Below are 57,671 nucleotides of genomic sequence, written 5' to 3' on the forward strand. Positions count from 1 at the left end.
AGAACTCGGCCGCTGCGTCGAAGCGGTCACCTTGCACAACGATGCTATCACGACAATATCAGCGGGCGAGATGTCAACGGGCCACCTTGCACGAGAATAAAGCCGGAAGCTGAACGGCGACCGATCAGGAAGTCTCGTGTGCTCATCAATGCCGATCGTGAAGGCCTCCACGCGAACCGTATAGAACTGAGACCGTAATACGAGCAGTGTGACGCTGATTGCGACCACATAGACGAGCGGCCACGCTTCCTGCCGTCTGCTGCTTTGGCTGATCTCTCGCGGGCGCGATGCGGTGAGTTACATGCGTCCGTCGCCCGAACGAGGTTTCTCGATTGCGTAATAGACGAGGCAGCCCGCCACCACGCTTCAGGACACGGCGCGGATACCGAGCGAGGCCACGTCGCTCTACGTAACCTCGCACACGATGAGCGCGCCGACGATGGACTCTTCCAGCACACCCATGATTGCGAGCCGGCGAGAGAGTCGCGATGTGCGCGCTGGCCGAACGCGTCAGCAGAAACACATACGCGCGACGGGGCCGCCGCGGAATAGCTCACGCTCGCGAACGCGAACGAGAAGCACAAAAGCCAGACGGCCGATGTCTGTATCGGATGAGCCGCCGACAGACCTGAGTCGTCGCTTGAACGCGCACGTTTCCCGCATCGGCTTCGGCGCGGGAAACGCAACTGATCAGAGACCTGGCATCAGTGCGCGGCAGTCGATTCGGCTTGCACGGGCACACGCCACGTGAGTCCGATGATCACGCCGAGCACGCAAAGCGCACCGATGTACCACGCAGGCGCCATCGTGAAGCCCTGCCGCCCCACCATGAAAGAGGCGATCGCGGGCGCGGTGCCGCCGAAGATCGCATAAGCCGTGTTGTACGAGAGCGCGAAGCCGGTAAAGCGCACCTCCGGCGGAAAGCTCTTCACGATGATGTACGGTCCGAGCGTGATGGTCCCGATCAGAAAGCCGCCGATGATGTAGAGCGTCCACACCGACTGGCTGCCCGCGTTCAGGCTCATATAGAACGCGCCGGATACGAGCAGCATGGCGACACTGCCGATCGCATACGCGCGGCCACCGCCGATCTTGTCCGCCGCCCATCCAGCAAACGTGCTGCCGATGATCAACCCAAAAATCGACCACGAGTTGTTGGTGAACACGTCCTTCGCCGCGAAGTGGAACTGCGATTGCAGGAATGTCGGCGTGTAGAGGAAGTACAGCACGAAGATGCCGGAGAAGACCCACGTCGCCAGCAGCGAGACGATCACCGCGCCGCGATGCTCCTTGAGCACGACCGCGAGCGGAAAACGCGCGTCCGCTTCACGCTTTGCGCGCAGCGCTTCGAACACGGGCGTTTCCTGCAGATACCGGCGCAGATAGACCGAGATCAGACCGAACGCACCACCCGCAATGAAGGGCAGACGCCAGCCCCAACTCTTCAGATCCGCCGGTTCCATGTTGCCGATGAGGAACTTCGCCGAGAGCGCGCCCAGCAGGATGCCGGTGCACAATCCCGACATCAGGAGCCCGCACGCGAGCCCGATGCGATCACGTCTGACGTGCTCGGCGCAGAAGATCCACGCACCCGGCACTTCCCCGCCGACGGAAAGCCCCTGCAAGACGCGGCACAACAGGAAGAGCAACGGCGCGACGATGCCCAGCGTCGCAAAACTCGGCAGCAAACCGATGAGCAGCGTCGGCGCGGCCATGAGGAACAGGCTCAATGCGAACATCTTCTTTCGGCCGATGCGGTCGCCGAAGTGAGCAAAGAAAATCCCGCCGATCGGGCGCACCAGATAACCGGCCGCGAAGATGCAGAACACTTCGAGCTGCGCGAGCCATTCGGGTGTCTGCGGTGGAAAGAACACCGTCGCGAGCAACTTGGTGAAGAACACCGCAACGATGAAATCGTAGTACTCCAGCGCACCGCCGAGCGACGCGAGCATCAGCGTCTTGATATCGTTGCGTGACATCGACCGCCCATGGATGGCGACGTCGTCCGTCTGTACAGGGGTAGAACTCATTTTTGGCTCCAGACTCTGAGTAAGGTGACGTTTAACGCATTCGCCATTTAATCAGCATGCTGACTATTCACGCGCTGCGCGACGCATCGTTCTATTGACTTGGTGTATTGACTTCCATCATTGACATCCGGCGCTCCTGCCTTCAGCATTTCGTCAGTACGCTGATGGATAGATTTGTATCCGGAAAAAATTGGGAGCGCAACTCTGAATGCACCTACAATCCCTAGACTCCCGTGTGATCGAAATTCTTCAAAAAAGGGTTAAGGATGGGCACTGTTGCCGAGAAAAAAGCGGCCGTCTCCGACGGCGGCATCGAGACCGGACATCTGTGGCAGCGCCCCGGGTTTCTGATCCGGCGGCTTAATCAGATTCATATCGCGCTCTTCTTCGAGTGCTGCAAGGACTTCGCCATCACGCCAGTGCAATACGGCTTGCTGACGACCCTTAGCGAGCGGCCGGGGCTCGACCAGACATCGCTGTGCGCGGAAGTCGGCGTCGATCGCACGACGATGGCCGACGTGCTGCGCCGTCTCGAGGAGCGCGGTCTGGTCAAGCGCGAGCCGAGCCCGCACGACGGGCGTCTCAAGATCGCGAATATCACCGCGAAAGGACGCCGCGCGATGAAGGACATGTACGGCAGCATGCGCGAAGCACAGGTTAAATTCCTGGACCCGCTGAGCCCTGAAGATCGTGTTCATTTCGTGCGCATGATGATGCAGCTCGTGGAAGGCAACAACCAGTACGGACGCACTTCTCTCAAGCATTTCGATTGACTACTGCGTGATGTCGCGGCGGTACGTTTCCGGCACGAACAGCGCGCCGACCGCGAACGACACGACAGCGACGACGATCGGATACCAGAGCCCGAAATAGACGTTGCCGCGTGCGACCGCCATCGCGGACACCACGAAAGGCAGCATGCCGCCGAACCAGCCCGAGCCGAGATGGAAGGGCAACGATAGCGAGGTATAGCGGATGCGCGCCGGAAAGAGTTCGACCATGAACGCGGCCATCGGTCCGTAGACCATCGCGAGATAGAGCAGCAGCAGCCACATCAGGAAGACGACCATCGGCGCGTTGATCTTCGATGGATCCGCGTGCGCGGACCAGCCTGCTTCGATCAACGCCTTCTCCAGTTCGCGCTTGTCACTGCCGTGCACCGCGATCGAGCCGATTTCCGTCGATGCCGCTTCTCCCGTCGAGCGTGGCGCCAGGCTATACGAAACGCCCGACGCACTAAGAAAGGACCGTATGCGATCGCATTCCGTGACTGGCGCGGAGAACAACGTGAAGCGGCAATCGCTCGCGTGAACCGTGACAGGCGCGGAGAACAACGTGAAGCGGCAATCGCTCGCGTGAACCGTGACAGGCGCGCGCTTCTGAAACGCTTCCAGCTGAGGATTGGCGTAGTGCGTGAGCGCGTGAAAAATCGGCTGCGTGGTCGCGGCGAGAAGCAGGCACGCGAGCATCATGATCCACTTTCGTCCAATGCGATCCGATAGCCAGCCGAACACGAGATAGAACGGAAACACGGCGATCAGCGCAATCGCGAGGAAAAGATTCACCGTGTTCGGCGCGACCTTCAGCGTGTTCTGCAGGAAATACATCGAGTAGAAGTGCCCTGTGCCGAACACCACACCAACGCCCGAGGCCGTGCTGAACAGCATGATCAGCACATACTTGAGGTTCACCCATGTGCCGAAGCTCTCCCCTATCGGCGACTTCGACAACCTGTTGGCCTGCTTCATGTCGCGAAACGTCGGCGATTCGGCGAGCTTCGTGCGCAGATAGACCGAGATCGCAAGCAACACGATCGACACGAGGAACGGCATGCGCCAGCCCCAGCTCTGGAACGCGGCTTCGTCCATCGCGGCGCGGCTGATGCTCACCGCCGCAATCGATGCGAGAAGGCCGAGCGTGGCCGTGGTCTGCAGCGAGCTCGTATAAAGCCCGCGCCGGTCCGCTGGCGAGTGCTCCGCGAGATACGTCGCGGCTCCGCCCGTCTCGCCGCCGAGTGCGAAGCCCTGCAATAGCCGCAGCGCGACAAGCAGTATCGGCGCCAGCATGCCGATTTTCTCGAACGATGGCAGCAAGCCCACGCCTACCGTCGCGACGCCCATCAGGACGATGGTCGCCATGAACGTGTGATTGCGCCCGATGCGATCGCCGAGCCGTCCGAAGAAAAGCGCGCCCAGCGGGCGCACAAGAAAGCCCGCACCGAAGGTCGCGAGGCTCGCGAGAAAGGCGACCGTATCGTTGCCGCTCGGAAAAAACAAGGTGCTGAACGTGCCCGCCAGCGCCGCGTAGATATAGAAGTCATACCATTCGAGCAGCGCGCCGAATGACGATGCGACGATCAGCGTGAACTGATGGCGCGTGACGACGCGATGCGAGCGCTCCGAAAGAGACGTGGCCATGTCGATCCCATGCGCAGGTCAAAGATCCTTGAGCAGTTCGAGCGCCTCGTCGCGTGTCATCACGGCGGCGTACTTCTGCGCCATGTCGAAGAGATTCGCTTCGTGCGGCGCGAGTGCGCGATCACCGACACAGTCCGACAGCACGAACGGACGAAAGCCGTATTGCATCGCATCGACGACGGACGATCGCACGCAACCGCTCGTCACCGCGCCCGCGATCACGAGCGTGCGCACGCCGTGTTGCGTGAGCCATGCCGCAAGCGGTGTACCGAAGAATGCCGACGGCACCGTCTTGCGTACAACGAGCTCACCTTCGCGCGGGGTCAGTTGAGGGACGATCGCGCTGTCGTGCGACTGTTCCTTGAGCGCGAGCAGGCCAGGCACTTTCATCGTGAAGATGTTGCGATCGGCGTCGTCGTCGGCGAAGACGATGCGGCTGTGCGCAACCGGCCAGCCTTTCTCGCGCGCATGCGCGAGCAGTGCAACGGTGCGCTCGATCGCCTGCGCGATATTGCCACCGCCGAAGACGTCGGGATTGGCGAAGCCGTTCACGAAGTCGACGATCAACAGTGCGACCGGCGCTTTGGGCACAAGCGTCGAGCCGAAACTCTGACGCTGGTAGGTTTCGATATCGTGGGACATGTGCGTGGTTTTCGTTGTTCAGCGGTCGAGGACCATGCCATTGCGCACTACGGGCTCGCCGTCGAGGAACACATCGCAATGACGCAGCGGAATGTCGATATGACACGTCGTCGTGCGGCTGCCGCCTGCTTCGTTGTTGGGTCCGAGCGAAAACAGGAAGTTGCCTTCGAATGCTCGCGCATCCATGCCGATGGTCGCCTCGCGGTCGTAGAGACCGAGCGTCGACCAGTGCGCGCGCGGCTGCAGGCCCCAGCCGATATGCGAGATCGCGTAGGCTTCGGGATCGTTGAAGGTCGCCATGTACTCGCTCAGCAACTGCGCGTCGATGCCGCCGTCGATTCGTGCGGCATAGCCGCGCTCGATGGTCAGTTCGATGCGATCCTGCACGTAGCTTTTCTGGGGCAGCAGGATATCGCCGCGATCGATCACGATGCGGCCGTGCGCCTTGCCATCGTCCGGAAACGTCAGTGCGAAACCGCTCGGCCAGTGATCCCAGCGGCCGGGTTCATCGACGAAACCGTATTCGGCAATCGGTTCGAACTCGCCGAGCGGGCAGCGGAAATCCGTGCCCGCCGCGGACACGATATGCATTTCCTTCGCACGCGCGATACGGGCTTGCGCGGCGAGCACGCGTTCGCGATCGGCAGTCGTGGGAACAAGGCGCGTGAGCACTTCGGGCGGCTCCACCGCGAGCAGAATCTTCGTGCCGGTCTTGAGGATCTCCAGTTGCTCGGGCGAAAACAGCAGCGTCATCAGGTCGAGCACCAGATCGCTTTCCTTCAGGGCCGCGATGGCCGCGCGGTTGCCGGTCAAGGGCGTCGTGCCGAGGTAGGCGAGCGAGTCGCGGCTCAACGCCTTCTCGCCATTCACGGGCGGCAGATCGAGTCGATTGACGATCGCGCCCATCGATTGCGTTGCGATGAGCGCGGTCGAAAGCGTTTGAGGATGCGTGGACGCGCTCGTGAGAATGGTCACCGTCTGCCCTGCTTCGAGGCGCGAGAGCTTGAGCACCTGGGTCCACGCATCGACCATCTGATAGTCACTGACTGGCATGATTGCCTCCTTGCGCGAGCGGCGGAACGGGTGCGCCGAGGAAATCGCCGAGCGCCGCGTGAAAGCCCGCCTCGTCGTCCCACGGGATCATGTGACCTGCGTTGTGCACGCGCCGGTGTTCGAGATGTGGCACGAGTGCGCGAATCTCATCGACATCCGCGTCGCGTACGACATCGCCCCTGCCCGCGGTGACGAGCAGCGCAGGAATCCGCAGATGCGCAAGATCGGCGTGAATGTCGTCGGTATGGAAGCCGTCGAAACTCGTGCGTATGGCGCGCTCGTCACAGGTATGCAGCCATTCCGCGCGCAATGCGAGTTGTTCATCGGTCCACGTCGGGCAAAAGGCGCGCATCGCATCGGCGTTCATGCCCTCGCGCGACTGGCGGATCGAATCGATATACCACGGCAGTTGCGACGGATAAGGACGGCGTCCCGGACCCGAAACGGGCGGATCGATCATCGCGAGACGCGCCATGCCCGCAGGCTTCGCGCGCAACGCGCGGATGCCGATGCGCGCGCCCATCGAGTGGCCGACGACGCTGTATCGTTCGAAGCCCAGAGCGGTTGCAAATGCCATCAGATCGGCCGCCTGCGCGTCGAGGCTGTAGTCGAGCGAATCGGATGCGGACGACAGCCCTCGCCCGCGCACGTCGAGCACATAGGTATCGAACACCTTGCCGAGATGCGCCGCGACGAATCCCCACGTGAGCGCGGGGCTCGTGATGCCGGGCACGATGATCACCGGATCGCGTTGCGTGCGTGCGCCGCCATAGCGTAGATAATGCTGACGGATGCCGTTCGCCCGAACGTTGCCGCCGTATGGATAGGTCGACATATCGTTCTCGCTCAATATGCCCCGGACAGCAGCGCACCCGCACCCGGCACGACGGCTTCGAGCCCAAGTTGTTTCAGCATTGCGTAGGTCGTCGCGACGGCCGCGGTGACGACCGGTTTGCCGGTCATCGCCTCGACCTTCGCGATGGCCGGCAGCGACGGCATCTGCACGCAGGCGGACAGCACGATGGCATCGGCCTCCCGATAACGCATCGACATGACGATTTCGGGTAGCCGGGCCGGATCGTGACGGCCGACTTCGAGATTGTCGGGAATCTCAAGCGCGCGGGAGTCGACCACGTCGTAGTCTTCGTTGCGGATATAGTCGACCACGAGCTCGGTCAACGGCAACATGTAAGGCGTGACGACGATCACACGCTTCGCGCCGATCACCTTCAATGCATCGACCAGCGCGCCCGCGCTCGTGATGACGGGCGCAGCGCCGCCATTCTCGACGGTGCGCTCATGCAGGCGCTTCTGCGACACGCGATGATAGCCATGCCCCATCGCCATGATCGCGACGAGACACGCGTAGCCGAGCACATCGACGCGCGCATCGGACAGCTCGACGGCGCAGCGATCCGATTCCGCGTCCATCGCGGCGAGTTCTTCCTTCACGACCTTCTTCATGCGCATGCGGCTCGAATGAAACGTGAAGCGCTCGGGCCGGATCGACTGACGCGCGAGCAACATCGCGGGAATCTCGGTCTCCATCGTCGTGTTCGAGCTCGGCACGATCTGGCCGATGCGGTAGTGCTTCGTCATGGTCTGCTCCATGTTCTCGATGTCTTCTGGATTGTCAAAGGCGGAAGATGCGTTCTGCATTGCCGTGGCAGACGAGCGCACGCGTGGCGTCGTCGAGCGGTGCGCGTTCGATGAACTCCGCTGCGCTCTGTGTCGATTCATACGGATAGTCGACCGAGAACATCACCGCTTGTGCGCCCATTTCACCGATCGCGCCGATGAGCGCGGGCGCGGAGCACACGCCCGAGGTCGTGATCAGGATGTTCGTGCCGATGTATTCCGAAGGCGCGCGTTGCAGACTCACCCCGTGTGAATACACGGCGAAGCGGCTGTCGAAGCGCCAGCGCAGGAACGGCAGGCCTTCGCCCATGTGACCCAGAATGATCTTCAGGTTCGGGAACCGATCGAACACGCCGCCGAACAGCAGGCGCAATGCATGACTGCCGGTTTCGACGCCCCAGCCCCAGGTCGCACCGGTGAGTTCCGGATGACCGTCGAGCACGCGCGGATTCACGAAAGCATCGGTGGGATGCAGATACAGCGGCACGTCGAGTTCCTGCATCGTCGCCCAGAAGGGATCGTAGGCGCGATCGTCGTAATAGGTGCCGAGCGTGTGGCCGTTGACGAGCGCGCCCTTGAAACCGAGTTCGCGAACAGCGCGCGTCAGTTCGTCGGATGCGGCTTGCGCGGTGTGCATCGGCAAGGTTGCAAACCCGCCGAAGCGCGCGGGATGACGCGCGATCTGTTGCGCGAGAAAGTCATTGCTTTCCTCCGCGCGGCCGATGGCGAGCGCCGCATCCGGTTCGCCCTGCACGCTCGGTCCCGTCTGCGAAAGAATCGTGTAGTCGATGCCCGCGCGGTCCATTTCGACGATGCGCTGCTCGTCGAAATCAGCGAGACGCGCGGCGAGATCGCGCAGGACTTCAGGCGCGATGTGCTGCGTGAAGCTCTTTGAATAGCCCTGGAAACCCGGCGTGCTGAAGTGTTCTTCCAGGGCGATCTTGCGAATGCGCTTGCTCATATGAACTCCATTTGATCAGTAGGCTGACGATATGGGCGAACAAAGGGCCTTGATCAGCCCGATGCCGCGCATTCAATCGCCTTTTCCGAAAAGCTGCCTGATGCGCCCCCAGATGACGCTCCATACGAGGCTGCCCGCATTGAACTTCGCGGACGATGCCGATGCAGTTGCCGCGGGCGTCGCGCTGCCGCCGAGCTGCGCCGTGATGCGTGCGCCGAAATCGGCGATCATGCGGCGCACGAAATCCTTGACGAGCCCCGAGCGCGAAAACTGCGCGAGCGGCCCCTGCAACATGTATTCGAGCGTGACGGCCACGCGCGTGCGTGCGCCATCGTCTTCGCTGCTCAGGACATACGTCACGTCGCCATTGGCGCGCGAGCGGCTGATGTTGTCCTGTCCGGCTCCGCGCATCACCGCGCGATGGGCGGCGGCGTCGCGTTCGAGGCGCGCGGCGCCCGCGAAGTTCGCGGACATCGGGCCGAACTTGATCGCGATTCTGCCCTTCACGCTCTCGCCATCGTGCTCGACCAGTTCCGCACCGGGCAGGCACGACGTCACCGAAGGCAGATCGCCCATGAACGCCCAGACCTTGTCGAGCGCGAAGGGCACGACGAAGCTGTCGTCGATCGCGGTCCAGCCTTTGCGCAGTGTCGCCGGTTGATCCGTCGATGCAGTGCTCGCGGCCACAGGCGCTTGCGGCGCGCTCGCCGGCGCGGCCGCGAATGTCTCGAAAGCCGGCGCCGAAATCGTTGCATCGCTGACGATTGCGCGCGTCACGGGCGTCTGGGCGACCGGATTCTCCCTCAGATCCGCGAGCACCGCCCTGATCGCCGCGACGATGCCCATATAGCCCGTACAGCGGCACAGATTGCCCGACAGTTCGAGCCGGATGCGCGCTTCGTCGGCATCGGGAAAGCGTCGCACGATATCGCGCGCGGTGATCAACATGCCGGGCGTGCAGTAACCGCATTGCAGGCCGTGATGAATCGAGAAGGAACGGCGCAGGCGCTTCATCAGCTCGTCATCGTCGAAGCCCTCGATGGTGCGAACCTTCTGCTGGTCGCATGCGACGGCGAACGTGATGCACGAGCGCACCGGCTCGCCATCGACGAGCACGGTACAGGCGCCGCACACGCCATGCTCGCAGCCGAGGTGCGTGCCGGTCAGATTCTGCGTATCGCGCAGAAAGTCGCCGAGATGCACGCGCGATTCGACATCGCCACGCACGGAACGGTCGTTGATAGTGAGTTCGATGACGGACATTGCAGTCTCTTTAAACTGTAATCGCATTCGATACGCCGAACGCCTGCGCCAGACAACGCTCGAGCGCCGCTGTATGAATCTGCCGGTCGATGCCGTCCGCGTTGGGCATCACGCGTGCCACGGCCTGAGCGAGCGCATCTTCGGTGGCGGCGGCCGGGCCGCGCTGCGCGATCTGTCGTGCGAGCTCATCGAGTGCGGCCGGCGGCCCGTCGAGTGCGCCGAGCACTACGCGTGCGAGCCCGGTGCGTGCATCGAATGCGGCAGCCGCGCTCGCATGCGCGAATTCGCCGGTCTTGCGGCAGAGCTTGTAATAGCCCCATCGAAGCGTCGCGCCCAGCTTCGGCAGCAGTACGGCGGTGATGATCTCGCCGTCTTCGAGCAGCGTCGTAAATGCGCCGAGCATGAACTCGCTCACGCGCACCTGACGTGTTCCTCCTGCCTTGGAAAGCTCCAGACGCGCGTCCAGCGCAGACAATGCCAGCGGCCAGTCCGCAGCCGGATCGGCATGCGCGAGACTGCCGCCGATGGTCCCGCGATTGCGAATCGCACGATACGCAATGCCACCCGCCACATACTGCATGTAGGGATGACGCACGAGCGTGTGCTTGCCATCCTCGATTTCCGCATGGGTGACCGCGGCGCCGACGCGCACGAATTCGCCCGCTTCGGAAACACTGCGCAGGTCCGCGATGCGCGATACATCGACGACGCGCCCTGGACGTGCAAGACGCAGGTTGAGCATCGGGCCCATCGACTGGCTGCCCGATATCGGCTTCGCGCCGCTCAACTCCCTGAGCGCGTCGGGCAACGAGGCCGCTCTCACATACTCGAACGCAGCGGCTTTCATCCCGCCACCTCCTGACTCAGTTCTTCCTTGCTTGCCGCCTTGCGAGTGCCCGCGGCTTGAATCGCCGCGAGCAGACGGCGCGGCGTCAACGGTGTCTCCGATACAATGGCGCCGAGCGGCGTGAGCGCATCGTTCACGGCATTGAAAAGGGCAGCCGGTGGCGCGATCGCCCCGCCCTCGCCCACGCCCTTCGCGCCGAACTCCGTATAAGGCGACGGCGTTTCCATATGAACGATCGTAAGCGATGGCAATTCGGTCGGTCCCGGCAACATGTAGTCCGCAAGCGTCGACGTAAGCGGCTGCGCGTTGTCGTCGTAGAGCGTCTCTTCATAGAATGCGGTGCCGATCCCCTGCGCCGTGCCGCCGATCGTCTGCCCTTCGACGACCATCGGATTGATCATGCGTCCGCAGTCCTCGACGATCACGTAGTCGAGGATCTCGACATGGCCCGTCTTCGGGTCGACGGCGACTGCCGCGGCGTGCGTCGCGTAGCTGAACGCGCCCGTATCGACCTTCGGCTTGAAGCCCTGGGTCGCTTCGAGGCCTGCGAGATTCACGCCCGCGGGCAAGCGCTCGGGACGCAGATACCATGCGGCCGCAATGTCCTGAATCGACACGCGCCCCTTGGCGCCGATGACTTCACCGTGCTCGAAGCGTACGGCGTCCTGTTCTTCGCCCAGCAGATGCGCACCGATGAACAGCAGGCGCGGCACGAGCTCGCGACACGTCGTGGCAACCGCGCCGCCCGCCATCACGATACTGCGCGATGCATAGGTGCCCGTCGAATAGGGCGTGAGCGCCGTATCGCCATGCACCACCTTGATCTTCTGCAGCGGCACGCCGAGCACTTCGTTCGCGATTTGCGCGAGCGTCGTCTCCATGCCTTGTCCGTGCGAGTGAATGCCCGCGCGCACTTCGAGGCCGCCATCGGCGGTGATGCGCACGGTCGCGAGATCGTAGCCCGGCACGACCGGCAGGCCCCACGACGCGAACACCGCCGTGCCATGCGCCGATTGCTCGGTGAACGTCGCGAAGCCGATGCCGACGAGTCGTCCGTCGTTCTCGCCCGCCTTCTGCCGGGCGCGCCACTTGGGCACATCGAGTTGCTGCACCGCGCGCCGCAGGCTTTCCTGGAAGTCGCCGCTGTCGTAGTGCTTCTTCACGACATTCGTATAAGGCATGTCCGCGCCGCGCACGAGATTGTCGTGACGCACTTCCCACGCCTCGCGCCCGACCGCGCGCGCGATTGCATCCATCGTCAGCTCGATCGCGAAGCACACGCCCGTGCGCGCCACGCCGCGATAGGGCAGAAAGCCGGGCTTGTTGGTCGCCGCGCATTGCGTGCGGCAGCGATATCCCGAGAAATCGTAAGGGCCGGGAAGATTGCCGAGCGCCTGTCCCGTTTCGAGACCGATCGTGAAGGGCCACGCGGAATATGCGCCGCCATCGATCAGAAGCTCGGCATCGAGCGCGAGCAGACGGCCGTTGTGATCGGCATACGCGGTAAGCTCGTAATGATGCTGGCGCGAGTTCGCCCCTGCGATCAGATGCTCGCGCCGATCCTCGATGAAGCGAAACGGCGTCTTGTAAGTCAGCGCGAGCCACGCGATACACAACTCTTCCTGCTGAAGCACGCACTTGTAGCCGAAGGCGCCGCCGACATCGGGCGAGATGACGCGCACTTGCCCATGCTCGATGCCGAGACACTGCGACAGCACCGTGCGAATCATATGCGGCACCTGCGTCGACGTGATGACGACCAGTTGCGAATGCGTGTGATCCCAGTACGCGAGCACGGCCTTGCCTTCCATCGGGACCATGCACTGGCGTGCGAGATCGACCTTTTGCTTCACGACGACGGGTGCGTCCTTCGAACGCTCGTCGAAGTTGACGTCGGCCTTGAGATCGAGAAAGAGATTGTCGGTCCAGTGATCGTGCACGCGGACGTCGGTGCGTTCGCGCGCGACGAATGCGTTCGCGAAGGCCGGAAGCTCGTCGAGATCGAGCTCGATTTCTTCGGCGACATCTTCGGCCAGCGCACGCGTCTTCGCGAAGCACATTGCAACCGGTTCGCCGACGAAGCGCACTTTGCCCGATGCGAGCGGCGGATGCGAGGATGGCTTGTACGTGGGCAGGCTCGAATCCGCGACAATATCGGTGGCGGTGCGCATATCGTCGCGCACGATTACTTGCCCTGCAAAACGCGCGGGCTTGCCGATGCGCACGATACGCGCATGCGCGACGGGGCTGCGCAGGAACGCGACTTCCTGCAAATCGGGAAAGGTATAGTCGGCGACGAACCTGCCCTTGCCATGCAGATGCCGCTCATCCTCGCGACGCCTGACACGCGCCCCGACGCCACCGCTTTCGGCGGGCGCTTCAATGTGTTCGATATGACTCATGCGCTCTCTCCCAACGACGTTCAGACGGGATAGGCGAGATCGTTGGCGATCATCGCCGTGTCGTACACCGCCTGTCTCTCCTTCAGCAAAAGAACGTTACCATTGCGCGCGAAGCGGTCAAAAAGCCTGCCTGCCTGATGCAGCGTCGTCGCGCCTTCGACGAGCGTCTGCAAGAGCATGTAGTTGCTCTGCGCGACGATTTCCTCGTCGGTCGCGTTCAGAATGCGCACGTTGGAAACGAAATGCAGCATCTGGCGCGGCGCGAACATCTGCGTGCGCGCGATGGCCACCGCGCGGTCGCGCAACATGCCGCGCCCTTCCGCATACACCAGCCCGACCGGAAAGCCGTTCGCGACGTTCTCGTACTCGGTCACGCGATAGAGACAGTTCTCGGTGAAAAACTCGGGCCAGCGCTCAATGTCGCCGCTATCCAGGGCCGCGCAATACTCCGCATGAAAATCCTCGACCGCGGCGCGCGCGATGAGCGCCTTGTCGTGCGCGATGTTCTGCTTCTCGAATCCTGGCAACATCTAGAACTCCATCACTTCACGATAATGTTTGTACATGGCGCGAATGGCCGCCTCGGAGATCAGATTGTCGGCCGTGCCGATCTTGTCGCCGTCAAGCCTGATGATGCTGCGGTCGCTCACCGAGCGGCGCACGCCTTCCTGGACGAACTTCATCGCTTCGTTGTCTTCGAGGCCGAGAAAGCCGGACGGTCCCATCAAATTGCCCTGGCGCAGACGGTGACGCACCATGTCTTCCGTGTCGTCTTCATAGCCGAACATCGTCCAGAGCATGATCATGCTGTTCGGTCCGTTCGGTACGATATGGCGCACGCCCAGCGTGTTCATCTCGCGCTGCACGATGAGATTCGGCCAGATCGTCTGCATCGTCACGGACCATTCTGAATCGAACTCCTTAACGAACTCGAGGAAGCGTTCGTCGCTCAATGTCATGCCGTCGTGGAACGAGCGCATCTCCTTCTTCTTGTCCTCGTCGATGGTCGCGTAGAGCGAATCGCTTTTCGCGGAGGCCATCGTGCCGTGGATGCCGTACTTGCTGTCCGCGACCATCGCCGAGCGGTTGCCCGCGACGAGCAGACCGAACACGACGAGAAACGAGTGCAGCAGCGTCGCGTGATACGGGTCTTTCAGATTCTCGTGATACATCTTCCAGTTGCACGGCAGCTCGTTCTTGTAGACGCCGAGCACGCGCAGGCGCTTGCCGTTGAACACGGCGTCGAAGTCCTCGAGGATCTCGGGTGTGAGATAATCCTCGAGCGATTCCATGTCATGCGTGAACGAGGCGAACACCACGCCGTTGCGCGTCGCGACCGCGAGCTTCTTCAGGCCGTGCGCATCGTTGCGGAAATCCTTCGGCATACCGCCCAGCTTGTTTACGCCGCGCCTGAACGGCACGCCCTGAAGATCGCCCTTCAGGTCATACGACCATTGGTGATACGGGCACACGAATTCCTTGTTGTTGCCGCGGCTGTGGCGGCAGAACTCTGCGCCGCGATGCGCGCAGCGGTTCTCGAACACGTTGATCGAGCCGTCTTCCGCGCGCGATACGACGACCGGCGTCGGTCCCACATAAGACCGCTTGAAATCGCCGGGATTCGGCACTTCCGCTTCGAGCGCGACAAAGTTCCAGGTGCGGCCATGAAAGATGCGCTCGACTTCGCGTGTATACACCGCTTCGCTCGTGTACACCCAGTCCGGGATGCATTGCAGCCCTTCTTCGGGCCACACGAGCCCTTCGATCGGCGGATTTTTTGATTGAGGCGTATGAGCGCCGATGATCGTTTCAGACGAGTACACCTTGATCTCCCGAGTGTGTTGAGCGAGTCAGCTTCCCGATCTGGCGCAGCCTCACCGTGGGGTCGGCGAGCATGCCGGCATCGACTATTGCGCCTTCTTCGACGAGCCGCCTGATCGCGCGCAGCTCGCCGCCCTGATTGATCGCGAGCACGTGGACGATGACACCCTCGCGCAGTCCCATCAGCACGGTTTTTCCGTCCGCGCCCGCGCGTTCGATCCATTGATCCACCATGCCATCGGGCATGCCGAGCATCTGGATGTTCCAGTCGTATTGATCGGTCCAGAACCAGGGCATCGGCGCATAGGCGGTGACATCGCCGACGATGTTGCGCGCCGCGACGATCGCCTGTTCCTGCGCGTTCTGCCACGATTCGAGGCGCGTCGCGCGATCGTTCGCGCCATACGGGAAGTTCGCGCAATCGCCAGCGGCGTAGACATCGCCTGCGGAGGTGCGGCAATGACGATCGACGCTGATGCCGTTGTTCGTCGCGATGCCCGCGGCTTTGGCGAGTTCGTCGTTCGGTTGCTGGCCGATCGCGATCACGCACAGATCGAAGGACTCTGTGCCGATCTGCACACCGGTCGCGTGCTGATTGACCTGCAGTTGCGTCGCGTCGAACACGAAGCGCACGCCATGTGCCTCGTGCTTGAGACGCAGGCGCTCGGAGAACATCGGCGGCAACGCGCGACTCAGCAGGCTCGACGCGGACTCGAACACGCTCACCGCGAGGCCGCGCGTCCTGGCGCTTGCGGCGAACTCGAGCCCGAGAAAGCCCCCGCCGATCACCGCGACCGATTGCGCCGTCGCGAGCCGCGCACGCACACGCATCGCATCGTCGAGCGTGCGAAGATAGAACGCATGCGGACCTTCGGGCACGTCCGGCAATCGACGCGCGCGGCCGCCTGTCGTCAGAAGACAGTGGTCGTAGCGCAGTTCCCCGCCCTGTTCGAGCGTCGCGATGTGCGATTGCGTATCGAGCCGCAGCACGCGATCGTTGCACCATTCGATGCGCGCATCGCGATAGAGCTCGACAGCATGCACCCAGCCGTTGAAGCAATGGTCATCGTCCTGCGCAATGAGCACATCCTTTGAGAGCGGCGGCCTTTCATACGGCGCATGCCGTTCGTCGCCAACAAGCACGATGCGCCCTTCGAAGCCGTACGTGCGCAACGCCTGCGCCGCGCGCGCCCCGGCCTGTCCCGCGCCGATGATCAAAACAGTCTGCATGATGGTTTTCGCGCGCATCAAAGATCGACGTAGATTTCGCCGCCTTCCACCTGCACGCCGTACACGCGAATCGCCTGCGTAGCCGGTGCGCAGAGCGCGGCGCCCGTGCGGATATCGAAACGCCCCTGATGCAACGGACATTCGATGCAGCCATCTTCCATGTAGCCGTCACTCAAGAGCGCGAACTGATGCGTGCAAACGTTGTGCGTGGCATGCACTTCTCCGTCGAGCAGATAGAGCGCGATACGCTCTTCGCCGATCGTCACGCCGAGCGGTTCGTCTTCCACGAGATCGGCGAGCTTCGCCGCGAACTGGAGTGCCATCTGTCGCTCCTTCGAAATTGCTCAGTATGCTGATGAACTTGTTGAACGTATGCTAGCAGGACTTTTCGGCGAGTCAACCGATCAAAAATAATGGCTTTCCCTAAGAGAAAAGGGCAAGAGCACGCCGGGCTCTGTCTCGCGCGCGCGGCTATGCGATGATTCGAGGCTTGCTCACGAAATCCAGTACAGACGCTCAGGCGCGTTTGTTTCGCAAGAGCCGTGGCACGGGCGCGATGCTTTGCTACATGGGTCACGTGCTGACCGATAATCGGCATGGCCTGGTCGTGAACGCACAGGTCACGCAGGCCAACGGCGCGGCCGAGCGAGACACGGCGGCACAGATGCTTGCGGACGCCGCGCGAGTCGCCGGTACGTCCATTACCGTCGGCGCTGATAAAAACTACGATACGTCGGATGGCCTGGCTACGCTATCAGTCAGCGCAAACGCAAATGCATTGAGAAGGTGCTTGGTTGGAGCAAGCCAGTCGGGAGGATTCGGCAGGTGATGTATCGAGGTCTGAAGCGCGTCGACCAACTCTTTGTCCTGACTCAGGCAGCCTACAACCTGACGCGCATGCGCACGCTGGCCGTTCGGGCGGTATGAGCGCGAACGCGCAGAAGAATGCGACATCAGCAACACCTGAATCGATAAAGTTCGGCGCCGAATCAGTCGGGACTTTACGCCGCGTTGGCCCTCTCGAATGAGCGGTTGCCCGTTCAAGAAAGGATATTTCAACAGCCTGCTAGGACAGCATCTCGATCACAGTGTGCGGGCTCGGTCGGGAAGCCGCACAGGTGGGTTCTGTGCCATGGCGGGCTCGAGCTGACGAACAGTCGCGAGCTTGCCACCGGTTAAAACCCCGACAGCCGTAAATAGCCAAAACACGACATTAGGATCTAGCCGCTATACGGTCACGGTCGGATGGTTCTCTTTATGCGATGATGCACCGCTCAATAAACCGCAACGGGCATGCCACTCCCGGCGCGAGAGGGTGGCAACCAGAATTCGATATTGCCGGGCGTGCCTGCCAGGCTGGCGGGCAACTGCTTGAATTTGATGTCTTTCCGTCCAGACGCCCGACTGTAGAATTCTGCCAGCGCCTCAGCGCAAGGCTGGTCTTCCGCAGTTGGGTATAGGAAAGTTGGCTGGCCCCAGACGAATGGCGGAGGAAGCCCACGACGTTCCGCAGTCGCGACGACATTTTCGAGACCCATGACCTTAATCCCGTTTACACCCTCGAGGAGGTTCAGGATCCCCTGCACTGTTTTATCTGACTCTTGATAAACGTGTGCATACAGCCTGCGCGACGACCCGTCTGTCGAACACACGCTTTTCAGGGTGTTCAATAGAGTCTTCCTCTCCGCGTCGCCTAACACCGGCGACCGTGGCGGACCAATTGTCGGGAGGGACGTAGTGGCCCCGGGGACGGCCGCGTTTTTTCCCGATGTTGCAGTCATCAAAACCGAGTTCGCCAAACCTGTTCCGCGCTCCGCCTTAGCACCATTGGCCAGAACGATCGGCTGCACGATGTTGGTTCCGTCCGCGTAGACATCCCGACGTGTTACACACTGATGCATGCTCGATCCATCAGGCGCGTCGGTCTGCGGAGCGGACACGCGCGTTAAGGGTTTCGCCAGCGGCGTCCAGTACCACGTCCACAAGCTCCTCGGCGTGACGATAGAGCCCGACTCGTATAAAGCCGGGAAATAGGCGAGGTAGCAACCAGAATCATCAGCCGGGCAGAACTGCTTTGCCGCGTCGCGAATGCTGCTCATCTCGGCAGCATGGGGGGCAACGTCGCCAACGGCGTTGCTTGCGTCGTTCAGCGCGGCGAGCGCCGCCGCCAGCTTCGCGGGGACAACACAGTTCTGATCCACCTCCGCAGCCGCCGCTTTCAAAGCCGTGAAGTAATTGGCGCGGCTGCTATCGCCGGAATGCAGCTGACTTTGCACCGCCTGCCATACGCCAAGCAATGCACTAATCGACACGCCAATGCCGAGCGATGTACGCACTGTCTGCTGAACCCGGGCGCGACGACTGTCCGCCGGTTGTACGGGTTGTAGCGACTGGGCGGTGACAGACGAACTGCTGGAGATGGGAGCGACAGGCAACGTCATGGAGCGTTTGCACAACTCGGGTATGGCGCCCAGAACGCCCGGCGTCAGCACGCGTCCGAACTCGGCGCCCAATGCGTGATAGCTCTCCCACTGCTGTTCAGAAAAAAGCTGATGAGCGGTCGATTCCTGCGGAAATACCGGATTTCTATCCGCGTAGCCGACGACATCAAGCGGCATGGTCTCGGTGCGACGTGGCTTGATGATCAAAAGACAGCCAGTCTTGCCATCGCAGTACGTAATGCGGGCGAGCAGCATGAACTCCGGGCCAGAAGCCGACACGATCGAATAAGGTGTGCCAAACCAGGAAGAGTCGATATCCACCCGTGCCGGAAGCGTTGCGGGGTCAATGAACTCTATGTCTGCGTCGAAGTCAATTTTAGCTTTTCGGAATAGATTCTCGACGTCACCAAAGAGATAATCGGGATCGGCGGCGGCATCGACGAGCACGATCAGCGGAAGCCCGCGCTTAACCAGTGCGTAGACGCCCGTGTTTTCGAAATGCCCTCCGTCGGACGCGTACCAATACCGGCCCCGCAGTCCAGGAAACGACCCGAAAGCCTCCGCGTGTACCGCACGATACTTCGGAATCAATCTCCACCGCGGCATTTTCAGCGGCTCGGCAAGGAGATTGCGCATCCAATATCCTAATCGCAGACCGCTCATGTAAAGCAGGATCGCAACGCCGCTACGGGTGTAGAAGCCCATGCCCGATGACACCGCGGCACCCGATACCGCCGCCCATTCCGCGAGCGACGTGTAAGCGCTACCGTTGCATGCCTCCGGCGGTTCCGCGCCGGTTTCGAATCCACACGGTCCGACAGTCAGCGCGATGCCGCGACGATCCGCACTGTAGTTTCCCGTACGGTCGTCGCGTGTTTGATTGATGCAACAGTTGATCAGGTGCAACGGGCCGCCGAAACGATGAGGATGATAGTCCGCAATCGGGATGTCGTCTCCCGGCAGCGCCTCGTCGACTCGCCTCACTGTCCCCTTTCGCAATCGGTTTGCTTCGCAGTCGAGACCGTCGGGAAAGCGCCTCTTATTGCCGACCGAAGTATAGGCACGCGCGATGCGTGCTCGATACAAATAGTGCAATGAACCAAGATTCAGCGACTCGATCTGCCACCCGGTCCCGAGAATCATAAGGAAGAGCAACCCTAAGATGAGCGCGAGACTTACCAGCCGGCTTGCGTCGCGGTTCTGATCGCTGAAAGAGGCTGGAATCCATTGGATTATCGTGTTTGGGTAGTACTTGCTTTGCCCATAGATCAGGAAAGTCAGGACCAGCATTGCCAGATAGACGATTACGATTACCGTTAGCCAACCAACTACGTGTGCGACCCGAAGCCAGTCGACATTGCGGATCAGAACATTGGTCGAATTGCCCTGCAGGGACGGCATGGCGGCCCGCACCACCGCAAGCAGCGCAATGAGTCCGGCTCCAGCAGAACTCAGATTGGAAAACAGCGATCAATCTTCGATGGTCGATTTCGCGAAGAGCCACCAGGAGGTGGAATCGAGCAATGCAGCAAGGAGTGCCAGGACGAGCAGGAGCAGCATGCCACGTAAAGCCGCAGTCAGGCCAAGGCGCTTGAGCGCGATTCCATTTGGATCGTCGCATGCGCGCCTGTCGTCATCGAACAGTATCGGGCGCCCCCACGTCCACCAGGCAAGATACAAGCTGCCAGCTATTTCCGAAGCAGCGACGAAGCTTGCGGCACCCCATGCAAAACCTCGAGCGGAATTCAAGCACCACGGCTTGGACATCTCTGCGCTCATGAAAGAGTTCCACGGGGAAACCAACACCAGAATGGCGATGGCCATCCAGGCGCCGATGGCCCACCAGCGCTGCGCGAGCAGGTAGTACGCCCACATGCAGATCGCCGTGAGCATCGCCGGCAAGACAGCGACGATAAGCCACACCGACGGCAACCACTGTGTGCATGCGGACGACACGCCCCAATCAGGCCACGTCCACACTATTGCGTGTGGCACGCAAACGAGGCCCACCGCCGCAAAGACCAGGAGAAGAAAGGAGAACTGCGACGATATCCATCCACGGATCGCTGCGGCGGCAGCAAGCCACTCGTCCTTGGCGCCCGCGGGTATCAGATATCGACCATTGTGCCTGAGCCACCACAAGAACATCGAGCGATCGTCTGCAAGACAGCTTTCGACTTGCAGTCCCTTCGCCTTCTCGCTGAACAGCCGACCGAATGCCACGCCGACATAGCCTCCACCCGATACAGTAGAGAGGTAGTCGAAAAGATGAAGGGAGCCCTGCTTAGCAAGGCCGCGCATGACACCGAGCGCGAACGTCGCGCTTCTTATGCCCCCACCGGAAAGTGCCAACCCATATGTCATTCTTGACTCCGCGGCGTCGTCCTCGCCGCTCGCATCGCGGCGCAACTTGACGAACGCAGCTTCTAAGTCAACCGAACCTTGCGGCGCATCGGCATCGACCTTTGCTTCAACAGTGGGCTTCGGCATGACGATGTGCCCTCGTGAGAGCGCGTACGTGCTTCCTGAATATGACGCGCCGATAAAGACAAAGGAAATGGCGAGCGCCCCGATATGCTCCATAGCAATCGGCCAGGAGCGCGGTCGCAAGATAGACGCAACGCCTGACGACGGTACGGATCATGATCCGATCAAACTACCGACAATTGACTCTGTGCCATTTGACTATAGGATCCGCAATGAACTTGAAGCGTAGGACACGCGAGCCCCTAAAGCAACGCGCGCTTTCGGCCCCTACCCGCCATTCACGAGTTGATGCTTTAAGAACCATCCCATGAGGCCTTTTTTCCCTTGCATCGACGATGCATGCCCGGCTCACCGGTCGCGACCTGTGATTCAGGCATATGATCTCAATTTCGTACGATTCATGGCCCGTACTCAGCCGCGGGGCGACCGCTGGTACTGCAGCTCCTTCACCTGCCGATCTTTTCCGGCGACTGCACTTCGTTATTCGGTCCGTTTCCCCAGCGCAGTCATGGGTCTGCATACCGATCCCTCGACTCATCTCGACGGTTCGGCCCAGAGCCGCCTTATCGCCTTATCGCCTTATCGCCTCAGCGGCTTCTTCGACGCAACATGATCGTTGTTGGGCAATCCGTGACCTCATGAAAGTCCGGCGTGGTCCGGCCCGTATGGCGCGGATGCCGCAAGGCTCTTCTTCGACGACTAACGAAGCAAGGCCTGCCGTTTGCGCCTCCGGAGTACGGGGAGGCTAAACGGATTGCGGAGAAAGATTTTGCTTGAGAAAAGCAACGACCCTCGCGAACGCAACGCGCGTCGAATTTTCAGCCTCGTTCGCGTCGTTGTATTCCGCGAGGTCGTATTCCCTCGTCAACAAGGCATGCGGAAAATCACGGTCGTTCTCCATCGGTCTTGAATCGGGGTACTCGTGAAGGGTGGCATTCTCGCCGAACGCCTGCGCAATCCGCTTTACGCGGCCATGAAAACTGATACGGTCGCATTTGAACCGCTGCACGATCACAGGCACCTTGTCGCGCGCGCATCGTTGGGTTGCAGCGTGAAAGTCTTCATCGGAAACATTGACCTGCTGCATCCATTCGCCAGCGCCGCTTCCAAAGAGCCAATACCGCATGGATAACGGTATCGCCGGTTGCGAAATGATCCCGGCGCGCACGCTCGGCTCGATCACCATCGGAATGACGAAGGCGCCCGTAAGACACATGCCGATCACGCCGATCCGCGCGTTCGCGTTATCGTCGCTGATCGAGCGCGCCAGCGCACGCAGCCAGTCGCACACCGGCGCAGATTCGTTGGCCTTCAGGCGGCCGAATTCCCTGCTTATGCAAAGCCGCACGAAGTTGGGGAAAGACGCTTCCCAAAGCATCGGGCCATAGAGATGCGGGGCATGCACGCGAAAGCCCTTTCCCGACAATCGGTCGATAAAACCCACCGTGTACGTGTCGAATCCCGGCAACTCGTGCATGACGATCACATCCGGTCCCGTGCCCTTGACATAGACGATGTGTTCATAAGCGCCATCGCTGAACGGGTAGTTCGAGAACCCCAGCTTCTGCATCGATTCGTCGGGAAGAGGATGCGTCGACGGTGCCGCGTGCGTCTTGACGCTGGCAAGCAGAGGTGTTCCGGCGGCGACCTTAATGAAGTGGCGTCTTCCTCTGCATCGCATGACGATCTCCCGATACGAACGGTCATTGACATGAGCCCATGCGGTCGAAACGACTTCACGTATCGGTCGATTCGATCGGAGCCGCACTTCAGCGTTCTTAAAATATCGCTGTGGCCTTTACGGCGCGCTAATGGTCTTGTGCCTGGACTCGTGGTGCACCTGCGCCGCCGCCCGGTTTCACCGAGACCGATCTTGCCTTTGCTTTCCTGCCCTCGTCCGTGTCGCTGAAAATCTGCCGGACGACATCGAGCAATGCGGGATTCATCACATCGCCGTGCCCGTTGATGACCGTGTCCTGCGCCACGACGTTCCAGACCACCGTATTGACGTTTCCCGTGCCGGGCCCGCCCGCGACCTCAAGCGTGGCGCCGCCGCAGAACCTTCTGGTCCAAGGCTCGTGCTCGCGCTGCTTGCTTGTGATCAGTGTGATCTGGTCGTCGGCCATGTCGTTCTCAAGCCTCTTGTTGTTCGTGACTCTGGCGTCCAGCTCCGGGCCCTTTGTCGTCAACAAGTCCCCCACGCTGGTCCAGGTTCCGCACGGCTCGGTGAACGTACCATCCTTGGGCCTGTTGAGGTTATGCGTCACATAATCCTGCATGTTGCCCGGGGTCTGCTTGATCGCGGTAGCCTGCTCGTCCGACGACGTCGGTCGCTCGAAAAGCGTGTTGACGAAGCGTCCCGCAGGAAAGGCCAGTCGGGTGGCCTGGTCGGTGGCCGACGTGATCGATACAAGTACCGGCGCCTCGTATCGTAGCGCAGGATCCCGGCGCTGAGCCACGGTGAAGAGCGGCTGGAAGCGCGAAGACTCGAAGGCAGGATTGACGAGCACGATCATGTCCGCCACGCGATCGACGGATTCGAAAACCTGAGCCGAATCGTCGCCGAGATTGACGCTCCATTCGGGATCCTTCAGCCCCTTGAGGTCCTTCTTGGCCGAGAGCGACTCGATCAATGGCCCCGACGTCGCCGTATAGAGTATCAGTCCGCCGAAGCTGTGACCGATCATAAGAGACCGTACGGGCGGCACCGGATCGAAATTTTGCAGCGCCATGGTGTTGTAATACCGGCGCATCGAACGAAGCCTCGCGAACAGCTCGCGCACGGATCCGACCGCCACGCGCGAAGCCGTGTCCTTGCGGGTCCAGAACGTGATATCCAGAAGCGGATTGCCACTTGCGGTCTGCCATGGGTTGCCCCGCCACCCGACATACACGCCTATCACCTTGCGCATGGGATCTTTGTCGCCCTCGTGATATAGCTCGTCCGCAGCCGCGCGCTCAAGCAGCCTGCGAAAGTCGCGAACGTTGTCGTCTTCCGTCATCGCGTTGTGCTTCCATCCATGAACGAAAAGGATGAGCTTCACCTTCTCGCCTTTTGAAAGCAAAGTGCGCAAGCGTTGCATCAGCTTGTCGATCTGTTGCGACGGATGTTCGTCGGGCTTCGATTCATCATCGGCGTAAGTCCAACCCTGATCGTCGAACTCGACGAAATGTAGCTCGTACTTCGAATCGACGATCTCCGGGGTGACACGGGCGCATTCAGAGTCGACGTCGCCATCCTTATTTGCAGGACATGTCCGCTCAGGCGCCTCGGGATCGAGGATCTTGCCCCGATACGCATGGCGCGACGCACAACCGAAAAGTATCAGCGTTATTGCTATCGCGATCAGAAGTGATGCCAAGCGAGTGGCCATGAGATCCACCTCGTCGAATGGGCGCGCGGACGCAATGCTATCGGCCGCGCCTTGGTGACGCGGTCGCTTCGTTACTTACGCAGACTAGTACCACGCACATGATCGCCGGCCCCAACGGCCGCCCCGACATTGATCTTGTCTGAATATGCCTTGTGCGTGCGCGAGGGTCCTGGAGCGGCCCGCCAATCCCATGCACGCGTGGCCCAGGTGGGCAACATTAGGACGGACCTCAAGCTATACGTGCGCAAAGAACACATGCCCGACGAACTGTTTGCCTAGCCACCAGTGCGGCCCTGCGCTGCCGTACATGTAGTTCGTGCCGCCGGCCTGACTCTGCAGCGGCTGCGTGACATTGCCGGCCGCATCGCGATCCGCCTTGTGCGCCTCGGTTTCGGGAACGACCACCGAAATGTGACCCGGCAAACCGTCGGTCGCACGATCGGCGCAGATCACGCCAACGCCGCCTGCGTTTGCGATGGCCTGCAACTCCGTCAGATCGCTGAAGCGCGTCCAGCCGAAACTCTCGCCGAAATCAAGCAGCCAGCGATACAGGTCATCCGCGCGCATTTCGCGCACCGTGGTGTCATACGCCGCGACGACCTTCTGCCCTTTCGCTAGCATCGCGATAGCCGAGCCCGTCCACCATACGCGAGGTAGATAAACGCCGGCCAGATAACAATAGTCCGCAGCGTAGACGTTGCAGAAGGTTTTGCCATCGCTCTTTTGATAGCGTTCGCTCACCGCAACATCGAGCCACTGAAGGATAGCCGTCAGCATCTTCACTTGCTTGGCGCCCGTTGCGTCGCTTCTTCGCGGCGCCCCGCTCTCCCCGATCACCGACGCACGGCTCGACGTCGATGTTCGACGCGCATCCTTGTTGTCCAGCTTCCAGTAGGCTTCGGGAAGCTTCGGCAAGGCGACGACTTTGCCTGGTGCCGCGAGCGCGCGCTTCATCGGCTCCAGATAGCCCGTGTGAACGTGCCCGGTAAATTCACTGCCGTTCAACGTGGCCTTCACCCGTGCCCAGTCGGGCGCGGACTGCCCCAACATCTCGACCTGCGCGCCGTGCGGCAGCACAGCGATCGGCGTATTGCCCTCGCGCGTCGGGACATTGCGCAGATTCAGGTTATCCGCGATGACCTTGAGCAGCGACGGTTTCGTCTTGCCGCCCGCGACTGCGCCAATTGGCTTGAATGCTCCGAAATCGTCCTTCGATGTCACGCACCGCTGCCATGCGCCGCTCTTGAGTCCGCAAAGCGGCTTCGCGGTAACGAACTGCTTGATGTCCCAGTCCTGATAGGCTCTCGAACCTCCCCAGCCGGTTGCTTCGGCTAGCCGGGTGAGCTGCACGAGCCCGGCGCTTTTCAGCGTCGCGCACGTCCGGCCCGAACCGTAGACCCCGATCCGATAATACGGCGCGCCACCAGACAGTTGCGAGATGCGCGCCGTCAGGCCCTGAAAATACGAAACGACGTACGCGGCAATCTGATCTTTCGAGACATCGGTATCCACCGCGAAGTAGATCGCCGAGCCATGAGGCTGTCCGATGGCGCCCGCAGCTTCGAAGGCACTCTGGCCATCCTGCTCGCCTCGATGGTGACTGAAATCCACCATCTCTCTCGCTCGGTCCTGATAAACGACGACGATGTCGATACCTGCACCCGACAGCGCATTCGCCTCGCTCGCCGAGATTCGTTTCTCGGGATCCTGGGTCGTGCGAGAGTAATAGCGAATCACGAATTGCAATTGATCCGCGAGGCACGTTGCATACTTCTCGCACTTTCGATTCGTCGACAGACCTTCGGGCATGGCTTACCTCATCGCGTTATCGGTTGATCTGTAAGATCCTTCGCCATTCATTTTCATCTCGACTACGAAACGGCGCGGACAAGCAAACGCGGCGGTCGCGCGCCGCCAGCCTCCGGTTCTGCGGAGCGATATTCGGCCGCACGTGCGCTTGCATGCGACCTCAGTCTCGCCGCTCGCAACCCGCTCCAGAACCTTGATACTCATCGACCGGCGACTTATCGTCGAATAACTTCACTCTCTGTTCGCCCTGAATTACGCCCATTCGGATGTTGTCGTTCTTCAGACGATCTCTTATGTATCGCAAGGTGACATTGGCGCCGGGCAAGGCGGCCAACTCGTTCGAAAGCGGTACAAAGAAATAGTCCCAATGCACCGGTATCACGAGCGAAGGACGTGTGCAACGAATCACGTTGTCGTAATAGCGCGCGTGATAGTCGATGCTCTGCATGCCGATCGCTCCGATCGACAGAAACACGATCTCCGCATGAACGCCGTATAGCTCGCCTTCCTCATAGTTCGCCGACGAAACCACCAGCATGCGATGCTTTCCATGCGTGATCAGGAGATCGTAGGTTGCACCCTCGACATAAGCGCTTTCCCACTGCGGCTGCGGCAGCGGCGCGCGAATCTCTTCTCCAAGGTTGTCGTTGATGAGGGGAAACGCCGGCGAATGCTTTGATGGAATGGGCGTCACTTCGAAGTCGCCGACGCCTACCGGCTGCCACCTGGCGAAGTGCTTAAGCTGTGCGTCCGGAAGTTGCGCGCCTGAGCCGATGTAGAGCGTGCTTTGCGTGCCGAAAAGCGGCGCTTTCGTGCGCTGCGCGATATAGCCCGCATCGAAGGCGTGATCGTAATGCGAGTGCGTGATGAAAATAGCCTTGATTCGGTCCGCTTTCACATCGGTCAGAATGCGGTCTACTTCTTTGCGATCGGTCTCGATGCGCGCGAATGTTACTTGAGAAACGGGCAGGCGCGAGAGAAACGCGTCCACGAGAATCTGCGTGACGCCGTCGTCGAAAAGCAAAGTGGTCGTGCCGAGAAACGTGACCGATATCGTGCCGGACGGGGTGTCACCACCGAATGCCGGAAGACGCTCATCGTCGAAAGCGGCAAGCGAAATGCCTTGCGCACTCGCGCAATACATTACCCATGCGAACATCCCGATCAGCAGCGCTATCTTCATCGCGCAATCCTCAAAGCCATCGTCGCCCGGCTCAACGCCGCGTTCTACATCACGCCGCTATGGCGTCCCACGTCAAGTCATGTCGTGCGCGCTTCAAGGATGTTCGCGGAGTCGCGACTCGGAAAAAACACAGGTTTCGCCGTCATCATGGAAATACTTCTGTAAGCATAGGATATCTATCTAATATACTTTGCATCGTGTTTACACGGATTGAATGCTGAATAACTTCGTCGTGGTTTTAGTGGCTCATCTTTCTTTGCCTTGGGGATCGATCGAATGACGAAGCCACATGTAGGCCGTGCATTGGCGTAACGATCACGGAGACGCCAAACCGGCCTTATTCTTCTGATATTTATAGCCTCTTGAATCGAATGCACTCGGTGATCGTGGCGCACATCTTTCGCGGGCTTTCGAACGGCGCGCTCATCTTCGGACAAATGTCTTTAACGCCGCTGAAAGCACGATCGCCCAAGCGCGTCAGAAAGCGACGCGCATGCCACGGAAGGTCTTGTCGTCTGAAGGCACTTTTTTGTTCGTGCAGTTCTCGCGGCCGCCGCCGTCGTCGCTCAGCAGATAGAGTTGTTTCGTCCCGGCAATCTCGAACAACCCCTCGATGTGCAAATCAGGCGGACTGATATCCTTCCAGTGCACCGCGGCCGCGCCGGGTTCGCCGCTCCATTTGTAGATCGAGAATTTCGAAGACGGCGTCCCCGGCACGCCATCATCGAGAGGACCCGCGACGATAAAGTACTCTGAGCCGACCCGCTCCATGCTGCGAATCCCGCGCTGACCGAGATCGAGCCGTATGAGGTCGCCGAAGACGGGCGCCGCGTTCTGCTCGACAACCGCGGCGGGATTCTTGAGCTTCAGGACGAGCGCCATATCCTTCTCTCCCGAAAGCGGATTTCTGAAACCTATTAGCAAGCCGCCGTCCTCAGTGGCGGCGAGCCCTTCTATATTCAAACCTTTCGGCTGTTCGGCGCCCCGCGCCGATGCATCGCGCAGCTCGGAAAAACGCTTGTCCGCCGTGATCGCCTCCAGCAATCCGTCATAAGGCTTCGTGCCGATCTGTTTGACCGTCGGCTTTGCACGAGTCGTATCGATGCGCGTCGCGAACAGCCGATGACGTGTCGGCCTGAGCTCGGCATTCGTATTCCGGCTGTGCGAGCCAATCCAATAGATTCGATCGCCAATTCGTGCCGCGCCTTCGAGGTCGGCTTCCTTCTTGCCGTCGCTGCCGCGCAAGAAGTCCCAGAGGTCTACGGTGGTCACATAGTCCGGCGAGTCGTATCGGTAGACGACGAGGAGATTCATTTCATCATCGGCAACGACGAAGTGACCCGATCCGAGATCGATACCCGCCGAGGCGCTGCAGATGCCACGATACGTGGTGACCGATTCGGCAATGGCCTGCGATGCGAACGTAGCGATCACGCAAGCGCAGGCAGCGACAAGACGCAATGGAGAGTGGCGCATCGAATGAACTCGCAAAGCGGATCTCTCTTCTCGCAGAATAGCTTCTGGAGCAAGGCTAGTAATGCCGACTGCTTCGTCTCTCTGGTTCGTCATCGAGGCTCCCGAATAGGTGTATGGCGCTACTGCGACTGGCGGCTCTCCTCACTAGTTCGCGAATAGCTCACCGAATTAGTCTGATAGACGCGCATCACTGCCCTCCTTACTTCTGGATGGCGGCAAAGCAATACCTTTCATTCAAGCCAAATAGAGGCGTCTCGTCAAGTTTGTATTTCTCACCGGTCTGGAGTGCGGCCGACGCGGTGAGACAGATGATTTCGTATCGATTGTGAGTGCAACTTCGGCATGCGAAGAGGTCTCTTTATGGTCGCGTCATCGTGCAGCATCGATCTTCGAGGAAATCCGTCAATACCATCATCGCGGACAACAATACGACGGCCCTTCTCGAAATCCTGATCTTGGCTCCGATGAAATCGAAGCCGAGATCGGCCAAATCGGAAATCGTCAGTGGAAGACTTGCGGGCGGCGTCACGGTCATGCTGCCGAGAAGTTTCATCACGTAGCCGGAATAAATCGCGGAGCAAATTTCGCCGCCCGAAAAAGCCAGTCCGAGCAGACGCCCTTGCGGCAGGGCGTTGGTGTCGATTTACGACTGACCGTCGGGAAAACGGTCAGTGTCGCGCTGAGCCGTTTCAGACAGTCCCGCGACCATTCCGGCGGCCCGCCGCATCGTGCCAAGCGGAATTTCATGATTTCATCCTTCTACTGCGCGCGATGGAAGCGGCGCGACGAGCATCGGCCGCGCGCTCAGAGGCCGTCGTCGCCCTGCTTCACCTCCAGGGCCACCGGCGCCAGACTCGAGCAACTTTTTGCCTGCGCCTGCAGCACGCGCTCGAGTACTTTGCGCGAACTCACGCCCGCAAACGTCTCAAGCATGTTGGCCACGGCCTCGTTATTAAGCGCCGACACATTGGCGCCGCGAATGATCGCGCCCACCCCGGCCGACGAGAGCGCTTCACCGCTCGACGCGAGCATGTCGATTCGCGTCATCAGCGCATCAGGTTGCGCGTTGGCGTCAAGGCATTCGCTGCCCTCGAACAGGCCACTGACGCACGCCGTGGATTGATGCACCGAGGTCGGGTGCGGACCGTTGGCATCGAAGATCGCCTCAATCAAAACGCGGATCATCTGCGGCCCGAACTCCGACGCCTTCGGATAGGTCGCCTGGGGCGCCAACGACTGACCGCTGACGATGCTCACCCCGAGTCCGGCAAACTGCACGGAAAGCCCGGCGCGTGTGACGAAGCTCGTCTTGCCGAGCGCGAGCGAAGCGCACAGTCCGCCGGCGTTCTTCCCGCACAGGGCGCCTATCTCGCTCGACACGATCTGCTTGACCTGAGCGGGCGGCAAGGCGTTGTCGAGCTTCGCCCCGATGCGCCGCGAGATCGCTTCGCTCGCGAGCGCGGCCTCGCCGTTTGGATCGAAGGTGGAGGCGATGAACTGGCCGCCGCGAAAGTACGCATCGAAATAGGTGGAGAGGAAGCGCGCGATATTGAACAGTTGTACATGGGTGCGCAGCGCCCCCTCATCGACTGGCTGACCCGGCGCGTCACCGAAATCCCGCAGGATGCGTCCCGCCGAAAGCAGCGTGATGACATGGAACGCGCGGAATGCTGCAATCCGCTGGAAATCGACAGACAGGCTTTTGCGCTCCTCGTCACCAACCGTGGTGACCTTGCGTGGCCGCAACGCCTCGTGTTCCGTACCGGACGGAGCCTGAGTCGCGGCTTGCTTGTCCGAAGGCGCGCTCGTTTGCAGCGGCATCAGATCCGAGCGCGACTGCGCCTGTTTGAATGCGAGTGTGTCGATGATCCTGAGCCCGAGATTGGCGGCGGCGAGCGCGTCGCTGGAAGGGAGCAGCTTGCCGATGTCGGACCCGATCGGCTCGTTGAGCCACGGAATCTTGGGGATCAGTCGTCCCGCCACTGTAGGCGGCTTCTGTCCAGTGTTCCGGGCGGCGTTTGAATCCGCCGCCTGATTCAGTAGTTGGACGGCCGCTTCGATGTCGTTCAAATCGAAGAGCAAGACCCTGGGGTCCGCCACGAACACTTGCCTCGCCCTCGCCCACGCAAAGGCTTCGTCCAGCTGTCTGACTTCAGCCGAGGGTGCAATGCCGTTGATTAGTGTCTTGGCACCAGTTTCGGAAGGTGTGTCAGGCTTTGGCGCTGCACATGTTCGATAAGGCGTGGCGATGACCGTCGCATTCTTCATGCCAAACGAAGTACATCCGCTCAACGCCAGAAGGAGAAATGCAACAAGCGCGGCGAACGTGCGTGGATTAAACGACGATTGACAATCGGCAGAATTTGCATTGGCCTTGCGACTGATAAACGGCTTAAGCCGTATCGAACAGGAACGGAACATATCACCTCCCTGACGCACCACACTTTGTTATTTGCGGCCTTCTGCAGCTGCGTCCGGGATATGCCCGGCAACTCACGCTCCCCGATTGCGACGAGTCGTATGGATCGAAGCATAGTCGTCGGAATGGACGCTTGAATAAGTGGCAACCCTTATTATTTATTTTTTATTGAATCGTGTGAGCATTCCTTAGGAGACTCGAAGCGTTTGCTTAAACGGGAAACATCGCCTATTCATGAAGACGCGATGACCAGCGTTTTTCGCGCGACGTTCATGTTTCGGTGAATGTCGTGCCTGGTCCGTTCGAACGCTTGATCCGGAGACCCGCATGGACGCATTTTCATCTCCGTTTAGCTGGCTTGGCCTTCCGGTTCAGCGCATGTTGTGCGCGGTGCTTGTCCTTGCCGCGGTGGGTTTAGGCTGGTATCTGACGAGCGAGCAGGCCATCCTGAGGCCGGTTTTAAGGCACGGCGTAATTGAGCTCGAAGCGCCGTGGAGCGCTACGCGCGCTCAAGCGCTCTTTAATGGGCTCACTTCCGCGCATTTGATCGACGAGGTGCGTCGCCAGATCTCATGGGACTTTCTATTCCTCGTGATCTACCCGCTCGCGCTATCCGTGTCGTGCGGACTGCTCGCTCGCGCGCTCGGCGACAATTTCTATCTGATCGGCACGGCAATTTCCTGGGGCGTGCTCATGGGGTGCCCGGTAGACGCTGGCGAGAATTTTGCCATGCTACGTATATTGGGCGGCGCGAAATCCGAGTTCTGGCCGCACCTCGCCACCGTCTGCTGCTCGATCAAGTTCACTTTGGCTGGAGGGGGCGTGCTGTTCAGCGTCATAGGTTGCCTCACGCTCGTCACGCGATGCGTATGTCGCGCGTTGTAGATGCAGGACTGAGGTCAGACTCGATCGGTCTTGCGAGCAAGCAAATCGGCTTAGCGGTCGGCGTGTCTTTCTCGACATTGGTCGTCTACGCACATCATTGCTCACAAGCTTCCTCAACTCGCATACCTGCGTATCCACCTGCGGCAGCAGCGACATCGGACAGACATAAATGAAACTCTGGCTTATCTCTGAAGCACTTGAGCTGAGTGACTTCAGCGCATCCGATACGCTCGCGAGATCGCTTTGGCTTGGAGACGAATCGAGTGCAAAATCGGTTTCTCCGCGGTATCTCGAAAGAGCTCTGGTGGACCCCTTTCCTGCCTTGAGCATCGCTTTCTCCGGGACCATGTATAGAGAAGGTGACAATGTCTACATAGGTCGCGGGCTGCCACTCTCCAGGGAAGAGGATGTAATCGAGGTGGTGGAATGCTGCGCTATCAATCCGACGTCTGCTCTGCTCAAAAGTGCGGTCTCCGATTGGAAGGATCTGATGACCATTGGGGGTCCCGCCAGATTGCCGGATTTCGTCGACAAGGTTGCCTTCGACACGTACCTTCGCAACAAGCGATCAGAAACCGATCCCGACCACGAAAAATTAAAAGCGATAGAGTCGGACATACTCGACTGGTTTCGCCCTCGTCACGTTCCGGGACCGCAAGCCTCGTCGCCGGGTGTCGTCAAAGCGTATTGCACCTTGCCAGGCGAACTTCAGATTATCGTTCTCTTTCTCGCTTACAGACTCGGAACGAAGCACTGGGCAGGATTGCGCCGGCTGGTCGAAACACGAGACTGGCAATACTTCGCGAGAGTGATTAACAACCCGTCACGCGAATGCAGTTCGCGGGAAGCCGCTTCGGCGTTGCGGCAGATCGAGGCATGCCTCCTCCACTTCCCGGAGGCTCGCAAATTCGTGCTCGACCACCTCAAGTCTCAGCCAATGGTCGGGCATCGCGCACTCGCCGAGGAGTACGAGCGGATCTCCGGGATCCGGTACTGCAAGTTCCCGACGGACCATATTCAGGACACGATGCTCACGCATGTCGATCGTGAAGGCCACGGATTGAACGCGATCTGCCTGTCCGGCGGGGGAATCCGTAGCGCTTCGTTCTGTCTGGGCGCGCTTCAGGTGCTGGCCTCTCACGGCCTTTTCGGACGCTTTCACTACATCTCGACGGTCTCGAGCGGTGGGTATATCGGAACGGCATTGACGCGCTGGATGTCGGCGAAACAACGGGACGACAAGCTCACGCCAGAGGAAGCATTACGCTTCGCCGAAGAGGAGCTTGCAAGATTGCGCTCGGCGGATTACGTGAGAAACCGCATGACCGGTACCGATTTCGAAGAAGAGGGCCCGCTCACTTGGCTGCGAATGAACAGCAACTACCTCGCGCGTCGACTAGCGCTGTTCTCGGCCGACGCGTGGACCATCGTGGCTGTTTACCTGCGCAATCTCTTCATCGTATGGATCATCTTCTGGCCATGGATCAGCGGATTTCTGCTCCTGCCATGGTTCGCGGTATGGCTCGGGCAATACAAGAACTTCGATTTCTGGATCAGTCCGACGTTCTGGGGCAGTCTCGGTTCCGCTGTCGGGGTCCTCGGTGCTACATACTCTACACCTCACGCGCTTCACGCCTCGCTACTGGTGGGAACGTTCATGGCGACGGGCATCGCCCGCCACCCCCGGGCCAGGGGCGGAGCTTCTTCGACGTTTGGCAGGCACGTACGTAATCGCGAAGGGGGCATGCCATGGATCCGTCGATTCCCCAACTCCACCGAAAAAAGATCCTGGCTTATTACGCAGTTGCGGTCCTGCTCTGTGCAGCAGGGAGCTACCTCGCCTACAACGGTCCACTATCGTCCGACGCGTGGCAGTGCTGGTCGGGGCCGCGGGCCTGGATCAGGGATGGGATACGGGCGGCCGTCGTCGCGCTCCTGTCCGCTTTCGCTTTGATCCAATTGCATGTGGCTGTCGAGGATCGATCCACAACGAGCGATGGTCTGAGTGCGTTTCTGCCCGCCGACAGATTGGAAAGGCCGCTTTACCTGGTTGCGTCTGTGCCCCTCGTCTCGCTGCTTTTTCTCGGGAAGAGTTTCAGGCAGGAACTCCCATTTCACGCGACGTGCTCTCATATTCGGATCACGGATGAATTGCGGCAGATCTGGATACCTTACTTGCCATATGTCCTATATGTCGTCGGGCTTTGGATACTGATTGTTTTTCCCGTGCTGATTGTACTCGTCCGGTTGATCAGGAAGGACGTCTCACGCCGACGCGAGGTACTCTTTCAATTGAACGGAAGCTTTCCTACGTTCGCTCCAGAGGATAACGAATTGGATTCGGGCTGTTTCGAGCAGATCGTGGTCGCGTTCCAGTCGTACGTCGGCTGGCTCAAAGAAGTCGCAGAACGGTACATAAGTCTGATTATTCTTGTCTCACTTGGGCTTTTATATGAACAATTAACGTCGAGCAAGCTTACGACGACCACTCAATCTCTAGACTGGGCTAAGGTTGCGCTTTGGTTCCTGCTGGGACCGTCCCTGATCGCGTTGGTCATGATCGTCGCCCTAGGCTATCAGGGGACCGCTCGCCGTGTTCAATCCGTCTATGGTAGATTTGCCGCCGGCCTGATCTTTCCGGGCAATTCAGCGCTGTTCGACAGAGTGACTAAGGAGCGCTCAAGTCTCATCTGGGAGCGCGGGCCGACCGACTTCGTCCTGAACGTACTGAAAAGCGCCACTGTCGCCGTTCCTCTCTTTATTGCGCTCGTAGCTTACGTGCTTCCCACTATCACAGGTGGCAACTGGGTCGAAATATTCTTGCCAAATTCCTTCATCGACATGATCCGGCATCTCTACTCCGGATGAGGCTGTTCGCTGCCGCATGCAAATCCGCGGTCTCGCTTTAGACCAGCGGATTTCGCCCTTGACGATCAGACGGGAACCGCAAACCCCAAACAGGCTCATTCGAACCATGGCTGTCTGGCTCTCGCGGAAAGGCAACTGAAGGGGCCACACAACTTCATTTCGTCTGCGGCAGGAACTGCTTCATGTATTGTCCGTCGATTGAGAAAACCGGACGTACGTCCTTTGACCGGACGCGGCCTGACGTAGGTCGGCGGCGCGCTCGACTGCGGATCGACCGAGTCGGGCAGAAGTTGACCCTGAATACCAGCCATTCATTCGGTGACCAGCCGGGTCGATGTTGCAGTGCAAAATTGTTTGGGGTAGGAATAATCTCTTGAAACCCGTCGACACTCCTGGCGAAACACTATCGAACGTACGTGCTGCGGGATCCGAGAACTCTGCGGTGTTTAGGCATGGAACTTCATGGGCTACTGCATACGTGGATACTGCGTAGAACCTGCCTTCACAAGGAAGAATAAGAAACGAACTACATCGCACAGTTCCGACGAGCAGTTCTTCGATGTCTACGAAATGCTCGCGGTCACGTTGCTCGACCAAAACGAAGCCGAACTGCGCAACTTACTCGATGCCCATGCCGTCCGGCCTCGAGAGTACGAACTTTTCATGCGTTGTGTCGCTGCACAGCAGCGCAGACGAATCATCTAGGTTTCCATCTCTGCTCTGTAAAGACAGAAGAATGAAACGCAGCATCGTGAGGCCTTGATTCATGGCTGATTACTGCTGTGTCCCGCCCTTGCGGCAATACCGTCGGCTTCCTATAACGTGATCATCCGAAACAGCTCGATGCATTTTTCACGTGATCAGGCATGCCAAGGTTATTGGTCGAAAAGCGATGTACTGAATTCGCTTTTTATCCGATTAACTCCGGAACCCGAAAATGCCTTGGATCGCGCGCGTCTTTGGAAAGCTACGGCAATGGCTTCCGAGATAGATACATAGTCACTGGAGATCTTCGTGAACCTCTACATCTTTGTGTTGATGTGTCTGGCCGCCTATGCGCTCCTGCACTTCTACGTCATTCGCAGTGTTGAAATGATCTGGCGAGCGAAAAACCCTTTTGAACGATTTTCCAAAATCGGCCTGCTCGCCTCATTGAAGGCTGTGCGCACACTCCTGCAAATTTGCGTTATCACCTACACATTGCTTGCCGTCGCTCTCTGGGTGTTCACGCATGTTGGAATGGGAGACACAGCGGATCAGTACGCTGCCTGGCTAGCGAAGATGACGAGCCTGAAGGGTTCACTCAAAACCTTTCAGGAATCGACTCTCGGACCGATTGTCCTCGTCGTGCTCACCATAGCACTTTTCGCTTCCTGCTATAGAGCGCATCGAGCGGACCTTGGACAAGCGGTCGAAGATGCGCTTAACGTGGAAGTGATCCAGCTTCGCAAGTTAAAGGCAGAAGGAAAACTCGACGAGTTGGCGTCGTCCGGCGAGACCGTCCGGATAAAGGAAGTTCAAAGAGAAATGGTGGTTCTGACCTCGACGCCTGTCAAGGCACGGACGACGTTGCCGGCAACCGAAGGCGCGATTGCCGAACTTGAGGCGCAACTCGAAAAGGCTCGCCTGGAGCTGGACAGGCTGGAACTGTCATGTCGCATCGAGTTGGGACTCATCAAAACAGAACCGAGCGCAGTGCCAACCGAGGGCGTGTGGCCCAGACTTCTGCTGATCGCCGGCAGCAAGGGCGTCGCGCGAGACGTCGCAGTTGTCACCAAGGTCGCGTCGCGCGCTTCGACGGTATTGCTCCTCGTATCTCTTGTCGGTCTGAGTGGAGGGTTGGCCGATCAGTCGTTGCAGCATCGCATCGACAGCCTCTGGCAACTGATTCTGGAAGCTGACGTGGACACAGCGCGGCAAAGCTGGAGCCAGGCACGTGAGACACCCGTGAGGGACGAAAAAACAAACCAATTCTCGTCCCACGTGCAGACACAACAGATTGATTACCTGGCACATGTTGTGTCGTCGGCGTCTTCCAATTTTCTCGCATGGCTTGACGCGAGCAGCAAAGCCAAGGTCTTCGAACAACGAGCCGATGTCATCCGCGACACGATCGTGAGCACGCAACATGTGCGCCCCGACCAGGCTCGCGGCGGCCCGGGCGAATCCAGCCCTCCTTCGGCGCAACGCGGCATTCGAGGAAGTGAAGAAAAGCGTCCAGACTTCGGGCGATCTTCGTAATACGGAGAAGCTTGTCGCAGAAAGTATCAAGGGCGAACTGGACAAGGCCGATCCCAGCGTCGTCAGCCGAATCAATTGCAAGGTTTCAGAATACAAAAGGCTCTATGGTCAGTCGGCCGATGCTGCGGACTTCGCGATCACACTATTTGGCAAGATAACCGATCCTGCCTTCGACGCGGTATCGCCCGAATTCGCCAACGAGTGGGGCAATCAGGCCACCAAGGTCGCCATGAAGGGCGTAAAGGAAGCGCACGAGCGCGCTGTGAAGGATATCTACTACAAGGTTCTTCGCGGCATCGCCGGAGACCAATCGCTGGCACAGGCCCTCCAGACCGCGACCGATTCGAACTCGCGGCCAGTTTATACGCCGTTGGAGAATGCTACCATCAAGGAGTTCTTTTCGATGCGGACAAGGCATCCGCGGATTTCGCCCAAAGTTACAATAAGAATCCCAGTGTGCTTTATATAGACGAACGAAGACGTTTCACCGGCCCGCGAACCACGGCTGCAATGGGCCGGCTTGTCGATTCACTGCGCGCCGGGCAACCGGCCGAGTTTACCGAAACCGGATCCGCCGGCTAGCCAGCGTCCTCGATACCTATGAGGCTCGCTTGCCAGCAACATCCGACATGCTCGATACGTCACTTAAAAGCGACTATCTTCGGAAAGCGGACATTGTGGAATCTGTTGACAAGTCCACGCTCGCGGCGCGGCGATCCTTCAGCTTCAGCGCACTCGATCACGATCCATACGTCGACGGCGTGGTCATCAGGCGTCCCTTCGAGCAGAACGAACGCAAGCTCGACGGGCGCACCATCGAGTGGTCTATGTCGCCCGTCGGGAAGGTTACGATCTCGATAGTCCTGAAAGACGATCGCCGCGTTGAGACAGGAGTGTTCGACTATGCGACGATCTTTCTAGCACTACGCTATGCCGCCGATGGGCGCATGTTGACGACGACCGTGCTGAATACCGAGATTCCCGGCGTTCAAAACGTCCTTTTGCGTCCGGCATTGGTCGACACGCAACTCGGCTGCGAAATCGTGCAACTCGACAATTTCATTTTTTCTTACGTCGGTGCTGACGCCCGGTCCGAAGTGCATGAGGCGACACGCCGCGTGAAGCTGCTCGACTCGCTCTATAGATACTCGCAATGGGTTGCGATAGTCGGCAATCAGGATGATCCTGACGACGAGAAAACCCGCGCCGAAGCCTTCGATGACTACCATCGAGCCAGGCCGAGCTCAGAAGATCTTTATGCACAGGCGGCTGGAGCCTGTCATAGATTTTGTGTTCAAGGCATAACATGTACGGAAAGGAGCATGTATGCCACGCAAACCGAAAGCTGCGACTGAGTTGAGGGCACTGCCGACGATTCCCAAAGAAATGATCGATCAGTTCGTCAAAGGTCCGATGACAGCCGATGCCGTTCAGGCGGCCTCGATGGCCTTTAAAAAGGCGCTGATCGAGCGGGCGTTGGGCGCCGAGCTCGGCCACCACCTGGGCTATCCCAATGGTGGCGAGCGTCCACCCGAGTCGAGCAATCAGCGCAATGGCAAGAGCGGCAAGACCGTGCTCACCGAGGACGGTCCCTTGCGCGTGGACATCCCGCGCGATCGCGACGGCAGCTTCACGCCAATTCTCATCCCCAAGCACGAACGCCGCTTCACCGGCTTCGATGACAAGATCATAGCGATGTACGCGCGCGGCATGACGATGCGCGAGATCCAGGCGTTTCTGGCCGAGCAGTACGGCACGCAGGTGTCGCCCGAATTCATCAGCTCCGTCACCGATGCGATGACGCAGGAAATCACCGCCTGGCAGTCCCGGCCGCTCGAGCCCATGTACCCGGTCGTGTTCTTCGATGCGCTGCGCGTGAAGATTCGCGATGAGGGCGTCGTGCGCAACAAGGCGATCTACCTCGCCCTGGCCATCTTGCCCGACGGCACGCGCGATATTCTGGGCGTGTGGATCGAGCAGACCGAGGGCGCGAAGTTCTGGATGAAGGTCTTCAGCGATCTGAAAGCGCGTGGCGTACAGGACATCCTGATCGCGGTCACCGGCGGGCTCAAAGGCATGGCCGAGGCGCTGGGCGGGGTGTTTCCGGCGACCACGCTACAGACGTGCATCGTGCATTTGATCCGAAACTCGCTGGATTACGCGAGCTGGAAGGAGCGCAAATCCCTGGCCGCAGCGCTTCGTCCGATCTATACCGCACCCAGCGCGCAGGCCGCCGAGGCGCAATTGCTCGCACTGGAGCAAAGCCCGTGGGGGAGCAAACTTCCAACGGTGATCGCCGCGTGGCGGCGGGCGTGGGATCGCGTCATTCCGTTCTTCGCGTTTCCACCCGAGGTGCGAAAGGTGATTTACACGACCAACTCGCTGGAGAGCGTCAATGCTCGGCTTCGCAAAATCATCAAAACGCGCGGACACTTCCCTTCGGACGATGCGGCGACCAAACTACTGTGGCTGGCGCTGCGAAACATCACCGCCGACTGGCATCGCGCTGCTCACGACTGGAAGGCCGCCATGCGCCAGTTCGCCATCCTCTACGAGGATCGCTTTACACGACCAGGCGCTTAGCTGTCAAACCATCATCGTCAATGTTTGAACAACTCAACTGCCTCGAACACGAAAACCTTGACAGTCCCGGCGGCTGCCGAGGAAGAGGAAGCCCGGCGCCAGGAAAGAGTCATTCGGGTCGCGCGCGTCCGGGCCTATCGAACAGACATTGCCAAAGTCGGCGGCGAATGGCCTAGGATCCTATCTGCGGACGCCCGCCCGTTTACCGATTCGAACGAAGTCTACGACTCGCGGCTTGTCGCCGATATTCTTTCGTGCTCTGATCAACTGCCTGCCTTCGATGCTTTTGCCCGATGTATTGCAACAGGAAACTACGCAACGTCGATTTCGAGTCAAACCCGCGTATGGTTTCCGCCGCCTTTCCAGGTGGTATCAGGCGTTCGAGAAACACCGTTTCGCCAGAATGTCGAGGCCGATTTGTCAGCGCTGAATAAATTCGGAGCTACGCCCTACTCGGACGTGCTGAGCTTCCTCGTCCAATCGGTGTCTCCTTCCAAGAACGAATATGAAGGACGAACATCGGCTAGCGTAGAGAGTGATCAGGCAGACAACTTGGGCGCGTATTGCGCTTCGAGAGATTGTAAGGGACAATCGATTCCGGAATACGCGCACTGAACGATCCGAACCGAAGAGCCAACGAGATCCTTCGACATGTAACGGATTTCGTCGTGCCTCAGCGCGTGTTCCGCGGCGCGTTCGATGGCCGTCTCGGCACGGATTTCAACGTTGAATCGATTGGGGCGCTCTGGCGCGATGTGCAGGGGCACTTTCCCGCGCTAGTGCCCACGCCTCGCTGGATTTCGAACAAGGCATCCGCATCGAAATGCAGGCAGCACTCGACAATCTACGCGACACGGCCGAGGCGACCCTGGTCGAACCGAAAGATCATCCGCTGCTGCAGGCCATCCGCAACAACTATTCTGCCTGCTATCCGATGACAAGGAACGCCCAGGAATTCACCCGCGACAATACGTCGTGGTCGTCCTCGTGCGATTTCCGACCACTGGAGGCATCACTTTCCCAATGTTCGCCGTCCGATCCGCGGTCGCTCGCGTGCGCCGTCTACTCGGCTTCCCGCGTATCGCTTCTGAGGGATCTAGGCCTATCGGTCGGAGCCTAGTCGGATAACTCGCCGCGCCCGCTCGACGCCGGGACGTGCCGGCCTTCAGGCACGCAATCCGCGCTGATCGATGTGCATCGTTAAATAAAACGCTTCTCACCGTTGCATTTCGGTCGTCTGCCCGGAGGATTATCCCTATATGATCCGCTTGGAACCACTCATTCTGCGCTTCTATAACTGGACGACTGCGAATGCTGATAGACAGTGTCCCGGCGGCGCTCCGTCCGTACGAAGGTCTTCGAGGATCTGCCGGTATTCGATCCATTGGGTATCACGTGCGGGCGTCAGATTGGTTCTTTGCACGCAATCCGTTGCTGCCTCCCCGTCCATCGGTGCTGATCCATTGTTGGCGTTGAATCGTCGACGGAAAAGTATGCCAGCCTGGCGACACTGGCCCTGCCGCGTGCCCGCGGTAACCCGGTTTGACTTTCGAACACGAAAATGACACTTAGAAGCTGTTGCAGAATTAAGTTTATGAATTCTTAAGCCGGCTCCAGCAAATCAGCGCGCACGCGAGCGAGAGGAAAGCCTCGTGAATATAGTCATATCGTTCATAACGAATCTTCAGTCGTCGAAAGTTATGCAGCCACGCCATCGAGCGCTCGACGACCCAGCGCGTTTTGCCCAGACCGCTACCGTGCGGTGCGCCGATACGGGCGAGTTCCGGCACGATGCCTTGCTTGCGCAACGCCTGCCGGTGCTTATTGGAACTGTATCCGCGATCGCCTTGGACGATGCCGGGTTTGCGCAATGGTCGGCCTCGCTTGCCGCGAATCGGCGGAATGGCCGAGACCAGCGCATTCAGTTGCCTGATGTCGTGACAGTTCGCGCCGCTCAGGATAACTGCGAGCGTAATGCCTTGTGCTTCGACAATAAGGTGATGCTTGCTGCCGAGCTTGCGCCTGTCCGTGGGGTTCAGACCAGTTTTTTTCCCGCCGATACGGCGCGAATAGAAGAACTGTCGACGATGGCGCGCTCCAGATCGAGTTGGCCGCGTCGGCGCAATTCGGCGAGCAACGCTTCGTGGATGCGTTACCAGACACCGGCCTTCTGCCATGCGTCGAGTCGACGCCAGCACACGCTGCCCGAGCCCCAACCGAGTTCCTGCGGTAGCAGATTCCACGCAGTGCGCGAGCGCAAGACAAAGATGATGCCGTTGAGCACCGCTCGATCCGAGATCGGTTTGCGCCCGGCATGGCGCCGATTGCGCGAAGGCCGAACAGGCAACAGCGGTTCGATGAATGACCACAGTTCGTCGTCTATAAATTCTTTAGTCATCGCTTCCTGCATAAGCAAACAATCCAGGAAGGTACCAACTCACGAGAAAAGTTAACAGTGCTCTATTCCTAATTCCACAACGGCTTCTTAGGCGAACAAAGTTCAAAGTTAAGCGAATCTCGACTGTCGAAATTCTTCTAAATCTAGACTGCCTCGACGGTGAAATCGTGCGCGGCAGGCGGGCCAGCTCTCCTAACTCTGAGCCGGTGATTCGTTTAACCGTGAACTATTGCGGTTTTGGTTCGCTTAACTCTGCACTTCCTGTCGCGACTTCCATCGTCAGAAAACAGCAGACCGGGTGGTTGCCGAAACAAAAACAAAAACGGTCGGTCGATAGCATCAGCCGGCTGTGTACGATGCTAGATCGGAAACGGCCCGAAAATGCACATGGAAATGTTCAGCGCCGCGCAGGATCACCACCGCTCCCTCTACCACTACCAATCTATCGACGGTAACGACCGCTTGGGTTGGCTGGCGCAGACATTGGAGTACCGCACCATACGCATGTCGCAGCCGTCCCGCTTCAACGATCCGTGGGACTGCAAGCCGTGGTTCGACTTAAGCCTGCTTGATGATCCGGAGGAGCGCGAGAAACATCTGCAATGGTTGGCTCGAACAGCAACCATAAGCCCAGAAGGAATCGAGGAGATGCGCGCCGACAGGCGGAAGCTTGCGGCTGCAATCGAGTTCTTACATGTCGGGCATGTGCAAGCCATTACCGACATGTACCGGGTGTATTGCCTTTCACCAAACCCCAATCAGCCGCTATTGTGGGCCCGCTACGGCGACAGTCACAAAGGCATTGCGCTGGAGTTCGATGCGCGACACGAACAGATGCAGTGGGCGTTCCGCGTCCATTTCCGCGAAACTTAACCGCCCTAACGACTGTATGAGGATGCCGACAATGCGGATCTCGTCCTGATCTACACGAAGTCGAATGTGTGGGACTATGAGGACGAATACAGGCTGGTAGCTGAGGAGCGTCAAAGACTGCGCCCCGTCATGCTTGAAACGCACGCGTCAACGCTGCGCCTGCGGCCCGGTGCTCTAGTCGGTGTGGTCCTCGGCTGCCTGTGCGATGAGGCGCGTATGCGTGAAGTTCTTGACAGTTACGCACTGGCGTTGCAAAACATCAGGTAGCGCAGGCAAGGCTATTCAGGAGGCGCCGTTAAAGCCAGGTGGGGAAGATTCCCGCGGCGACCCAAGCTATAGTGAGCGCGTTCAAACCCACCATCAACTCCATGAGCAGCCTCCATACGGCGGGCTGGGCAATCATCGGTTCGGTTGCTACAGCCCTTTGCAGCATCGCGGGCAACATCTATCTCGCTCGCAAGAGCCGCAGCCAAGTTATCGAGCAAGCGGCCAATCAGTTCAAGCAAGCTGCCGCTTCTCTCGACGTGCGGCGCACATCGACAGCACGCACAGCAGCTACATTCATCGCTGACAAGCGCCAAGCTTGGATAAACGACCTTCGAGACGACGTATCGCTCTACTCTGCGTTGACGGTCGAGATTCGAGATGTTAGAGGGCTGGAAGCGCGTATTCAGCAGACTTGGGAACAGGTGGGATGAATATGGGCCACCTAGTGCGCCTCGCGAGCTGGAAGTCTACAACGAAGAAGTGCGCAAATTTGCAGAAGACATTGCCGAGCGTGACAGTCTGCACGCCCAGCTCCTAACGCGCATCATGCTGCGGTTGAACGGTGAGGAAGTGAGCCATCGGGGACTTGTCGAAGGGCTATATAGGGTTCGGGCCACGCTGCGCGTTATCGCCATCAACGCCAACAACCACGAATACGCGAACCAGACCTCCTACAACAACATTGATCAGCAGTTGCAGCGCGCCCAAATATACGCCAAGGTAATCCTCAAGGAAGAGTGGCAGAAATTGAAGCGGGAGGTCGCTGCTCCTGAGCATTTAATTGGTCGTATCTTGGCTACCAGTCCGCCTGACGACGCCGTGGTAGAGGCGTTCGTTCAGAAGACGGCACCCAGCGTTCCCTCGTCCTTCTCCGGCGATCCAGAACCTGCGAAGGCGCGTCGTCAAAATGCTGCTGGCGCGGCTACCACCGGCGTCCGACCGAAGTGGAGTGTGATGTCGACTTCACCTAACGCTGAACCGTGATGTGCGTCGTCTTCTCTCTTTGCGAAAAGGTTGCTCACGTAACTCTGAACTCGTGGTTCATCTAACTTTGAACTATCAGCAGTACGGTTCATTTAACTTTGAACTTTCCGCCGCAGGCGCCAATCGCTTCCAACGTCAGAAATAGCAGAATAGATCGATACCCGATCGCTACCGCACCCCCAATACAGATTACATATTCTACGTGGCTCGCGAAGTGGCCTTCGTACATGTCGTGATGCGCTTGGTCGACTGAATAGCGAGCACGTTGCACACAAACCGCGTGCCGGCGTGTTGTGCAGCGAGCGCTGTCAGGAGATACTGTCCGGCAAAGATCGCACAGGCGATCCCGGCCGCCTTCCCACTCGCCCCGTCTCACCGAAGCAGAAGCGGCACGGCAATAACAAGGGGCAGCGAGAGTGCCGACGCGTCGCGCCACAGCTGAAACATCTTGTGCGCGTCCACCACTGAAGTCTCCGCTTCGACGCGCCGGTAGAGCTTGTACCAGAACGCGTTCTGCTCGCCCCGGTTCCTCCGGCAATGCCCCCACATTCTTTCGCAACGCCGCCATGTCGACGCGCGGGTCGGCCGGGCCATATCTCGAAAAGGCTACATGGCCCGGATGAGCGTTTCTGCGTTTCCAGTAGACCAACATCGCTTTGACGTTGGAAGGAACCAGCCCCGACAGCAGCAGGACGGCGACCGGCAATACCATCATCAGCGCCGCCCGCGCGGCCATCAACTGTGTCAACGGCGCCGCGCCGACAACCGCCGGAAACGCGAAGACCAGCAGCAGCCCGATATCGAGCAAGGCAAGCGCCACCAGCCAAGTCATGTTTCCGGCCTTCAACGATCGTTGCGCGTTTCTCATCCCTGGAACTCGGTATCAATATAGAAGTTGTCGTCGTCGACGGTGAACTGAATCCAGCCGTCGCGGCGGGTGGTCAGGACATGCCTGTCTTTCATGGTCGTGCGCACGTGCACGCCCTGAGCGCGAACGACGGCGCGATAGTCGGGCACCGTCTCTTGCGTGGCGTGCATCTTGGCCTTGTCCGAGATCACGACGCAGCTCGGCGTGAAATACGCGAAGATATCTTCACAGAAGCCGTTCTCCCACCCATGGTGCGATGCTACGAGAACATCGGTCCCGCTCAATTCGGCGCGGAAGGCCGGTTGCCGCAACAGCGTGCGCCAACCCGCCTTCTCAAGATCACCGGGAAACAGCATCTTGAAGTTCCGGTACTTGATGAAGACCGCCAAACTCAGATTGTTCGTGTACCGCGATGCATTGCGCCGCGAATGGAGCGCGCAGGGACTGCACGAGAAGGAGCGGCGGACGGCCATCAAGTCAGCGTTCTATGGGAAACGCAGCGCGATCGCCGACCGGACCGATCTGTCGCCGGCGCAGCGCAAGGACGCGCTCTCAGCTGCCCGTGTCGAGCGCCTTGAGGGCGAGGCGATGTTGCGGGAACAGGTTATCCGCGAGCGGGATGCATTGAAGGACGCAGCACGGCGAGCGTTGACGGACCAGTATCGCGACTTCCTGCGGGAACACACGCAGGCAGGGGACACGCGGGCATTGCGCGAGCTCCGGCGGATGCACCGACTCCGGTCGGAACTTGCGCGGGCCGCGGACGAGACTGATGCGGTTACCTTCCGCTCTGCGCGCACCGGCGAGCCAAACGAGATCATCTATCGCGGACCGTCGATCACCCATGAAGTGCTCGCCAATGGCAACGTGGATTACCGCAAGGACGGTGCCGCGCTGTTCGTCGACGAGGGGCGAACGCTGCGCCTCTGGAACCAGGAGCGTGAAGCGCTGGAAATCGCGCTGCGGTTCGCGCAGCAAAAATTCGGCCCGTCTCTGGCGCTTACCGGTCCGGAAGTGTTTCAGGCGGCCGCCGAGCGGGTCGCAGCCGAAACCCGGATGCAAGTCGAGTTTGCCGATCCGGAGCTCGAGCGCATCCGGCAGATCCCGCGCGCGGAGCTCGATGCCGAAGCGGCCGACCGCCGCGCGGCGCAGAGCGAGACGGATCGCGAACGCCAGGCGCAGGAGCGTGAACGGCTGCGCGATATACTGCGCGCGCCTGACGTCGACCGATAGGGAGGAAAAACAAACCATGGCGCGGGATGGCCTCGTTGCCCGGGCGGAGATCGCCCGGGAAGTCATTTTCAGCGGCATACATGTGGCCACAGGTCGTGAACCTGCCGGCGTTCATCAAGTGCTTTGTCGTGGCCGTGCTGATCGTCGCCGGCTACGTGTTCGCACTGAACCACGGGCCGATTCCCTGGTTCGCACTCGTGCTTATGTTCGTCGGCGGTCTCAACGTGCTTCTGGTATATCTGCAAACGGCCTTCACCGAGATCATCATCGACACCGAGCGCATTAGTGCGGGCAAGGCACCCTGAACCGCCGCGTGTCGAGCTGTTCCGGATGCAGGATGTCACGTCGGTGCGGAATCGGCGCGGTGGTGGTGATGACGGGCGACTCGAATAATCCGGCCTGGCACCGGCCAGGGATGAAGTACGCCGAGCAGCTGCGCGACGATCTGAACCGGGCCGCCATTGCGCTGCGTGATCTCAAGGGCGATCGCGAAGTGAACATGGGGCGCGTCTGAGCCGGTGCGGGCAAAGTGCGCAACCTCCGTCCGTTACCGGCTACGCCGGTGTCCGCCGTCGGGCCCCCGGGCTGACGGATTTACATCAGAAAAGATCCGGATTCTCAACGACGACGATCGGCAAACTCTCGTCTGGCTGCGCACACATGTCGGCGACACGCGCGTGGCAGAGGCCGCGTGCCGACTGATCGCGCAACGTGAGACATCCGTCCGAACTTGGTCACAGCCCTACGTGTCGGCCGTCTGCCGATACCTCGGTGTGTGGCCACCGACGTCGCAAAGATCGCTGCGCGTCGAAGGGAATCACGCGGTCGCCGACCAGCACCTCGCGCAGATGCGCCAACTCCTCGCACAGCGCACGATGATGGTACGCAAGGTCGGCTGACTTTAGCATTCAGGATACGACTATGTTCGACTCATCACGTCGGAATTCTCGCTACCGCGGCGCATCGTCACGAGCGTGAGATCGCTTTCGAGCGAAATGGCTCGGGCTAACAGTGACGGGCGCAGTGTTCGCTGCCATCTGTATCGGAAGAAATCGGGCTTCTTTGTTGCTGTCTTTGTACGCGCGCTGAGGCTACCCTGCTCTGAACGGGGGCGTAACTCCCGCCACTAGGGAGGGAGCATGAACAAGTACGATCCAGACTCGCATTGGGGTTCGACGTCATCGACCGTAAGCCTACACACCAACCAAACGCTTGCCGTTTCGTTGCCCCGCAACGCACGCGTTACAGCGGTGGAAGGGGTGGTGCAGCTTGTGTTTCGCGACCCGACGTTGGACTGGCTCGGCGAAGCGGCGCCAGTCAACAGGTTGAAACTCCACGAAGGCGACTCATACGTGATAGAGCATTCGTGCTATGCGACAGTGTCTGGCGCATCTTCCGCTGTCGCGTCGGTCCATATTCAGGTCCCAAGCACCGTGCCTGTTGCCGTGCGGTTGCGCACGTGGTTCGCACGTCGCACGCTTCTGAACCGCGCGAGCGCGGTCCTGCGAAAAGCCCGCTGAGAATCGTCGACACGCATCGGCGCTCCAGCGAGCATTACAGGTTACCTCGGAGACCCTGTGTCGATCGCATGAAGCACCGACAGCGCAATACCTGTCGTCGCCGTTTCGAGCTCCGTGAGACTTGGATAACTCGGTGCGATGCGGATATGGCGATCGTGCGGGTCCTTCCCGTTTGGAAACGCGGCGCCTGCTGCGGTCAGCGTGATTCCCGCTTCGGCCGCGAGTGCCACGGCCCGCGCCGCGAAACCGGCCGGCATTGACAGGTCGATGAAGTAGCCGCCTTTCGGGTTCGTCCAGTTCACGTCGCCGCGGCCGCGAAACGCGTCGCGAAAAATCGTCTTCACCAAGTCGAATTTTGGCGCGAGACTTTCGCGGTGGCGGTCCATCAATTGTTCGACGCCCTGCCGATCACGCAGGAAACGATGCGAAAAACGCGACGCCCGCACCCGCAAACGTTACCTTCGATAACGACGCGAAAACCACCGCCCGGTCTTCATTGCCAGCCTCACCGCACGCACGAACGACATTGCACGTGGAAAGTTTCTCGTTGGTCAGATGGTGAAGCCGATATGCGTCGTCCCACAGCAGCCTGAAATCCTGCGCGGCGGTGCGCATCGACGAGGGACGTCGCACGAAGTCGTCGGAATATACTGCACCACTCGGATGTCTGTAGAGTGGTACGCACCGGATACCCTTGACGCTCGCATCGCGTTCGACAATGGCTTCAACCCGATCCATGTCGGGGCCGTCTGCCTTCAACGGGACGTTGATCATTCGGATGCCTAATGCTTCGCAAATCGCGAAGTGGCGATCGTAACCGGGAACAGGGCAGATCACGGAAACCGACTGCGCCTCTTTCCACGACCTATAGCCCGGCATGCCGAACAGCATCCCCGCTGCAAGGAAGTCGTACATGAGTTCTAAGCTCGAATTGCCGCAGGCAAGAACCTGCTGCGTGGCGAGATCAAGTAAAATCTGCGCCCAGCGTCCGTGCCTCGGGAAGACCCTGCAGAACTCCGTAGTTGCGGCAATCAGTTCCATCTGCGGCACGAAAATCGCCGGCGGACAGGACGCTCAACATTCCCGCCGACAACGACAGTTGCTCGGGCGAAGGCTTGCCGCGAGACATGTCGATGTGATGTTTCTGCTTCCGAAATTCGTCATATCCGTTAGTCATGCTGTCTCCGTCATTGCTATCCAGCTCGTTTCTCAGCTTCGCACTTGATTGAACCACTGCTGTACGCTCGACCGCGACCATTGACGCTCGACGTAGCGGACGATCTTCGGTGGCACCGGGTCGCCGCACGCCACGAGTCGGTTCAGCATCAGCGCGAAATCGGTATCTGCGATGCACCAGTCGCCGAACACGCCATAGCGATCGTCGCGGATCAATTGGTCCGCCGCCGCGAGGAGCTTGTCGCACGCCAGTTGGGCCGGCTCCGACAATGGTTTGACCGGCTCCGGAAAATAGATCCGGTCGGCCTGGCGCTCACTTTTTAGCGGCATGAAATCGCTACGGATCCATGCCTGAAGCTGGCGCGCTAGCGCACGCGTCTCACGGTCCGCCGGCAGGACAGTTGCATGCTTCGGCGCGGGATAGACTTCGTCCAGATACTCGGCGATCGCCGACGACTCGGACAACGCGAAGTCGCCGTGCAGCAGCGTTGGTACGCGGCGTGTTATCGAGATCTCGCGATACGCGGAGCTATGCTGCTCCTTGTTCTTCAGATCGATGGTGCGCAGTTCGAAGCGGAGGCCTTTCTCTTTCAGTGCGACGAAAGCGGACATTGCGAACGCGCTGACGTAATCGGCGCCGACGTACAGATAGATCGGATTCAGGCTCATTTCCGTTTCCTTAAAAGCGGTTGGAATAGAAGTACTCATGTACGACGAAGCGCGGGCCGTCCCCAGCTGGCGGAACGCCCATGCTTCGTTGAGGTTCAGCTGTTCGCGCGAGCGCGTTCCGCATGTGCCGCGCCTTTCCACAGCACCGCGATACCGGCTACGACCAGCAGCGCAAGCACGATCCACGCAGGACCGTAGCCGAAGTGGTCAACGATTACGCCAAAGAGCGGCGGCATGATGCAGATCGAGATCATGTTGATCGTCATCGAGAAGCTAATCGTGGAAGCGACCGCCGACTTCGGCGCCATCTCCGCGATCTGCAACAGATACAGCGGATACCAGCCGACGCCGAATAGCCCGATCACGCAGAAGATCGCGGTCAGTGCGACGTTTGTCGTGCTGGTCGGTAGCACCAGCAGCGACATGGTCGCAGCGATGCAAATGGCCATGCTGAAACCAAGCGAGCGCACTCGGCGATTCGGCCAAAAACGGTCGCTGGTCCACGCGAGACCGACGCGTCCCAGAATACCGAGCCATTGCGATACTGAGAATAGCAGTGCGGCGGCGACGACCGAGTAGTGGAAACGCGCGGCGACGAACGGAATTGCATGCGTCGCGAACGTGTACTGGAACGTGACCATCACCGCGCCGGCCAGCATCACCGGCCACAGTGCCGAATAGCCGGCAACGAGCTTGACGGCCTTCACGAGATTCGGCGGCGCAGCGGCGGGCAAGCCGCCCTGCATGCCCCGTTCATCACGATGCATTAGGCCGAACAGGATGCCACCGGCGATGCCGACCGCGCCCTGCACCGCAAGCGCGGCGCTCCAACTGTACGTTGCCGCGATCAGCGGCAGCGCCATCGCGGCAACCGCGGTGCCGAGCGGCAGGCCAGCCTGTCGCACGCCGGTCGCCATACCGCGTTCGTGCGGCGGAAACCAGCGGACGATTGCCCGCGTGCCGCCCGGCTGCACCGACGCATACGAGGTACCGACCAGGACGAAGAACAGCAGCAATACCGAGAAGCTAGTCGATACGACCGATCCGGCGAGTGCCGCGGCGCCCATCAGTACCATCGTGAATGCGACGACATAACGCTCTCCGAAGCGATCGATCAGCCAGCCCAGCATCAGCATCGTCACAACCTGGCCACCGTTCAGCGCAGAGACCGCCAGAGCTGCGGTTGCTTCGGACAGGTGAAACGCGTTCTGGAGGGACGGAATCAGCGTGTAGATGCCTTGCGCGGTAATCGACGCCGCCGTCTGCGCGAGCGCGGCGACTCCAAGCACGATCCAGCGGTACCTGTCGCTGCAGTCCGGCGGCAGATCGACAGGCGGATGGTTAGTGACGCTCATGAATGATGTCCTGTTTCCGACGGTTCGCCTACGGCTTCGCTGGCAATCTGGTTACCGAGCCCGGTTTGCTGCGGCAGGTTGCTGGCGCTGAACAGGATCAGCGTATCGTTCGGATCGCAGTGAAATCCGTGCTCGCACCACGCAGGCACGAGCAGCAGGTCGCGCGCTGCGAGCCGCACCGGATCGCGGTCAGCACCGAGGTACGCCGTACCGCTGCCGGACTGCACGACGAACAGATGCCACCATGCATGCGCATGCGGTTGCGTCGATGCTCCGGCCTGCACGACCTGAACGTTGACGGCCATGCCGGGCAAGATCTCGCAGCCGGCCGCCGCGCCGTCTGTTGACAGCGTGAACGTGCCCCGCTCTCCGTGCTGTGTCGAGGAGAGTTCGGCAGCGATGTCCGGCCACGACCACGCGACCGCGCCCTGCGAAACGGCGGCGAAATGGCCGCGGTACCGACTGTAATCGAACAGTTGGCCGCGGATGACGGTGTTGGTCATGTCAGTTGTCCCTCTGCGCCGATCGCGCCCGGCCACCGGGAAGAGGATCCTCGTGCAGGCAGAACGTGTTCGGGTCGCTGCCGAAGCGCGGAAACGCTGTCGCGACGAGCGGATCGTGACCAGGGATCACGTGGTCGGGACCGTCGGCGAGCGCGTCTATCGTTTCGAACGCGTCGAGCATCTTCGCGAGGTCGTGCAAGATTGGGAATGGGCGCCGTCCGCGCACGTTTGCCCACAAATGCGCGGCATCGGCGGCGAGCACCAGGTTGCCGCGTCGCGTCGCGACGCGAACCACCTGGCTGCCCGGGGTATGGCCGCCGACGAGGCACATCTCGATGCCAGGCGCGAACGTCGTCGTGCCTTCGTGCACGGCGAGTCGGCCGTCGTACAGGATGGCGACGGCCTGCATCACGTCGTCGCGCTCGTAGATCTTGCGCAGTTGCTTATGCTGCATATCCGCGCCGGTGCAGAAGCGCAGTTCGGCACCCTGCAAGTGGACGCGCGCATTCGGAAACAGGTCGAGGTTACCCGCGTGGTCCCAGTGCAGATGAGTGATGATCACGTCGGTCACCTTCGCCGGATCGATATTCAGCCCAACCAACGCGTCGGCGGTCGAGCGGACCATCTGCCGTTCTCTGCGCACGCCGGTCGACACCGGAAACGCGGTGTCGACGACGATCGTGCGCGTACCGTCGCGGATCACCCAAAAGAAGTAGTCGAGCGGCATCGATGCGTCGGGCGGCTCGCAGCATGCGTCGAAGAAGAAATTTTCGCGTGCGGTGCGCTGCGCGTTGCTGCCGATACGAAGCGCGTACACCTCGTACAGCGGCGTTGCCAAGTCGGTCATGTATGGATTCCGAAAGAGATTGGGCGATGCTGGTGTCAATGCGCGTGCTGCGTGGCTACGGTGTTTGCGGCGGTCGTCGCACGGCCCGTGCTCGTAGTGCCGTTGCCAAAATCGAAGTCCAGTTCGCCGAGAATGCCGAGCTCGTCCGCGAGCCGGTGCAACCCGCTGTAATCGCGGGTCAGCGCGCTTTCCTTGCCGGGTTGCTGGCAGTCTCGAATGATGTTGGCCGCGTTGGGCACATTCAGTTGTCGCAGGATCGCTTCCCACATCGAGAAGTCCTGCGCGACGAACGCGCGCAGCGCGACCGGCAGCGTAGCGATGAAGAAAGTCTTCTGACTCGGCGTAAGACGATTGAATACGACCTTGCCGATCTCACCGAGCGTCTTGCTGTGCGCGTACTCGTCGCGGTTGTGCAACTGCGCGACGCTGCGATTCTGTGGCTGGATCGTCTGGTCGTCGGCGAGGATATCGAGGAACGCGTTGACGCTGATCTCCGCGACCGTCGCGAACGCGACCGCCGCGAGCTGCTTTTCCCAAGGTTCGACCAGTTGCTGCTTCAGCTTCTCGAGTTCGCGGTAGGTGACCGACATGGGCAGGTCCATGTCGGTGTCGATCTGCCGCTGGCGTCGCGTACGCTGGATCGCGTTCAGGTGCATCAGCGTGTGATAGTGCTCATCGATCAGCGTCTGCCGGATCGATTCGGTAAAGATCCAGTCGTCGCCGGGCAGGATGTCGCTTGCCAGATAGTTCAGCGCCGGATTCACCACATGGTCTTCGGCTGCGACCGTGCGGCGGTTATAGCCGATCCAGCCCCACGTGAGAATGTCCTGCTTCACGGGATCGTCGAGCCGCTGGACGCCTTCGTGCGTGAAGAACGGCACGAGCGCGACCGGATAGTCCGGCCTGCCCGCGTCGAACTCACCGTCCACGCGGAATTTCTCCATGTCGCAGACAGTTGCGCGGCGGGGCCAGGCGTTGTTCAGTTGCGCGATCAGTGCCTTGTTTGCATTCGTCATTGCATGGTCCTTCAATTAGCTTGTTTGCACCCAGTAGCGTGTCAGATGGCGTGCGGGGTCCGAAAACGTGCTCCGCGAGTGAATCAGGCGGTGGTTGTCCCAAACCAGCAGATGGCCGTCCGGTATCAGCACGGGCGTGGCGTCTGATTCGAAATAGGCGGCCGCGAGCGTCGCGAGACGCGCGAGCGGATCGTTCGGGTCGAACTGCCCCGATGCGTTGTTCAACGCAGCCTCCGACGGATTCACGTCACCGTAAAGGAACTGGTTGTAGCTGAAGCGGAAGATCGATCGGCCGTTCTCGCCGCTCAGGATCGGCACGGACAGCGTCTGCCGAGACGTGGCGCCGGGCGCCAGCGTGGCGGCGAACTGCACGGGTACCTCATGGATATATCGCTGCAACTCCGCGTCGAGCGATTGGCAGAACGCTACTCCGTCCGCGAGACGCGTATGGCCCTGTCCACAGCGTGCCTGACGGTGGCAGTGCAGCGCAAGGTAACGCGGCGGCGGAGAACCGACCGGCACTTCGGTGTGCGGACCGATGCCGTTCCGGCTCTGCGAGTACGGTACCTTCTCGAATCCGGGTTTCACCTTTACCTCCCAGGTGTCCTCGCCGTTGTATTGCGGCACGATCGAGCCGAACCGTGCGAGTGTGGCCCGCACACCGTTGTCGAGAGCCTGCGGCGGCAGCACGGTCCACCCTTGCCTGTCCAGTTCGTCGCAGGCTGCGTCAAACGGCGAGGCGGTGTCAGTCATATCGAAAGCAATCGCGTTACTCATGGACTGAGGCTCCCTGAAGATTGCGCACGACGCCCGAATACGCGGTCATCAGATCGAACGTGATCGCCGACGGCGTGAACGCGTGCTGGTCAATACGGCTTACCGGGCACACCTCGGCGGCGGTGCCGGTCACGAAGCACTCGCTGAACGAGTCCAACTCGTCAGGCAGGATCGTACGTTCGATCACCTTAATGTTCTGTCCGCGGGCGAGTTCGATTACCGTCTGCCGTGTGATGCCGTCGAGGAAGCAGTCGGGCGTCGGCGTATGCAGTTCGCCATCGCGCACGAAGAAAACGTTCGCGCTTGTCGCTTCGGCGATCCAGCCACGCCAGTCGAGCATCAGCGCATCCTGATAGCCGTTCGCTTCCGCGTGGTGCTTGGACAGCGTCGCGATCATGTAATGGCTCGACGCTTTCGCCTGATAAGGGCTCGATGAAGGAGGCGGGCGGCGCCACGTCGCGGTTTCGAGTGTGATACCGCGCTTCTTCGCTGCCGGATCGAAGTAGCTCGGCCAGCTCCAGCACGCGAGCGCGACATGGATGCGGCTCGCACGCGCCGAGGTCGAGATCTGTTCGGAACCGCGCCATGCGACCGGCCGCACGTAGCCGTCGACAATGCCGTTCAGTTCGATCAGCTTGGCTGTCGCCGATTCGAGTTCTTCCTTCGAATACGGCATATCGAAGTCGAGAATCTGCGCAGAGCGATACAAGCGGTCAGTGTGCTTGCGTAGCCGGAACACGTTGCCAGAATAGACGCGCTCGCCTTCATACACGCAGCTCGCGTAGTGCAGCCCGTGTGTGAGTACGTGGATCTTCGCGCTCTTCCATTCGACGAACTCGCCGTCGAGCCAGATATGTCCCTTGCGTTGGTCGAACGGAACGGTTGGGGTGCCTGTCATGCGAACTCCATATGCAGCGCTTCGTCGCGCGGAAAAATGTGTGTGAGGCCAAGACGCTGTGCTTCCTGGGACAGGCCGCGCAGTTCGTCGTCGTTCAGTGGAATGCCTTCCTGAGTGCGGCGGGCGATCGACGCCTTCTGCGGATCGCCGGCGACCTGCACGCACTCGCCGTCGACGGCGGGCGTCTCGCGGATCGTCTGCATGAGCTCGGATACGCCGGCGGTGAAATCGTCGAGCGAGCCGAAGCGCGCCGGATCGATCGCGATCAGGCAATGGCCGATCTGGCGACTGCGGTCGTACGGTTCGGCATCCAGATGCGACAGCTGGTAATCGAACGGCATCGACGTCAGCAGGCAACTGAGGATTTGCACCATCATCGCGAGGCCCTGGCCCTTGTAGCCGCCGAGCGTCGCGAGCGATTCGACGAGCGCGGGGTCGCTGACCTGCCGGCCGTCGCGGTCAAGCGCCCAGCCGGACGGTAGTTCGACCCCGTTGCGGCGGAAGTGCTTGACTTGCGAGTACGAGATCTGGCTTGTCGCCATGTCGAGGAGGTACAGGTCAGTGCCGCGTGCCGGCGCGGCGAAGCAGATCGGGTTGGTGCCGAACATCGCGCGCTTCGCGTTGAATGGCGCCATCCGCGCGGCGGCGCTCGTCGTTACGATGCCGACCAACCCTTGCGACGCGATTCGCTCGCCGTACACAGAGGCCGCACCGAAGTGATTCGAATTTGCGACGGCGACCACACTGACGCCGTACTCACGTGCGAGTTCGTTCGCGAGGTCAGCGGCATGCGTGCCGGCGACAACGCCGAGCGCCGAATCCGCGTCGACGAGCGCTGTGCCGTGAAACTGCCGGATCGTCTGTATTTTCGGGCGCGTGTTGCTGCGACCTTCGTCGAGCTCGCGCAAATACAGCGGCAGCAGCCGCACGCCGTGCGTGTCGATCCCCATCAGCGATGTGCGGATCAGCCCTTGTGCGAACCAAATCGCGTGCTGTTCGCTCAGGCCGCGTTCGACCGCGGCTTTCTCGCAGAGTTGATAGAGCAGTTCCGCTTGGACTGATTTTTTCATCGTGTTAGCTCGCAATAACGAGTTGGTGTTCGGATGGATTTTCGCGGCGCAGATAGATCGGTTTCCGCGACGCCGATTCATCCTTGTCCTGAAAAAAGAACGCGGAATCGCCGAAAGCCGGCTGCAGATCGTCGAACCACACTGCGGCCGGGTCGAATTTCGCGAAAAACGGCTTGCGGACGCAGTCTGGATCGCGCGCCTGCAGGAACTGCAGCACGAACACCTTTTCGCTCGCGATCGTCGTGACGCCGTCGATCAACACCTTGCCGTAGAGCGTGCTCATAGACGGTCCACGCACCGTGCGCGACAGCCCGGACACGCCCTGATATGCCGCCTTGAAAATTTCGTAGGTCTCGACGAGCGGTAGTTCAAAATAACGCTGTGGACCGGTGTCGCGTTCAACGAACATGTAGTATGGAATCGCGCCGAGGCGCACGCCTGTCGTCCACAATTCTTGCCAAGCTTCGGGCGAGTCGTTGATGTGACGCACGATCGGTGATTGAATCCGCACCGTCGCGCCGGTGCCAGTGATCCGTTTCACAGCGCGCTGGGCGATTTCGGGGCGTAGCTCTGCCGGATGGTTGTAGTGCGCCATGATCGACAGGTTCTTGCCGTGACCGACGATACGTTCGAACAGACTCAGCACCGCGTCGGAGTCCTTGTCGGTAACGAAGCGCTGCGGCCAGTACGACACCGACTTCGTCCCGATCCGGATGTTCTGCAGATGAGGGATCGACAATAGCGGCTCGATATAACCGGCCAGCGATTCGGCATTCATCACCATCGGATCGCCGCCGGTGATCAGCACATCGGTGACTTCCGGATGGCGCGCGAGATACTGGCTCAACTCGGCCGACTCGCGCGCATTGAACTTCATGTCTTCCGAGCCGATGAATTGCGGCCAGCGGAAACAAAAGGTGCAGTAAGCGTGGCAGGTCTGACCGGCTGCCGGGAAGAACAGCACGGTCTCTTTGTACTTGTGTTGAAGCCCCGGTAGCGGCCGGCCGTCGAGCGTCGGCACGTTGTGTGTCATCTGCCCGGCCGGATGGGGATTCATCCTGTGACGCAGCATGGCGATAAATTGAGCGGCGGCGGCTTCACTCGACGGACTCGACAATAGTTGGCGCAGCCTACGGTAGTCCTCGGG

The 57,671-nt window shown here is 60.1% G+C and carries 51 protein-coding genes and 3 pseudogenes (1 of these 54 only partly in view); 18 read left to right on the top strand and 36 right to left on the bottom strand.

Annotated elements, in window-relative coordinates; genetic code table 11:
- Positions 1–704: 704 nt before the first annotated feature.
- Entirely contained in the window at positions 705–2,030 is a 1,326-nt protein-coding gene (locus tag ACEN42_RS33670; RefSeq protein WP_371882976.1) for an MFS transporter, read from the bottom strand.
- 266 nt (positions 2,031–2,296) lie between these two features.
- Here ACEN42_RS33670 and ACEN42_RS33675 point away from each other — a divergent pair, with 266 nt between their 5' ends.
- Positions 2,297–2,803 carry a MarR family winged helix-turn-helix transcriptional regulator gene (locus ACEN42_RS33675; protein ID WP_238287759.1) on the top strand — a complete coding sequence of 169 codons (507 nt, stop codon included), beginning with the start codon at positions 2,297–2,299 and terminating at the stop codon, positions 2,801–2,803.
- On the opposite strand, the gene ACEN42_RS33680 is transcribed toward ACEN42_RS33675, so the two are convergent.
- The 13 genes from ACEN42_RS33680 to ACEN42_RS33740 all read right to left on the bottom strand — a co-directional run bounded on the left by ACEN42_RS33680 (position 2,804) and on the right by ACEN42_RS33740 (position 16,627).
- Positions 2,804–4,447, bottom strand: coding sequence for an MFS transporter (locus tag ACEN42_RS33680; protein ID WP_371882977.1), 1,644 nt, complete (start codon positions 4,445–4,447; stop codon positions 2,804–2,806). It lies immediately after the preceding gene.
- An 18-nt stretch (positions 4,448–4,465) separates the two neighbouring features.
- Positions 4,466–5,089: an N-carbamoylsarcosine amidohydrolase gene (locus tag ACEN42_RS33685; RefSeq protein WP_371882978.1), complete on the bottom strand. Its 624-nt coding sequence runs from the start codon at positions 5,087–5,089 to the stop codon at positions 4,466–4,468.
- An 18-nt stretch (positions 5,090–5,107) separates the two neighbouring features.
- Positions 5,108–6,142 carry a 2,5-dihydroxypyridine 5,6-dioxygenase gene (locus ACEN42_RS33690; protein ID WP_371882979.1) on the bottom strand — a complete coding sequence of 345 codons (1,035 nt, stop codon included), beginning with the start codon at positions 6,140–6,142 and terminating at the stop codon, positions 5,108–5,110.
- Positions 6,129–6,977 (bottom strand): alpha/beta fold hydrolase, encoded by an 849-nt coding sequence (locus tag ACEN42_RS33695; protein WP_371882980.1) that lies wholly within the window; start codon positions 6,975–6,977, stop codon positions 6,129–6,131. Before ACEN42_RS33695 ends, ACEN42_RS33690 begins: the two co-directional genes overlap by 14 nt.
- Before the next feature lie 11 nt (positions 6,978–6,988).
- Positions 6,989–7,741, bottom strand: a complete 753-nt coding sequence (locus ACEN42_RS33700; protein ID WP_371882981.1) for an Asp/Glu racemase — start codon at positions 7,739–7,741, stop codon at positions 6,989–6,991.
- Between the two features lie 34 nt (positions 7,742–7,775).
- Positions 7,776–8,741, bottom strand: coding sequence for an amidohydrolase family protein (locus tag ACEN42_RS33705; protein WP_371882982.1), 966 nt, complete (start codon positions 8,739–8,741; stop codon positions 7,776–7,778).
- A gap of 72 nt (positions 8,742–8,813) precedes the next feature.
- A complete protein-coding gene (locus tag ACEN42_RS33710) occupies positions 8,814–10,004 on the bottom strand; it encodes a 2Fe-2S iron-sulfur cluster-binding protein (protein ID WP_371882983.1) in 1,191 nt (396 codons plus the stop codon).
- A gap of 10 nt (positions 10,005–10,014) precedes the next feature.
- Complete coding sequence (locus ACEN42_RS33715) at positions 10,015–10,851, bottom strand: xanthine dehydrogenase family protein subunit M (protein WP_371882984.1); 837 nt, start codon at positions 10,849–10,851, stop codon at positions 10,015–10,017.
- The gene (locus tag ACEN42_RS33720; protein ID WP_371882985.1) at positions 10,848–13,253 is read right to left on the bottom strand and encodes a xanthine dehydrogenase family protein molybdopterin-binding subunit; all 2,406 of its coding nucleotides are present in this window, start codon (positions 13,251–13,253) and stop codon (positions 10,848–10,850) included. The genes ACEN42_RS33715 and ACEN42_RS33720 overlap by 4 nt, the downstream gene beginning before the upstream one ends.
- A gap of 20 nt (positions 13,254–13,273) precedes the next feature.
- Positions 13,274–13,783, bottom strand: a complete 510-nt coding sequence (locus ACEN42_RS33725) for an aromatic-ring-hydroxylating dioxygenase subunit beta (protein WP_062255791.1) — start codon at positions 13,781–13,783, stop codon at positions 13,274–13,276.
- Positions 13,784–15,076: an aromatic ring-hydroxylating dioxygenase subunit alpha gene (locus ACEN42_RS33730; RefSeq protein ID WP_371882986.1), complete on the bottom strand. Its 1,293-nt coding sequence runs from the start codon at positions 15,074–15,076 to the stop codon at positions 13,784–13,786.
- Entirely contained in the window at positions 15,063–16,304 is a 1,242-nt protein-coding gene (locus tag ACEN42_RS33735) for an NAD(P)/FAD-dependent oxidoreductase (protein WP_371882987.1), read from the bottom strand. Before ACEN42_RS33735 ends, ACEN42_RS33730 begins: the two co-directional genes overlap by 14 nt.
- 17 nt (positions 16,305–16,321) lie before the next feature.
- Positions 16,322–16,627: a non-heme iron oxygenase ferredoxin subunit gene (locus ACEN42_RS33740; RefSeq protein WP_238287730.1), complete on the bottom strand. Its 306-nt coding sequence runs from the start codon at positions 16,625–16,627 to the stop codon at positions 16,322–16,324.
- Between the two features lie 176 nt (positions 16,628–16,803).
- Here ACEN42_RS33740 and ACEN42_RS33745 point away from each other — a divergent pair.
- Positions 16,804–17,231 (top strand): annotated as a pseudogene (locus ACEN42_RS33745) (transposase); the annotation flags it as partial.
- Positions 17,232–17,578: 347 nt separating this feature from the next.
- Here ACEN42_RS33745 and ACEN42_RS33750 read toward each other — a convergent pair.
- The 8 genes from ACEN42_RS33750 to ACEN42_RS33785 form a co-directional block, all read right to left on the bottom strand.
- Positions 17,579–20,146, bottom strand: a complete 2,568-nt coding sequence (locus ACEN42_RS33750) for a hypothetical protein (protein WP_371882988.1) — start codon at positions 20,144–20,146, stop codon at positions 17,579–17,581.
- A 69-nt stretch (positions 20,147–20,215) separates the two neighbouring features.
- A complete protein-coding gene (locus ACEN42_RS33755) occupies positions 20,216–21,235 on the bottom strand; it encodes a patatin-like phospholipase family protein (protein ID WP_371882989.1) in 1,020 nt (339 codons plus the stop codon).
- Positions 21,236–21,977: 742 nt separating this feature from the next.
- Entirely contained in the window at positions 21,978–22,676 is a 699-nt protein-coding gene (locus tag ACEN42_RS33760; RefSeq protein WP_374191229.1) for a hypothetical protein, read from the bottom strand.
- A 364-nt stretch (positions 22,677–23,040) separates the two neighbouring features.
- Complete coding sequence (locus ACEN42_RS33765; protein WP_371882991.1) at positions 23,041–24,606, bottom strand: hypothetical protein; 1,566 nt, start codon at positions 24,604–24,606, stop codon at positions 23,041–23,043.
- Between the two features lie 234 nt (positions 24,607–24,840).
- Complete coding sequence (locus tag ACEN42_RS33770) at positions 24,841–26,415, bottom strand: glycoside hydrolase domain-containing protein (RefSeq protein ID WP_371882992.1); 1,575 nt, start codon at positions 26,413–26,415, stop codon at positions 24,841–24,843.
- 160 nt (positions 26,416–26,575) lie between these two features.
- Positions 26,576–27,598: an MBL fold metallo-hydrolase gene (locus ACEN42_RS33775; protein WP_371882993.1), complete on the bottom strand. Its 1,023-nt coding sequence runs from the start codon at positions 27,596–27,598 to the stop codon at positions 26,576–26,578.
- 477 nt (positions 27,599–28,075) lie between these two features.
- Complete coding sequence (locus ACEN42_RS33780; protein ID WP_371882994.1) at positions 28,076–29,167, bottom strand: DUF3616 domain-containing protein; 1,092 nt, start codon at positions 29,165–29,167, stop codon at positions 28,076–28,078.
- A gap of 711 nt (positions 29,168–29,878) precedes the next feature.
- Positions 29,879–31,495: a hypothetical protein gene (locus tag ACEN42_RS33785; RefSeq protein ID WP_371882995.1), complete on the bottom strand. Its 1,617-nt coding sequence runs from the start codon at positions 31,493–31,495 to the stop codon at positions 29,879–29,881.
- Positions 31,496–31,820: 325 nt separating this feature from the next.
- Between ACEN42_RS33785 and ACEN42_RS33790 the strand changes: the two genes are divergently transcribed.
- The 8 genes from ACEN42_RS33790 to ACEN42_RS33825 all read left to right on the top strand — a co-directional run bounded on the left by ACEN42_RS33790 (position 31,821) and on the right by ACEN42_RS33825 (position 40,685).
- Positions 31,821–32,378, top strand: coding sequence for a hypothetical protein (locus ACEN42_RS33790; protein WP_371882996.1), 558 nt, complete (start codon positions 31,821–31,823; stop codon positions 32,376–32,378).
- Positions 32,379–32,547: 169 nt separating this feature from the next.
- A complete protein-coding gene (locus ACEN42_RS33795) occupies positions 32,548–34,332 on the top strand; it encodes a patatin-like phospholipase family protein (RefSeq protein ID WP_371882997.1) in 1,785 nt (594 codons plus the stop codon).
- A 221-nt stretch (positions 34,333–34,553) separates the two neighbouring features.
- The gene (locus tag ACEN42_RS33800) at positions 34,554–35,246 is read left to right on the top strand and encodes a hypothetical protein (protein ID WP_371882998.1); all 693 of its coding nucleotides are present in this window, start codon (positions 34,554–34,556) and stop codon (positions 35,244–35,246) included.
- 1,014 nt (positions 35,247–36,260) lie between these two features.
- Positions 36,261–37,487, top strand: a complete 1,227-nt coding sequence (locus tag ACEN42_RS33805) for a hypothetical protein (protein WP_371882999.1) — start codon at positions 36,261–36,263, stop codon at positions 37,485–37,487.
- Complete coding sequence (locus ACEN42_RS33810) at positions 37,450–37,956, top strand: hypothetical protein (RefSeq protein ID WP_371883000.1); 507 nt, start codon at positions 37,450–37,452, stop codon at positions 37,954–37,956. The genes ACEN42_RS33805 and ACEN42_RS33810 overlap by 38 nt, the downstream gene beginning before the upstream one ends.
- A 160-nt stretch (positions 37,957–38,116) precedes the next feature.
- Complete coding sequence (locus ACEN42_RS33815) at positions 38,117–38,842, top strand: hypothetical protein (RefSeq protein WP_371883001.1); 726 nt, start codon at positions 38,117–38,119, stop codon at positions 38,840–38,842.
- Entirely contained in the window at positions 38,814–40,070 is a 1,257-nt protein-coding gene (locus tag ACEN42_RS33820) for an IS256 family transposase (RefSeq protein WP_371883002.1), read from the top strand. The genes ACEN42_RS33815 and ACEN42_RS33820 overlap by 29 nt, the downstream gene beginning before the upstream one ends.
- 24 nt (positions 40,071–40,094) lie before the next feature.
- Positions 40,095–40,685, top strand: a complete 591-nt coding sequence (locus ACEN42_RS33825) for a hypothetical protein (RefSeq protein ID WP_371883003.1) — start codon at positions 40,095–40,097, stop codon at positions 40,683–40,685.
- A 977-nt stretch (positions 40,686–41,662) separates the two neighbouring features.
- Here ACEN42_RS33825 and ACEN42_RS33830 read toward each other — a convergent pair.
- Positions 41,663–42,468: pseudogene (locus ACEN42_RS33830) on the bottom strand (IS5 family transposase).
- A gap of 387 nt (positions 42,469–42,855) precedes the next feature.
- Between ACEN42_RS33830 and ACEN42_RS33835 the strand changes: the two are divergent.
- From ACEN42_RS33835 to ACEN42_RS33845, 3 genes are all read left to right on the top strand, one after another.
- The gene (locus tag ACEN42_RS33835; RefSeq protein ID WP_371883004.1) at positions 42,856–43,341 is read left to right on the top strand and encodes a hypothetical protein; all 486 of its coding nucleotides are present in this window, start codon (positions 42,856–42,858) and stop codon (positions 43,339–43,341) included.
- Positions 43,342–43,679: 338 nt separating this feature from the next.
- On the top strand, positions 43,680–44,039 hold the full coding sequence (locus tag ACEN42_RS33840) for a hypothetical protein (RefSeq protein WP_371883005.1): 360 nt from the start codon (positions 43,680–43,682) through the stop codon (positions 44,037–44,039).
- 49 nt (positions 44,040–44,088) lie between these two features.
- Positions 44,089–44,592: a hypothetical protein gene (locus ACEN42_RS33845; protein ID WP_371883006.1), complete on the top strand. Its 504-nt coding sequence runs from the start codon at positions 44,089–44,091 to the stop codon at positions 44,590–44,592.
- A gap of 88 nt (positions 44,593–44,680) precedes the next feature.
- Here ACEN42_RS33845 and ACEN42_RS33850 read toward each other — a convergent pair whose 3' ends face one another.
- Both ACEN42_RS33850 and ACEN42_RS33855 read right to left on the bottom strand, forming a co-directional pair.
- On the bottom strand, positions 44,681–45,424 hold the full coding sequence (locus ACEN42_RS33850) for a hypothetical protein (protein WP_371883007.1): 744 nt from the start codon (positions 45,422–45,424) through the stop codon (positions 44,681–44,683).
- Between the two features lie 32 nt (positions 45,425–45,456).
- Positions 45,457–45,849 (bottom strand): hypothetical protein, encoded by a 393-nt coding sequence (locus ACEN42_RS33855; protein ID WP_371883008.1) that lies wholly within the window; start codon positions 45,847–45,849, stop codon positions 45,457–45,459.
- On the opposite strand from ACEN42_RS33855, the gene ACEN42_RS33860 reads away from it, so the two are divergent.
- The 5 genes from ACEN42_RS33860 (at position 45,836) to ACEN42_RS33880 (ending at position 48,213) form a co-directional block, all read left to right on the top strand.
- Positions 45,836–46,693, top strand: a complete 858-nt coding sequence (locus ACEN42_RS33860; protein WP_371883218.1) for an LPD7 domain-containing protein — start codon at positions 45,836–45,838, stop codon at positions 46,691–46,693. The genes ACEN42_RS33855 and ACEN42_RS33860 overlap by 14 nt on opposite strands.
- Before the next feature lie 80 nt (positions 46,694–46,773).
- Complete coding sequence (locus tag ACEN42_RS33865; RefSeq protein WP_371883009.1) at positions 46,774–46,998, top strand: hypothetical protein; 225 nt, start codon at positions 46,774–46,776, stop codon at positions 46,996–46,998.
- Between the two features lie 59 nt (positions 46,999–47,057).
- The gene (locus ACEN42_RS33870) at positions 47,058–47,207 is read left to right on the top strand and encodes a hypothetical protein (RefSeq protein WP_371883010.1); all 150 of its coding nucleotides are present in this window, start codon (positions 47,058–47,060) and stop codon (positions 47,205–47,207) included.
- Between the two features lie 94 nt (positions 47,208–47,301).
- Positions 47,302–47,592 (top strand): hypothetical protein, encoded by a 291-nt coding sequence (locus ACEN42_RS33875; RefSeq protein ID WP_371883219.1) that lies wholly within the window; start codon positions 47,302–47,304, stop codon positions 47,590–47,592.
- Between the two features lie 240 nt (positions 47,593–47,832).
- Positions 47,833–48,213: a hypothetical protein gene (locus ACEN42_RS33880; protein WP_371883011.1), complete on the top strand. Its 381-nt coding sequence runs from the start codon at positions 47,833–47,835 to the stop codon at positions 48,211–48,213.
- Positions 48,214–48,254: 41 nt separating this feature from the next.
- Here ACEN42_RS33880 and ACEN42_RS33885 read toward each other — a convergent pair.
- The 11 genes and pseudogenes from ACEN42_RS33885 to ACEN42_RS33935 all read right to left on the bottom strand — a co-directional run.
- Positions 48,255–49,254: pseudogene (locus tag ACEN42_RS33885) on the bottom strand (aminotransferase).
- Positions 49,178–49,471 (bottom strand): hypothetical protein, encoded by a 294-nt coding sequence (locus tag ACEN42_RS33890; protein ID WP_371883012.1) that lies wholly within the window; start codon positions 49,469–49,471, stop codon positions 49,178–49,180. The pseudogene ACEN42_RS33885 and the gene ACEN42_RS33890 overlap by 77 nt, the downstream one beginning before the upstream one ends.
- Complete coding sequence (gene yfcF / locus ACEN42_RS33895) at positions 49,423–50,058, bottom strand: glutathione transferase (RefSeq protein WP_371883013.1); 636 nt, start codon at positions 50,056–50,058, stop codon at positions 49,423–49,425. The genes ACEN42_RS33890 and yfcF overlap by 49 nt, the downstream gene beginning before the upstream one ends.
- Before the next feature lie 95 nt (positions 50,059–50,153).
- Positions 50,154–51,413 (bottom strand): MFS transporter, encoded by a 1,260-nt coding sequence (locus ACEN42_RS33900; RefSeq protein ID WP_371883014.1) that lies wholly within the window; start codon positions 51,411–51,413, stop codon positions 50,154–50,156.
- A complete protein-coding gene (locus tag ACEN42_RS33905) occupies positions 51,410–51,916 on the bottom strand; it encodes a cupin domain-containing protein (protein ID WP_371883015.1) in 507 nt (168 codons plus the stop codon). The genes ACEN42_RS33900 and ACEN42_RS33905 overlap by 4 nt, the downstream gene beginning before the upstream one ends.
- A 1-nt stretch (position 51,917) precedes the next feature.
- A complete protein-coding gene (locus ACEN42_RS33910; RefSeq protein ID WP_371883016.1) occupies positions 51,918–52,763 on the bottom strand; it encodes an N-acyl homoserine lactonase family protein in 846 nt (281 codons plus the stop codon).
- A gap of 35 nt (positions 52,764–52,798) precedes the next feature.
- Positions 52,799–53,779: a diiron oxygenase gene (locus ACEN42_RS33915; RefSeq protein WP_371883017.1), complete on the bottom strand. Its 981-nt coding sequence runs from the start codon at positions 53,777–53,779 to the stop codon at positions 52,799–52,801.
- A gap of 15 nt (positions 53,780–53,794) precedes the next feature.
- A complete protein-coding gene (locus tag ACEN42_RS33920; RefSeq protein WP_371883018.1) occupies positions 53,795–54,556 on the bottom strand; it encodes a TauD/TfdA family dioxygenase in 762 nt (253 codons plus the stop codon).
- The gene (locus ACEN42_RS33925) at positions 54,549–55,454 is read right to left on the bottom strand and encodes a branched-chain amino acid aminotransferase (RefSeq protein WP_238287680.1); all 906 of its coding nucleotides are present in this window, start codon (positions 55,452–55,454) and stop codon (positions 54,549–54,551) included. Before ACEN42_RS33925 ends, ACEN42_RS33920 begins: the two co-directional genes overlap by 8 nt.
- On the bottom strand, positions 55,451–56,524 hold the full coding sequence (locus tag ACEN42_RS33930) for an Ldh family oxidoreductase (RefSeq protein WP_238287678.1): 1,074 nt from the start codon (positions 56,522–56,524) through the stop codon (positions 55,451–55,453). The genes ACEN42_RS33925 and ACEN42_RS33930 overlap by 4 nt, the downstream gene beginning before the upstream one ends.
- Before the next feature lie 4 nt (positions 56,525–56,528).
- On the bottom strand, positions 56,529–57,671 hold the 3' portion of the coding sequence (locus ACEN42_RS33935) for a lysine 2,3-aminomutase (protein ID WP_371883019.1). The gene runs 219 nt beyond the window's last position; only the last 1,143 of its 1,362 coding nucleotides appear in the window; its start codon lies off the right edge, out of view — the gene reads right to left on this strand; it ends in the stop codon at positions 56,529–56,531.

Source organism: Caballeronia sp. S22 (assembly GCF_964261745.1).
In the GTDB taxonomy this organism is placed as follows: Bacteria; Pseudomonadota; Gammaproteobacteria; order Burkholderiales; family Burkholderiaceae; genus Caballeronia; species Caballeronia jiangsuensis.

What these genes read in the sequence shown, in the direction of transcription:
- ACEN42_RS33670 (WP_371882976.1), bottom strand. Translation starts at nt 2,030, where the DNA reads ATGAGTTCTACCCCTGTACAGACGGACGACGTCGCCATCCATGGGCGG.
- ACEN42_RS33675 (WP_238287759.1), top strand. Translation starts at nt 2,297, where the DNA reads ATGGGCACTGTTGCCGAGAAAAAAGCGGCCGTCTCCGACGGCGGCATC.
- ACEN42_RS33680 (WP_371882977.1), bottom strand. Translation starts at nt 4,447, where the DNA reads ATGGCCACGTCTCTTTCGGAGCGCTCGCATCGCGTCGTCACGCGCCAT.
- ACEN42_RS33685 (WP_371882978.1), bottom strand. Translation starts at nt 5,089, where the DNA reads ATGTCCCACGATATCGAAACCTACCAGCGTCAGAGTTTCGGCTCGACG.
- ACEN42_RS33690 (WP_371882979.1), bottom strand. Translation starts at nt 6,142, where the DNA reads ATGCCAGTCAGTGACTATCAGATGGTCGATGCGTGGACCCAGGTGCTC.
- ACEN42_RS33695 (WP_371882980.1), bottom strand. Translation starts at nt 6,977, where the DNA reads ATGTCGACCTATCCATACGGCGGCAACGTTCGGGCGAACGGCATCCGT.
- ACEN42_RS33700 (WP_371882981.1), bottom strand. Translation starts at nt 7,741, where the DNA reads ATGACGAAGCACTACCGCATCGGCCAGATCGTGCCGAGCTCGAACACG.
- ACEN42_RS33705 (WP_371882982.1), bottom strand. Translation starts at nt 8,741, where the DNA reads ATGAGCAAGCGCATTCGCAAGATCGCCCTGGAAGAACACTTCAGCACG.
- ACEN42_RS33710 (WP_371882983.1), bottom strand. Translation starts at nt 10,004, where the DNA reads ATGTCCGTCATCGAACTCACTATCAACGACCGTTCCGTGCGTGGCGAT.
- ACEN42_RS33715 (WP_371882984.1), bottom strand. Translation starts at nt 10,851, where the DNA reads ATGAAAGCCGCTGCGTTCGAGTATGTGAGAGCGGCCTCGTTGCCCGAC.
- ACEN42_RS33720 (WP_371882985.1), bottom strand. Translation starts at nt 13,253, where the DNA reads ATGAGTCATATCGAACACATTGAAGCGCCCGCCGAAAGCGGTGGCGTC.
- ACEN42_RS33725 (WP_062255791.1), bottom strand. Translation starts at nt 13,783, where the DNA reads ATGTTGCCAGGATTCGAGAAGCAGAACATCGCGCACGACAAGGCGCTC.
- ACEN42_RS33735 (WP_371882987.1), bottom strand. Translation starts at nt 16,304, where the DNA reads ATGCAGACTGTTTTGATCATCGGCGCGGGACAGGCCGGGGCGCGCGCG.
- ACEN42_RS33740 (WP_238287730.1), bottom strand. Translation starts at nt 16,627, where the DNA reads ATGGCACTCCAGTTCGCGGCGAAGCTCGCCGATCTCGTGGAAGACGAA.
- ACEN42_RS33750 (WP_371882988.1), bottom strand. Translation starts at nt 20,146, where the DNA reads ATGCCGTCCCTGCAGGGCAATTCGACCAATGTTCTGATCCGCAATGTC.
- ACEN42_RS33755 (WP_371882989.1), bottom strand. Translation starts at nt 21,235, where the DNA reads ATGCCGAAGCCCACTGTTGAAGCAAAGGTCGATGCCGATGCGCCGCAA.
- ACEN42_RS33765 (WP_371882991.1), bottom strand. Translation starts at nt 24,606, where the DNA reads ATGGCCACTCGCTTGGCATCACTTCTGATCGCGATAGCAATAACGCTG.
- ACEN42_RS33770 (WP_371882992.1), bottom strand. Translation starts at nt 26,415, where the DNA reads ATGCCCGAAGGTCTGTCGACGAATCGAAAGTGCGAGAAGTATGCAACG.
- ACEN42_RS33775 (WP_371882993.1), bottom strand. Translation starts at nt 27,598, where the DNA reads ATGAAGATAGCGCTGCTGATCGGGATGTTCGCATGGGTAATGTATTGC.
- ACEN42_RS33780 (WP_371882994.1), bottom strand. Translation starts at nt 29,167, where the DNA reads ATGACGAACCAGAGAGACGAAGCAGTCGGCATTACTAGCCTTGCTCCA.
- ACEN42_RS33785 (WP_371882995.1), bottom strand. Translation starts at nt 31,495, where the DNA reads ATGTTCCGTTCCTGTTCGATACGGCTTAAGCCGTTTATCAGTCGCAAG.
- ACEN42_RS33790 (WP_371882996.1), top strand. Translation starts at nt 31,821, where the DNA reads ATGGACGCATTTTCATCTCCGTTTAGCTGGCTTGGCCTTCCGGTTCAG.
- ACEN42_RS33795 (WP_371882997.1), top strand. Translation starts at nt 32,548, where the DNA reads ATGAAACTCTGGCTTATCTCTGAAGCACTTGAGCTGAGTGACTTCAGC.
- ACEN42_RS33815 (WP_371883001.1), top strand. Translation starts at nt 38,117, where the DNA reads ATGCTCGATACGTCACTTAAAAGCGACTATCTTCGGAAAGCGGACATT.
- ACEN42_RS33820 (WP_371883002.1), top strand. Translation starts at nt 38,814, where the DNA reads ATGCCACGCAAACCGAAAGCTGCGACTGAGTTGAGGGCACTGCCGACG.
- ACEN42_RS33835 (WP_371883004.1), top strand. Translation starts at nt 42,856, where the DNA reads ATGGAAATGTTCAGCGCCGCGCAGGATCACCACCGCTCCCTCTACCAC.
- ACEN42_RS33850 (WP_371883007.1), bottom strand. Translation starts at nt 45,424, where the DNA reads ATGACTTGGCTGGTGGCGCTTGCCTTGCTCGATATCGGGCTGCTGCTG.
- ACEN42_RS33860 (WP_371883218.1), top strand. Translation starts at nt 45,836, where the DNA reads ATGAAGACCGCCAAACTCAGATTGTTCGTGTACCGCGATGCATTGCGC.
- ACEN42_RS33865 (WP_371883009.1), top strand. Translation starts at nt 46,774, where the DNA reads ATGTGGCCACAGGTCGTGAACCTGCCGGCGTTCATCAAGTGCTTTGTC.
- ACEN42_RS33880 (WP_371883011.1), top strand. Translation starts at nt 47,833, where the DNA reads ATGAACAAGTACGATCCAGACTCGCATTGGGGTTCGACGTCATCGACC.
- ACEN42_RS33890 (WP_371883012.1), bottom strand. Translation starts at nt 49,471, where the DNA reads ATGGTCGCGGTCGAGCGTACAGCAGTGGTTCAATCAAGTGCGAAGCTG.
- yfcF (WP_371883013.1), bottom strand. Translation starts at nt 50,058, where the DNA reads ATGAGCCTGAATCCGATCTATCTGTACGTCGGCGCCGATTACGTCAGC.
- ACEN42_RS33900 (WP_371883014.1), bottom strand. Translation starts at nt 51,413, where the DNA reads ATGAGCGTCACTAACCATCCGCCTGTCGATCTGCCGCCGGACTGCAGC.
- ACEN42_RS33905 (WP_371883015.1), bottom strand. Translation starts at nt 51,916, where the DNA reads ATGACCAACACCGTCATCCGCGGCCAACTGTTCGATTACAGTCGGTAC.
- ACEN42_RS33910 (WP_371883016.1), bottom strand. Translation starts at nt 52,763, where the DNA reads ATGACCGACTTGGCAACGCCGCTGTACGAGGTGTACGCGCTTCGTATC.
- ACEN42_RS33915 (WP_371883017.1), bottom strand. Translation starts at nt 53,779, where the DNA reads ATGACGAATGCAAACAAGGCACTGATCGCGCAACTGAACAACGCCTGG.
- ACEN42_RS33920 (WP_371883018.1), bottom strand. Translation starts at nt 54,556, where the DNA reads ATGAGTAACGCGATTGCTTTCGATATGACTGACACCGCCTCGCCGTTT.
- ACEN42_RS33925 (WP_238287680.1), bottom strand. Translation starts at nt 55,454, where the DNA reads ATGACAGGCACCCCAACCGTTCCGTTCGACCAACGCAAGGGACATATC.
- ACEN42_RS33930 (WP_238287678.1), bottom strand. Translation starts at nt 56,524, where the DNA reads ATGAAAAAATCAGTCCAAGCGGAACTGCTCTATCAACTCTGCGAGAAA.